Genomic DNA, 57,671 nt, shown 5'->3' on the forward strand with positions numbered 1-57,671 from the left:
GTGGCTCCGGACCGGAACCGCAGTGGCGCGAGTAACTCTCTGACGCTGGATCGGCCGCTGGAAGCCTATCAGCATGATAACGGTTTTTACGGGGTCAATGGCACGCCGACCGACTGTGTTCATCTGGGGTGCTCCGGCGTGTTGGGTCTGGAGCCGGATATTGTGGTTTCCGGCATCAACGCCGGCCCCAATCTCGGTGACGATGTAATCTATTCCGGTACGGTTGCTGCCGCGATGGAGGGACGTCATCTGCGCTACCCGGCGATAGCCATCTCCTCCGGGAATTTTCATCCCTCAAATTATGCCGCGGCGGCTCAGGTTGCACGGGATCTGGTGGCGAATATTCGCACCCTGAACATTGCGCCCCGCACCGTGTTGAATGTTAACGTGCCGGACTGCAGTTATGATGAATTTAAGGGTGTGCATGTGACACGCCTGGGTCATCGTTCAATGGCGGATAAACCCATTGCAACTGAAGATCCCCGCGGACGTACCCGCTACTGGATCGCCGGTGCTGGCCCGGCCGTCGATGCCGAACCGGGGACCGATTTCTTTGCCCTGTCAGAGCAGTGTGTCTCTATTACCCCGTTGCATGTCGATATGACTCAGTACCCGGGAATGGATAACGTCGGAGACTGGCTGGAGAGTAGTTTTTGAACGATCAGCAATTACGTGGCATCGGTATGACGTCACAAAGAACCCGGGATCGTTTGATCAACCGCCTGCGTGAGCAGGGGATTAAGGATGAGCGGGTGCTGGAGGTGATGCGTCAGTGTCCCCGGCATATTTTTATCGACGAAGCGCTGTCTCATCGGGCCTACGAAGATACCGCCCTGCCGATCGGCTATAACCAGACCATTTCCAACCCGCACATTGTGGCACGCATGACCGAAGCTTTGCTGGCTGACGGCCCCCTGCAGCGGGTGCTTGAAGTCGGTACTGGCTCTGGCTATCAGACCTCGATTCTGGCCCCTCTGGTGGGAGAATTGTACAGTGTCGAACGGATTAAGCCGTTACAGGATAAAGCCCGCCAGCGGTTACGCATGATCGGACTGAATAATGTGCAGTTCAGACATACGGACGGGGGTATGGGCTGGAGCGGTAAAGCGCCTTTTGACGGAATCCTCGCCGCCTGCGCGCCTGAAGAGGTACCTGAGGAGTTGAAACAGCAGCTCCGGATCGGTGGGCGTTTGATTATTCCGGTCGGCGGCAGCGATAATCAGGAGCTGAAACTGGTTATCCGTGAGTCGGAGGATGAATTCAGTACTCAGGTGCTGGAATGTGTAAAATTTGTACCTTTACTCAGTGGTACGGTTCGCTAACGGAGTTTGAATGCAGCAAGGTCGAAGCTGGCGCGATTATCTCGCGCTGTCGGGCAAGGGAATGATGATGGGCGCGGCCGATGCGGTGCCCGGTGTCTCTGGTGGCACCATCGCATTTATTACCGGAATCTACGAGGAGTTAATTCACTCCATTAAGCAGTTTGGTCCGGAAGCGTTAATGGTTCTGTTTCGCCAGGGGCCGGTGGCGGCCTGGAAACACGTCAACGGATCGTTTCTGCTGGCGTTGCTGGGGGGCATTCTGATCAGCCTGTTGACCCTGTCGCGGGTTATCTTGCACTGGCTGGATCAGTATCCGGAACTGCTCTGGTCGTTTTTCTTCGGCCTGATACTGGCATCGGTGTGGTCGGTTTGCCGGCACATTGATCGCTGGAACTCTAATCGGCTAACCGCATTCTTTGCGGGCACTGTGGCGGCGTATCTGATTACCTCCTTGTCGCCTACATCCATCGAGGCAACGCCGCTGTTTATTTTCCTGTCAGGTATGGTGGCGATCTGCGCCATGATACTGCCGGGGATCTCCGGCAGTTTTATCCTGCTGTTACTGGGGATGTACAGCACTGTACTGCTGGCGATCAAAAATCTGGAGCTGGTGACATTAGGTATCTTTGCAGCAGGCTGTGCCATTGGTCTGCTTAGCTTTTCCCGGGTTTTGAGCTGGATGTTCAGTGAATTCAGAACCACGACACTGGCGCTGCTGGGGGGATTCCTGCTGGGTTCCCTGAATAAGGTATGGCCCTGGAAATATACCATCGCTTACAGCATCAACCGTCATGGTGAGCAGGTGCCTCTGGTTCAGGAAAATATATCTCCCTTTGTATTTGAGTCGATGACGGGACAACCCGCCTATTTTGCCTATGCGTTTGCTCTGATGCTGTTGGGGGCCATACTGGTGCTTGCCATCGAGCTTATGGGGCGGAGGCCCGAGGGATAGTCTGTGTTTTGGCGAGCGGCGGTTTTACTGGGGCTGGTCAGTCTGCTGGGGGCATGTGGTGGTAAAACCTACGCTCCGGTCAGCGATCGCTCTGTTTCCGCCGCTGCACAACCGCGCCCGGACAGTTATCTGGTGCGCAAAGGAGATACCCTCTACTCAATCGCCTTCCGTTACGGCATGGATTACCGGGAGCTGGCCCGGCGTAACGGTATTGGCCGGGACTACAGTATCTACCCCGGTCAGCGCCTCAGCCTGAAAAACAGCAGCGCTAAACCTGCCAGTTCTTCTATCGTACGTGATGCTTCGATCACGGCGCCTAAGCCGGTGATCACCTCCAGCCGTGACGCCCGGCAAAAAACGCCTGATCCGGCTAAACAACCTGTGCGTAGCAGTACCAGGCCCGTTGCACAGAAGCCTGTATCTGCGCCTTCTGCCCGGGCCAGGCCTGAGCCGGTAAAAAAACAGCCCAAGAAACTGCCGTCCGGGCCGATACAGTGGCAGTGGCCGGCCAGTGGCAGGGTGATCAGTACCTTTAAAACCAAGGGTTCCGTGAACAAAGGGATCAATATCGCCGGCAGCAGAGGTACCCCTGTCAAGGCTGCTGCGAAGGGGAAGGTGGTCTACGCCGGAAATGGCTTGCTTGGTTATGGCAATCTCGTGATCATTGATCATAATCAGCAATTTTTAAGTGCCTACGCACATAACAGTCGAGTTTTAGTAAAAGAAAATGATATGGTTGATGCAGGCCAAAAAATTGCTGAGATGGGTAGTACAGGAGCGGATAGGATCATGCTGCACTTTGAGATCCGGCGCGATGGCAATCCGATCAACCCTCTGAAGTACCTGCCGAAAAGATAGATAACAAAATATAACAATAACAATATAGTCTTTTGTGAATACAGATAGGTTAAGGGAACGGGCGATGGAAAATATCGATAATGACTGCAACACGGATGTGCAGGATCTTGCCTTGGAAAGCGAAGAGCTCGAAGAGGATAAGCTGGACGACGCTGATACTGATTCCGATGCTGAAGAGGAACCTGAGTTTCTCAACAGTGGCCGCGGCCGCGGTAGTATGGCGCATAAAGACCTGCTGAATGCCAAGAATCTGGATGCTACCCAGCTTTACCTTAATGAGATCGGCTTTTCCCCCCTGCTCAGTGCTGAAGAGGAGGTTTATTTCTCCCGTCGGGCGCTGAAAGGTGATGAAGCGGCGCGCAAGCGGATGATCGAGAGTAACCTGCGGCTGGTAGTTAAAATTGCCCGGCGCTATATCAATCGTGGCCTGACCCTTCTCGATCTGATTGAAGAGGGCAATCTGGGCCTGATCCGCGCAGTAGAAAAATTCGATCCGGAGCGGGGCTTCCGTTTTTCGACTTATGCTACGTGGTGGATCCGTCAGACCATTGAACGGGCGATTATGAACCAGACCCGCACCATCCGTCTGCCGATTCATGTGGTTAAAGAGCTGAACGTTTATCTGCGTGCAGCGCGTGAGCTGGCCCAGAAACTGGACCATGAGCCTTCACCGGAAGAGATCGCTGAGCTGGTCGATAAACCGGTAGAAAACGTCGAACGTATGCTGGGCCTGAACGAAAGGGTCAGCTCAGTTGATACGCCGATGGGTAAAGATTCTGATAAATCTCTGCTCGATACGATTCCTGACCCGGTTTCATCAGACCCTGCCTCGCTTTTGCAGAGTTCTAATATCAGTGGCAATCTGGACAAGTGGCTGGATGCGCTGCCCGAGAAGCATGCAGAGGTACTATCGCGGCGTTTTGGTTTGCGTGGTTATGAGATGAGCACACTGGAAGAGGTGGGTCGTGAGATCGGCCTGACCCGGGAACGGGTGCGTCAGATACAGGTTGAGGCGCTGCGTAAACTGCGGGACATTGTCGAGAAAAATGGCCTCAGTGGCGAAGACCTGCTGCAGCAGTAGACTCCTCAGATAAAAAAACCGCCTCGCAGGGCGGTTTTTTTATGTTCAGATCTCAACGATGCCGGGTTACAGCATCTGCTTGAGTTTATACAGCAGGTCCAGTGCCTCGCGCGGGCTCAGGTCATCAGGGCTGAGTTTCTTCAGTTCCTTAACCACCTTCGGCTCCGGTGCCGCGAACATATCATTCTGTACCGGCGGTGGTGGCGCGGCCATTTGCGCGCCTACCGCTACATCCTGCTCCAGTTGCAGTAGCTTATGCCTCGCTTGCTGGATCACCCCCAGCGGAACCCCGGCAAGCTGAGCCACCTGCAGGCCGTAACTCTGGCTGGCAGGGCCCTCCTGTACTTCATGCAGAAAGACGATATGGTCATTGTGCTCAACCGCCGTCAGGTGCACGTTGAACACCGCCGGTGCCTGTTCGGGCAGGCTGGTCAGCTCAAAGTAATGGGTTGCAAACAGGGTAAAAGCACGGGTTTCCCGGGCAAGATTATCGGCGCAGGCCCAGGCCAGAGAGAGGCCGTCGAAGGTGCTGGTGCCGCGGCCGACCTCATCCATCAATACCAGACTGCGCTCCGTGGCGTTATGCATAATATTCGCGGTTTCGGTCATCTCCACCATAAAGGTGGAGCGGCCACCGGCGAGATCATCTGAGGAGCCCATGCGGGTGAAAATCCGGTCGACAATACCGATGGTCGCAGCGGAAGCAGGGACGTAGCTGCCAATATGTGCCAGCAGGGTGATCAGGGCTGCCTGGCGCATATAGGTGGATTTACCACCCATGTTCGGGCCGGTGATGATCAGCATTTTGCGCTGGCTGTCCAGATCCAGATCGTTCGCCACGAAGGGGTCTTCCAGTACGGACTCGACCACCGGGTGACGGCCGCGCTGGATTTTAATCTGCGGCTCTTCAGTCAGCACAGGCGGTACATAGTCGAGCGTGACCGCGCGTTCTGCCAGATTGTTGAGAACATCCAGCTCGGCACAGGCGGATGCCGAATCCTGCAGCTCTGCAAGTTCCGCTGCCAGTGTTTCCAGCAGGTCTTCGTACAGTGCTTTTTCCCGGGCCAGTGCGCGGCTTTTCGCCGACAGGGCTTTATCTTCGAACTCTTTCAGTTCCGGGGTGATATAGCGTTCGGCGTTTTTCAGCGTCTGGCGACGGATATACTCGGCCGGTAATTCAGCGCTCTGTGCCTTGCCGATCTCGATAAAGTAACCGTGTACCCGGTTGTAGCCCACTTTCAGTGTGGCGATGCCGGTACGTTGCCGCTCGCGGCTTTCCAGCTCCAGCAGATAGGCGCCGGCATTTTCACTGATGCCGCGCAGTTCATCCAGTTCGGCATCGAAGCCTTCGGAAATCACGCCGCCATCCCGGATGACAACGGGTGGGTTTTCGATAATGGCCCGGTTGAGGACCTCCGAGAGCCCGGGGAATTGTGAGATCTGATCTGCGAGTTCGTTGATCAGCGGTGCTGCTGCCTGATCCAGTTGCTGCTGCAGTTCCGGTAGCACGTTCAGGGCGGTTTTGAGTCGTTCCAGATCCCGGGGGCGAGCAGAGCGCAGGGCAATACGTGCCAGTATACGTTCACTGTCACCAATGCTTTTCAGGCACTGGCGAATCTCTTCAAAGCGGTAATTCTCCTGCAACCACTGGATAGAAGCCTGACGCGCGAGCAGCGTTGCGCGGTCCTGAAGAGGACGGTGCAGCCAGCGACGCAACAACCGGCTACCCATTGGGGTGCGGCACTTATCAATGACTTTAGCCAGAGTGTTATCAAACCCCCCGGACAGATTCTGGTCGATCTCCAGGTTTTTTCGGGTCGCTGCATCCAGTGAAACGCATTCGTTATGCTGCTCCACCTGAATCCGTCTGATATGCGGCAGCGCTGTACGCTGAGTGTCTTTGGCATACTGCATCAGGCAGCCTGCTGCGGTGATCGCAAGGCCGAGGTGGTCGCAGCCAAAGCCCGCCAGATCTTTAACCTTAAACTGCTGGCAGAGCAGACTTTCGGCACTGTCCTGATCAAACAGCCAGGGGGCCTGGGGACGCAAACCTTTGCGTTTCTCCAGCAGATTAGCCAGAGCAGAATCTTCGTTATACAGGGTCTCCGAAGGGCGCAGGCGCTCCAGCTCACTGAGCAGTGCATCCTGACCCTCTACCTCCATCAGGCTGAAACGACCGGAGGCGATATCTACAATCGCAAAACCAAATTGTTCTCCCTGCTGGTTCAATGCAACCAGAAAGTTATCCCGGTTTTCATCCAGCAGCGCTTCATCACTCAGGGTGCCCGGTGTGATGATACGGGCGACCGCGCGTTCTACCGGCCCTTTACTGGTAGCAGGATCACCTACTTGTTCACAGATCACGACGGACTCGCCGGCACGGACGATCTTGCCAACGTAGCTCTCGGCTGCATGGTAGGGAATGCCCGCCATCGGGATGGGTTCGCCGCCGGATTTGCCCCGCGCCGTCAGCGAGATATCCAGCAGTTCGGCGGCTTTTTTCGCATCGTCATAGAACAGCTCGTAAAAGTCGCCCATGCGGTAGAACAGCAACTGGTCCGGGTGCTGTGCTTTGATCCGCAGGTACTGCTGCATCATCGGGGTGTGTTCGCTTTTCTTGCTTGCTGCCGTGCTGGATTTCTGGGTCATGGTCTTCTTTGTTTTTAGATAAAAACAATGGGTTGAGTTGGCGTTGCTATCTCGTGGGTGATCTGTGCAGGGGTATGGATAACGCGTCATTCAGCCGTCAGCGGAGGCTGTTAATTGCGCAGGCCTGAATCATCTCAAGCGATGATTTGTTGCTGACCTTATACCTCTGTCATGCAGATACGGATGACGAGTTTATCAGACGATGCAGCCTAACAAATCGCTGCCTGAATCGCTATCTCGAAACGCCTGCAGGCAGAGGCGTTACGGACGCTATAACGGCAGCGAGCTTCAGGGGGATTCTGGTTTTGTTATTGGGGGAATGTACCGCGATGCATGAACAATGTCTGACCCGTGATCGGTTTTGATTGTTATCAAGGGTAGAGGGATGCCTGATTCTTAAACCGGCTTCAGTCGCGGTTGACCCGTCTCCTGAACGGGGGCTCGTTACTGAGTCGGCTGCGGAGAATGTCACGATCTGTGTTTGTCTGCGCTATGTGCGATCTGATTGCGTCCGTTTTTCTTCGCCTGATAGAGGGCGATATCGGCATCTCGCAGCAACTGACCGGCGCTGAGGGTCTGATTGGGTACTAGGGTGGCGATACCGATACTGACAGAAACGACGGGGGCTGCGCTGGAATACTGGTGCGGTATGCCGAGTGACTCCACTGCAGTAAGCACTTTCCGGGCAACAATACTGCTGCCGCTTACATCGGTGTCAGGCAGAATCAGAACAAACTCTTCACCGCCATAACGTGCCACCAGATCTGCGGGGCGTTGTATTTGAGCCTCGATGGCACGGGCTACCGCAATCAGGCAGTCATCCCCGGCCTGATGACCGTAGTTATCGTTATAGGGTTTGAAGTGGTCTACATCCAGCATCAGAATGCTCAGCGGCTGCTGTTCTCTGCGCAGCCTTCCCCAGACCTGTTCAAGGTATGTGTCACTGCAGCGCCGATTAGCAACGCCGGTCAGACCATCCCGATCAACCAGCCCCTGCAGCTCATGATTGAGTTGTTCCAGTTGGGCGGTACGTTCGGCAACTTTTTGTTCTAATGTGTGCGAATAGTCCTGAACCTGTTCATAAAGACGCGCGTTTTCGATCGCGACTGACGCCTGCGCGGCCAGTAACCGGATCACTTCAGTCCGCTCGGCGGTAAATACCGCAGCACTGAGGTTATTTTCCATGTAGAGCACCCCCTGGAACCGTTCCCGGCGAATCGGCAGGCATAATACTGAGCTCGGTGTGAACGCGCGTATATAGGGATCCTGGGTAAACTGGCCGCTCCGGCTGGCGTCATCCAGTATCACCGCCTGACCTGTGTGTTGCACTTCGCTGATCAGGCTGATGGGCAGTGGCAGTCGCTGTCCGTTTGTGTCGGTGATCATCGAGTGTGCGGGCAGATTGCTGCAATGGTGCCGGGTATCTGCCGGTTCGATAGCGGCAACTTGCCAGCGATCCTCGTGACGGACGAGCAGGCAGCCCCATTGCCCACCTGCGTTTTCCAGCAGTATTTGCATACTTCTCTGCAGCAGACGTTCAAGCACAATTTCGCCGGAGATCTCGCGGGAAGCTTTCATTACAGAAGCCAGGTCGAGGTTGCTGAACTGCACTTGTTCAGCATGGCCGGGCTGCGTGGGCGTCAGCTGATGAAGTTCGGGGAATTCCTGAAGCAGTTGTTGCACCTTTCGCTTCGCTCCCCAGCGCTCATACAGACGATAGGCGGTATTCAGATAACCTTCGGCAGAACGTTTGCGATCCCGGCTCAGCAGATAGCGGGCGGCGCGCTCGCAAGCCATCGCCTCATCGCGCAGGAAACTGCTGGCCTGAGCCGCATCAATGGCTGCATCGTAACGGAGCATGGCGGCGTCGTGTTGCTGATCCAGACGCAGCAGTTCGGCTTCCATCAGCAATTGCAGGTGGAGAAAGTTCTCTTTACAGTTCGCGGCCCAGCGCTGCATGCGTTGCAGATCCTGTTCAAGGCGCTGGCGTGTCCCGGCCTTTGCCGCAGCCGTCATGGCCGGGTAGTGCGTTGCCAGAGTCAGGAAGGCGACGATATAAAAGCGGGTGAGCTGGGGCAGAGACATGGCAGATTTGATCAGCTTGTCCTGCTCCCGGACGTGAGCCAGCGCCCGATCATAATCGGTGTACAGCAGACAGATCTCGGCACTGTAGATATGGTAGTTAGCGATGCCGGTCATAAACTGGCGCTGACGCATACCTTCGAGGCAGTGTTGTTCATCGAAGCTGTCATCATTGAGGCTGAACGGTGAATCGGTGAGGCCCAGCAGGTTGCGTTGCAGTTGGCGGAAAAGCGTGCCTGAATCGAGTGAGTCCTGATAGGCGCATTCACGGACGATTTCCAGATTTTCCGTGTGCAACTGGTGTGCGGTTTCGAGGTCCAGTGTCGGATCCCAGATCACACAGTCCTGTGCGCTGTAGGCCAGATAGAGCAGATCACCGGACTGGTAGCCCGCCTCAATTCCTTTGCGGAACATCGGTGTCAGGCTGGACCAGTGGCGACTCCAGTGGTGAACAAACATGGCATAGACGTAAATTACCCGGGCGCGCAGCGTCAGGTCGTCGAGCCTCTGGTTTATTTCCATCCCTACCCGGGCGTATTCAAAGCCTTCTGCCGGCTGATCCAGTTCACCGCAGAGCAGCATGCCGTAGGCCGCGTAAGAGAATGCCGCTTCAGGGGAGTTGCCATGTTGCAATGAGAGGTTGACAGATTTCAGTACCAGATAGGGAAACAGGTTGCCGCTGGCCGAGAGGAAGGCCGCCGCAAAAATTTCCATCAGCAGGCGCATTGCCGTGAGTGTCGCAGGGTCGGTGACTTCAGGTGCATCTGCCAGATCGGCAATGCGGCGTTTCCCCAGATTGTCTGACACCCGTTGACGTTCGAGAAGAATGTCGGTGCGGTCGGGTTGGTCGGTGAACTCGATGCCTAACAACTTCAGCCCCCTGATGGCCGAATGTATCGATTCCTCCATTCTGCCAAGGGTGGCATATTGCCGGGTGCGGATGGCCATAATATCAGCCCGTTGCAGATCGGATCGGGCATGTTCCAGCATCCGCTCGATCCATTGATCTGCCTGCTTCGTGTTCCCCGTCAGATAACAGCATTGCTGCGTCTCCGCCGCCAGTGTCTGCATCAGTTGCGGGCAGGCTTGCCAGGGGGAAGGCGGCAGCAGTTTAACCGCCAGTTGCAGGTAGTTGAGCGCGGCCTGATAGGCCGAGGCGAGTCTGGCTCTTTGACCGGCGCGCAGGTTCAGTTCAGCCAGTTGCTGCTTTTTATTGGTTGTGCGTAATAATTCGTGCCCTTGATTCAGGTGTCCGACGATCTCTATCAGACGCTCGTCTGGCACGGTTTCGTTGACGCTTTTCAGCATCAGTTGGCCGATAGACAGATGCAGTTGACCCAGCTTTGTGGGATCAATCAGTGCGTAAGCCGCCTGTTGTACCCGGTCGTGCTGGAAGCGATAGTGTGGGTCAAAACTCTGCCCTTCAGCCGATTCGTGAATCAGGCGGTAATCATTGTCCAGTGGCCGCAACGTATGCTGTTTCAGAGCAGGCATCAGCGCCGCTGCGGTCTCTGCCATGCTCTTTTGATTAACTGTTGCCAGTGTTTTCAGGTCAAAGCGGTTACCGATGCAGGCTGCCAGTTTTAATACTTGCTGGGTTTCGTCCGGCAGCGTTCGCAGATTATCCAGCATGAAGGCGACAATGTCGCTGCTGACCTCTGACCAGCGCAGTGCATCCAGATCCCAGTGCCAGTGGCCGCTTGCCGGGTCGGAGGATATTGCACCATCTTTATACAGGTGACGTAGCAGTTCTGTGGTAAAGAACGGGTTACCCTGACCTTTTTCGTAGAGCCTCTGGCTCAGGGGCAGGATCTCATCTCTGTCGCGACGGAGCGCGTCCGCGACCAGAGCGGTAACCGAGTCCGGGTCGAGTAAATTGAGCGGAATCTGACTGATGGTTTTCTGTTTCTGTAGCGCATCAAGCATCAGCCGAAGGGGATGACCGGCACTGACTTCATTGCTGCGGTAGGCCCCAATCAGTAACAGATGGGTCAGCTCGCGGGAGGTGGTCAGGCGATGTAACAGTTCAAGGGTGGGCTGGTCGCTCCATTGCAGGTCATCGAGGAACAGGACAACCGGATGACCTTCGCCGGCAAACACCCTGAGGAATGCACTGAGCACAATTTGCAGGCGGTTTCGGGCTTCGGCAGGTGGGAGCTCAGCGACTTCGGGTTGTGGGCCGATAATCAGTTCCAGCTCCGGTACCAGATCAATAACCAACTGAGCATTGGGGGCCAGTGCCTGTTGCAACTGGTGGCGCCACTGTTCAAGTTGTGTTTCCGATTCGGCCAGAACCTGCTGGGTTAGGCTGCGGAAGGTTGACGCCAGTACGGCGTAGGTTTCTCCCTGCTGGTACTGATCGAACTTACCCTGAACCAGAAAACCGCGCTCGCGTACCAGCGGTCGGTCGATTTCGTTGACCAGCGCGGATTTACCGACGCCGGAATGGCCATGGACCAGGCAGAGCGCGTTCGCGCCACAGACGGCTGCTTCGAACAGCGCGAACAGTTGTTCTAATTCATGTTCGCGTCCATACAGGTTCTGAGGCAGCAGGAATTTCAGGGCAAGATCCCTGCTCCCGGGTACGAACGCTGAGTCCGGTTCCGAGGCCTGAAGTACATCGGCGCAGTGTTGCAGGTCGTGGCTCAGACCAATTGCGCTCTGGTAGCGCTGCTCGGGGCACTTTTCGAGTAGCTTGAGTACCACGGCTGCGATCGGTTCCGGCAGTGTCGGGTTTAAACTGCGGGGAGAGGGGGCCGGTTGACTGATATGGGTATGGACCCATTGCAGCATACTGTCGGCATTAAAGGGTGGTCTGCCGGTAAGCAGCTCGAACAGTACCGCACCCAGCGAGTAATAATCCGTGCGATAATCCAGATCGCGGTTCATCCGGCCGGTTTGTTCCGGAGACATATAGGCCAGGGGGCCTTCCAGACTACGTGACAGTTGGGCGGCCTGACGCTCCTGATCCAGTTCTGAGGCGATGGCAAAGCCGGCCAGTGCAATATGCCCGGTTTCAGGATCATAGAGGATATGGTCGGGTGTGATCGCTTTGTGGATGATATCCTGTTCATGCAGTGCCGCCAGAATTCTGCTGACACTGAGGCCGATCTGCAGCACTCTGGCAGGGGTAAGGCCGACATTATGTTCGGCTTCGAGTATGGTGCGCAGAGTGCAGCGGTAAAGGTCACTCACCAGTGCAAGATTGCCGCTGCCGTGGTGCAGTATCTGATGAACCTTACGGACACCGTCAACTGCGGCAAGACGTTGGGCTATCAGGCCCTCGCGCCTGATAGCGGCGGCCTGGCGGCGATTGGGGTATTCCGTATCCAGAGTTTCTACAGCAACGGGGCTGGCATCAGACAGGCGGCGCGCATAAAACACCACACGATCAGCATACCTGAAAAGGACCGGGCCGGTTTCATATCCGGGCAATTGCAGGTGTTGCGTCACTCAGAAAACCCTCGTTACCAGACTACAGACTAAACATCCGACGGAAGGTGGCAGCATAATCCTCTTTTGCAGTTTCCAGAAGAGGTTCGCCATGGCCGCAGAGAACATGGCGGAAATTGAGCGCTTGCAGACGGATAAAATCTTCTGCCTGTGGGGCCGCCACCTGAACCCAGACCGGACCCAGATTCGCCGGGGTAAAGAAACCCATTTCCTGCATCATCTGTCGTGAATCCTCAGAGAAGTAGCTATCCGGGCGAAGCCAGTTCTGCAGAGCATCACAGGCGATCAGCATGCCGTCATTTCTATCTAGATGCAGAATTGCCTCCGGTACCTGGGTGGTCTTGAACTCAAACACCGACGCGTCTGATATGGGCAGCGGTTTGTCGCTGATGAGGTGGTGGCTGTCGGAGCCAGTCTGTTCTGCTGTAGCAGGATCCAGAGACCAGAACTGTGCCTGATAACGATCCAGATAAAAAGGATCATCCCGGCCGTGCAGGGCCCCAAGGCGAATGACATCGCTGACTTTACCCAGTTGATCAAGCTGAGTCAGCGCCTGTTCGTTGAGGCGAATGCTGTTAATCAGGACCAGACGCCCCTCTTCACGCAGAATCACCATGTTGCGGCTGAACTTCCATTGCAGTCCCTGCAGTTCCGTTTCCATTGCACCGGTAACGAAAAAAACATTGGGGAAAACTTCTTCTATCGGGCCATGCTCAAGTGCTTCTGGAAACGGGTCCATGGGGTTATTCCTTTACGGGTTGAGTCGTTAACACAGGCGTTTAATTTTCATAACTGAAGCGGCCCACGTAACGGTATTCTCTGGCGTACTCATTAAGGTAGGCGTTGAGATACTCTAACTGTGCCGGGTTCAGTCGGCTATAGCGGATATCATCGAGGGATTCGCTGCCGTCACTGCTATCAAGGCGTTTGATATGAAACAGGGTCATGTCGCGGCCGCCAAAAAAACCTTTCAGGTAATCGTGCATCGGCCGGGCCGCAGACATATCAAATACGGCACCATGCAAAGCGGTACAGTGTGGATTTTCAGCCAGCGTTTGGGCATTAAACCGGGGGAATTCACCTGCCGGGTGCTTAAAAAGGGGATAATGGCGGCTGGCGAGTACCGGATGCGCCTGTAGCTTTCGTATGTAATCTGAGTCGAGCGTTGCTTCTCTGGCCCCGGCAACAAGAATGTTCAGATAGCGCTGGCAAGGCAGACAGTTGTCATTAATAAAGCCGGGCATGCCGACGTAAGTCAGTGCGGTAACCAATTCTCCATCTACCTCAACGGTGACCTCTATTCGGTCATAGCCGTGACCGTATGCCTCCGTGGCATCCAGTGCTGCCAGAGATTCGTCAGGGCACTCATAGACAATACCAAGAACCTGATGATCAGGCTGAGTGCCGGGTTCGATATTGCCGACCCCACCTTCATGACGGAAGAAATGCTGAACATTAAAGCGCAGGCGCCAGCCGTGAAGTGTGCCTCTGCGGGCCGAAACGGGCTGCACGCCCTTAGCGCGCAGGGAGGTGATGTTCAGATTGGAACCAAAACCAAAATAACGGAACATGTGCTTTTCGACTACTGGCTGCTCAGGCAGGTCTATACGGTGATAACTGATCTCTAACAGTACAGATATCGTTCAGGAATTCAATCACTTGCCTGAGGGCTCCTGACCCGGTTTATAGCTGTGAGTCGGGGCACTACCGTCTGAATCGTATTTCCGGGGAAGGGGAGCGCTCGCATTGAGATTCACTTCGATGGTGCAGTTGCTTATGCTTGCAGCAGAAATACCGGAAGCGCGGGTAGTCAGAGATTATTATGGAGAAAAAGATGCAGGATCTAGTGGATGAAATTGCACGGAAAGCGAAATCCAGAGGTGTAATGCTGGCCACTGCGGAATCATGTACCGGGGGCTGGATTGCTCAGCAGATCACTGCCGTTGCCGGTAGCTCAGACTGGTTTGACTGTGGCATCGTCACCTACAGTAACCGTGCCAAACAGCAGTTGCTGGGCGTCAGTGATGTGAGTCTGAGCCGGTTTGGTGCAGTCTCTGCTGAGGTCGTGAAGGAGATGGCGGAGGGAGTGCTGGCACGCAGTGATGCGGGCCTGAGCGTGGCCACCAGTGGCATCGCCGGGCCGGGTGGCGGCAGCGAAGAAAAGCCGGTTGGTACAGTCTGGTTTGCCTGGGCGGAGAGGGGTAAACCTACCCGTTGCCATAAAATGCAATTTGAGGGTGATCGTGAATCTGTTCGAAAACAAGCGGTTAGCCATGCTCTGCAAGGTTTTTTAGAGAACCTGTCAGACTGAGGCTTGCATTCCGGAAATGTTGTGAAATAATACTGTCCATACATACAGTATTTGTTCAACGCAACGTGATAATTCAGAACAGGGTTGAAGATGGACGCGAATCGCAAAAAAGCGCTGGATGCAGCGTTAGGTCAGATTGAAAGACAGTTCGGTAAAGGCGCAGTTATGCGTATGGGGGATCAGCCACGTGAAGCAATCCCTTCGGTTTCCACCGGTTCTCTCGGTCTGGATATCGCGTTAGGTATCGGCGGTCTGCCTTATGGCCGTATCGTTGAGATCTATGGTCCTGAATCTTCCGGTAAAACGACGCTGACCCTGCAGGTGGTGGCAGAAGCTCAGAAGCAGGGTAAAACCTGTGCCTTCGTTGATGCTGAGCATGCGCTGGACCCTATCTATGCAGAAAAGCTGGGTGTGGATGTAGACAACCTGCTGGTTTCCCAGCCCGACACGGGTGAGCAGGCACTGGAAATTACCGATATGCTGGTACGTTCCAATGCGGTTGATGTGATCATCGTTGACTCCGTTGCTGCGCTGACGCCAAAAGCTGAGATCGAAGGTGATATGGGTGATTCCCACGTGGGTCTGCAGGCCCGTCTGATGTCTCAGGCCCTGCGTAAGCTGACCGGTAACGTGAAAAGCTCTAACTGCCTGCTGGTGTTTATCAACCAGATCCGTATGAAGATCGGGGTCATGTTTGGTAACCCGGAAACCACGACCGGTGGTAACGCTCTGAAATTCTACTCCTCGGTACGTCTGGATATCCGTCGTACGGGTGCCGTTAAACAGGGCGATGAGGTGGTGGGTAATGAAACCCGCGTTAAGGTAGTGAAGAACAAAGTTTCACCTCCGTTCCGTCAGGCAGAGTTCCAGATTATGTATGGTAAGGGCATTTACCATATGGGCGAGGTGATCGATCTGGGTGTTAAAGAGGGGCTGGTGGATAAATCCGGTGCCTGGTACGCCTACAACGGTGATAAGATCGGTCAGGGTAAGGCTAATGCGGCTAAATTCCTGGAAGAAAATCCGGCGGTTGCCAACGAGATCGAAACTGAGCTGCGTAATCGCCTCTTATCCAGCCCGGTAAAACCGGAAGCTGAAGAGGAAGATGCTTCAGAAAATCTGGATCTGATCTGAGTCTGACACCTTGTTTGACAATATAAAACCTCTGCTTCTGGGCAGGGGTTTTGTTTTTTTTAGGGGGTTGAAATGGAATGGGATAAAGCGCTCTGGAATAAAGCGATCAGTCTGTTAGCCCGACGTGAATACAGCCGGGCGGAGCTGGAGCAAAAACTGAAGCCTTTAGCAGAAAATGAAAATCTGGATGCCCTGTTGCAGGCACTGGAGGAGGCCGGATATCAGTCGGACAAACGCTTTACCGAGAGCTTTATCCGCATGCGTGTCGGGCAGGGGCATGGGCTGATCAGGATTCGGTTTGATCTCCAGCGAAAGGGAATTGAGTCTGAACAGATCAGTGAGTGTCTGGATGAGATGGACATGGACTGGTATGAAAATGCCAGAGAACTGTATCAACGAAAATACGCGGAGCCGTTGCAAAGCGGAGACCACAAAACACGCAATAAACGAATGCGTTATCTGAGCCAGCGAGGTTACACCATGGATGAGATTCGTTATGCGCTGGACGCAGAAAATCAGCAATAGACACCCGGATTAAACAACCCCTCCCTCATTGATGCTACCGAAATAGCACCGTTCTGCTACCTTATCCTAAAAATATTCGAACAATTTTCGAACACGGGATATACTATTGCGCCCAAATTTGTGGTGGCTATTATGCCGTAGGGCCTGTAAACCCTGCGGTTTTACCAGAACGGATACGCATACGGTTCATCTAATGAAATACATGACAAGTGCCGAAATTCGCCAGGCTTTTCTAGATTACTTCAAACAGCAGGGACACGAGGTTGTCGCGAGCAGCTCGCTGATACCCGCCAATGACCCGACCCTGATGTTCACAAACGCCGGTATGGTGCAGTTCAAGGATGTATTCCTGGGCAGCGATAAGCGTAACTATACCCGTGCTACAACGTCGCAGCGTTGTGTCCGTGCTGGTGGTAAACATAACGACCTGGAAAACGTGGGTTATACCGCTCGTCACCATACCTTCTTTGAAATGCTGGGCAACTTCAGCTTTGGCGATTACTTTAAGCAGGATGCGATCCGTTTTGCCTGGACATTCCTCACAGAAGTGATGGGCCTGCCAAAAGAGCGGCTCTGGGTCACTGTGCATCATTCTGATGCGGAAGCAGAGAAGATCTGGAAAGAAGAGATCGGTGTTGATCCTGAGCGTTTCTCTAAACTGGACGAGGACAACTTCTGGTCTATGGGGGACACAGGGCCATGTGGTCCATGTACCGAGATTTTCTTTGATCACGGTCCTGAAGTCTGGGGTGGCCCTCCGGGCAGCCCGGAAGAGGACGGCGATCGTTACATCGAGATCTGGAATGTTGTATTCATGCAGTACAACCGCAGTGCCGATGGTGAGATGACGCCTCTGCCAAAACCTTCTGTGGATACTGGCATGGGTCTGGAGCGTATTGCTGCAGTGATGCAGAACGTACACTCCAACTACGAAATTGATATGTTCCAGAATCTGCTGAAAGCGACTGCTGACGCAGTAGGCACTGATGATCTGGATAATAAATCACTGCGCGTGATTGCTGACCATATCCGCTCCTGTGCATTCCTGATTGTTGATGGTGTGCTGCCATCCAATGAAGGTGCAGGTTATGTATTGCGTCGCATTATCCGTCGTGCGGTTCGTCATGGTAATAAGCTGGGGGCAACCGGTGCGTTCTTTAACACGCTGGTAGCTGCGCTGGTAAAAGAGATGGGCGAGGCCTATCCGGAACTGACAGAGAAACAGGCCCAGGTAGAGCGGGTTCTGCTGAAAGAGGAAGAGCAGTTCGCGAAAACGCTGGACCATGGTATGCGCCTGCTGCAGGAAGCGATTGATGGCCTTGAAGGCAGTGTTATTCCGGGAGAAACCGTCTTCAAACTGTATGATACGTATGGTTTCCCGTTTGACCTGACAGCAGACGTGGCGCGTGAGCATGAGCTGAGCGTTGATGAAGCAGGTTTTGAACGCGAGATGGATGCTCAGCGCGAGCGTGCCCGCGCTGCAGGTAAATTCTCTGTAGATTATAACGATGCGATCCGTGTGGACGGCGAAACGCAGTTCACCGGTTATGAAACGCTGGCGGGCGACAGTGCGAAAATCGTCGCCCTGTTTAAAGCCGGCGAATCGGTTGAGCAGTTGAATGCAGGTGAAACCGGTCTGATCGTACTGGACGAAACGCCGTTCTACGCCGAGTCCGGCGGTCAGGTCGGTGATACCGGAACTTTGCAGGCCTCTTCAGGTCTCTTTGCAGTGAATAACTGCACCAAAGAGGGCAAGAATAATCTGCATCACGGCAGTGTGTCAGAGGGTGTAGTGAAACTGGGCGATACGGTGTCTGCACAGGTTGATGCAGAACGTCGTCAGGCGATTGCGCTGAACCACTCCGCAACACACCTGCTGCATGAAGCGCTGCGGATCGTGCTCGGCGAACATGTTCAGCAGAAAGGCTCACTGAATGATGACCAGCGTCTGCGTTTTGACTTCTCTCACTTTGAAGCGATGACGGCTGAGCAGATCGCAGAAGTTGAAACCATTGTGAATGATCAGATTCGTGCCAACTCCGCAGTAGAGACTGAAATCATGGAGCTGGAAGCTGCGAAAGCGAAAGGCGCGGCGGCTCTGTTCGGTGAAAAATACGAAGAACAGGTGCGTGTACTCTCCATGGGTGGCGACTTCTCGGTCGAGCTCTGTGGTGGTACCCACGCCGCACGTACCGGTGATATTGGGCTGCTGAAAATTGTATCTGAGGGTGGTGTGGCCGCGGGTGTACGTCGTATCGAGGCCGTCACCGGTGCCGGTGCTCTGGCCTGGCTGAATGAAACCGATTCGGCGCTGGGTCAGGTCAGTGCTCTGGTAAAAGGTTCCCGTGACACGGTTGTTGAAAAAGTGAAAGGTCTGTCGGACCGCAACCGTCAGTTAGAGAAAGAGCTTGAGCAACTGAAAGCGAAGCTGGCGGCGGCTGCCGGATCTGACCTGATCAGCTCAGCGGTTGAAGTGAAAGGCATTAAAGTGCTGGCGGCTAAGCTCGATGGAGTGGAGCCTAAAGCGTTGCGCGATACAGTCGATCAGATGAAGAATAAGCTGGGTAGCGGCGTGGTTGTGCTGGCAACGGTTGCCGATGACAAAATTGCTCTGGCTGCCGGTGTGACTAAAGAGCTGACCGGTCAGGTACGGGCCGGTGATCTGATTAAAGATCTGACGGCACGTCTGGGTGGTAAAGGTGGCGGTCGTCCTGACTTTGCTCAGGGCGGCGGCACGGATATGGCTGCACTGCCCGCTGCGCTGGATGCGGTGGCAGGCCTGGTTGATAGCGCGCTTTAACGAGCATAAGGAAGGGACATGGCGCTCTTTGTACAGAAATATGGCGGTACCTCGGTTGGCAGTGTAGAGCGGATCGAGGCGGTGGCAGACAAAGTCCGGGGCTTCAGGCAGCAAGGGCATGATATTGTCGTTGTGGTATCAGCGATGAGTGGTGAAACTAATCGCCTGATCGGTTTGGCTAAAGATATCCAGGATACGCCCAGCCCGCGTGAGATGGATGTGCTGGTTTCCACCGGGGAGCAGGTGACCATCGCATTGCTCTGTATGGCGCTTCAGAAGCGCGGAGTGCCTGCGCGTTCCTATACCGGTTCTCAGGTCAAAATTCTGACCGACAGCGCACATACCAAGGCGCGCATTCAGGATATTGAGGTATCGTCTATGCAGGCGGATCTCAAAGCCGGGCGCGTCATTGTAGTGGCGGGTTTTCAGGGGGTTGACCCTGAAGGCAATATCACCACCCTTGGTCGTGGCGGTTCTGATACCACCGGTGTCGCTCTGGCCGCAGCGCTAAAGGCGGATGAGTGCCAGATCTATACTGATGTAGATGGGGTGTATACCACCGATCCGCGTGTGGTTGAGGGCGCTAAGCGTCTGGAGCAGATTACCTTTGAGGAGATGCTGGAAATGGCCAGTCTCGGTTCTAAGGTGCTGCAGATCCGTGCAGTTGAATTTGCAGGGAAATACAAGGTACCGCTTCGGGTGCTTTCGAGTTTTACGGAAGGGCCGGGTACGCTGATCACCATAGAGGATGATTCGACGATGGAAAAACCAGTAATTTCTGGTATTGCGTTTAACCGGGATGAGGCCAAACTGACTGTGGTGGGTGTGCCGGATGTACCGGGTGTTGCCTCACGTATTCTGGGGCCGGTCAGTCGCGCTAATATTGAAGTCGATGTGATCGTTCAGAATGTCGCGGCTGATAATACCACTGATTTCACTTTTACCGTGCATCGTAACGACTATGATGCGACTGAGAAAGTGTTGCAGCAGGTTGCGCAAGAGCTCGGCGCCCGTGGTGTTGCAGGCGACAACAAAATCGCCAAAGTCTCCATTGTGGGTGTGGGCATGCGCTCTCATGCGGGTGTCGCCAGTAAGATGTTTGATGCACTGGCAGAAGAAAATATTAACATTCAGATGATCTCTACATCGGAGATCAAAGTGTCTGTTGTCATTGCGGAAAAATATCTTGAGCTGGCGGTGCGTGCACTGCATTCAGCGTTTGATATGGACGCTAATGACTCGGTCAGTGAATAATCGAGATTATTTATGAAGCTGGTCTATAGTTAGGTTAGCTGTTTCATATAGGCAGTGTGTTGGCAGGGATTTGGATGAATGCCAACGTGCAGTCTGCTGTATTCGGTGGGCTAGCCTGGGAAGTACTAAGGAGATCCTAAGATATGTTGATTCTAACTCGCCGTGTTGGTGAAACTCTAATGGTTGGTGATGACGTTACTGTCACTGTTCTCGGTGTTAAAGGCAATCAGGTACGTATTGGTGTAAATGCGCCTAAAGATGTATCTGTTCACAGGGAAGAGATCTATCAGCGGATTCAGCGTGAAAAAGCTGAAGAAGGGAATCAGGAATAATTTTTTTAAATCTTTTCTTTCCTTTTCTCAATCAGTTATGTATATTACGCGCCGTTGTTAGGTGAGCTGGCCGAGTGGCTGAAGGCGCGCCCCTGCTAAGGGCGTATAGGTTTACCCCTATCGAGGGTTCGAATCCCTCGCTCACCGCCATTTGATGTGCGCCCGTAGCTCAGCTGGATAGAGTACCTGGCTACGAACCAGGCGGTCAGAGGTTCGAATCCTCTCGGGCGCGCCACTATCACAACGTTTTTCTTGGAATGCGCCCGTAGCTCAGCTGGATAGAGTACCTGGCTACGAACCAGGCGGTCAGAGGTTCGAATCCTCTCGGGCGCGCCACTCCTTGCAGAAAATCAGATTATGCGCCCGTAGCTCAGCTGGATAGAGTACCTGGCTACGAACCAGGCGGTCAGAGGTTCGAATCCTCTCGGGCGCGCCATCTGAACTGTATAAGATCCTCTCCCCGCTTTATAATTACCCGAATCCTTTAGTTGCCATCTTTGAGCTTAAGACCATGAAGTTCTCAATTCGTTTGTTTCCTGAAATTACCATTAAAAGCCGTCCTGTGCGTAAGCGCCTGATTCAGCGTCTGCAAAGTAATTTGCAGAATATGCTGCGTCGCATCGACGAAGAGATCAAAGTTCGCGGACAGTGGGATAAGCTGGATGTGGAGTGTGGTAAAGCAGATGAGTCTAAGCGTGAAGATGTGATCGATCTGCTCAGCCGTACGCCGGGTATTCACAGCTTCATCGAAGTGACTGATTACCCGCTGGGTGACTTTCACGATATCTTCGAGAAAGCACTGGCGGTCTATGGGCCTGAGATTAAGGGTAAGACCTTCAAGGTTCGGGTTAAGCGTTCCGGTAAGCATGAGTTTCGATCCATTGATGTTGAGCGTTATGTCGGCGGCGGTCTGAACCAGCATGCTGAAGCGGCCGGGGTGGATGTGCATAACCCGGAGGTTTATGTTGATCTGGAGATCCGTAACGACACGTTGTACGTGGTGACGGCGATTTACAAAGGATTGGGTGGTTTCCCGCTGGGTACGCAGGACGCTACCCTGTCTCTGATCTCCGGCGGTTTTGATTCTATCGTCGCCAGCTACATGTCGATGCGCCGGGGCTGTAAAACGCATTTCCTGTTCTTTAACCTCGGTGGTCACGCCCATGAGATTGGTGTGAAGCAGGTTGCCCTCTACCTCTGGCAGAAGTTCGGTTCATCGGCCCGGGTTAAGTTTATTACTATTCCTTTTGATGAGGTGGTGGGTGAGATTCTGCAGTCGGTTCATCACTCTCATATGGGTGTGGTTCTGAAGCGGATGATGATGCGTGCCGGCGAAAAAGTCGCAGATAAAATGAAGATTGAGGCGCTGGTGACCGGTGAAAGTATTGCTCAGGTATCCAGCCAGACATTGCCTAATCTGGCGATCATTGACGCTGCGACCAGTAAACTGGTTGTGCGCCCGCTGGTGACAATGGACAAGCAGGACATCATCGATATTACCCGTCAGATCGGTGCTTATGATTTTGCTAAAAATATGCCGGAGTACTGCGGTGTGATCTCTGACCGCCCGACCACCTGTGCGAAAAAGGAGCGGGTCGAAGAGGAAGAGTCAGATTTCGATTACGAGGTGCTGGAGCGTGCGCTTGAGCGGCGTCAGGTGATCAGTATCGATGAGATCGTTGAAGACGTGAATATTCATGCTGAGGTTGAAGCGCTGACTAAAGTGCAGCCCAATCAGGTGGTAGTGGATATTCGTGCGCCCCATGAGCAGGAGAAAAAACCGCTGAATATTCCGGGCTGTGAGATCCGTCTGATTCCGTTCTTTGCGCTGGGTGCAGAAGCGGAACAGTTTTCAGAAGAAAAAGAGTATCTGCTCTACTGTGAAAAGGGTGTGATGAGCCAGATGCATGCCCACCAGTTGCAGGAGCGCGGCCTGTCAAATGTAAAAGTCTATCGCCCGGGTAATAGCGACTAATACTTATCTGTTTCCACCTATGGATCGGAAGTTGTAAGCAATTTCTGATCCATATCCTTCCTTTAGCCGAAATTTCACCTCATTTTATTGCCTGACCTAGACTTTTCAGGTTTAATTGTGGTCCATTTGCAACCAGTACATCCGTTAGGTGAAATAGCGCATCCGGTGCTATAGGCCAAAAGCCGCTCGCCTGACGAATGGGTTTCGATAAGTACAGGAGCACCCATTAGATGGATAATCTGTTATCAGAAGGCCTCGGCTTGATGGTCTTTGGTATGGGTTTTGTTTTCGTCTTTCTGACGCTGCTGATCTTCTCCACCGTGGGAATGTCAAAAGTGGTTGGTAAGTATTTCCCGGAAGCGCCTCCGCAGCCTAAAGCACGAAAAGCTGCACCTGCAGCGGCGGCTGCAACCAATAATAATGATGAATTAGTGGCTGTAATGACGGCTGCGGTTCACAAATACCGTTCATAACCTGAACGGAACAATAACGAATAATCTGCATTAATCGACAGAAGGCCATTACCCATGACCGACGCAAAGAAACCACTTGGCATTACTGATGTAGTATTGCGTGACGCTCACCAGTCGCTGTTTGCTACTCGTATGCGAGTTGAAGACATGCTGCCGATCGCGGAAAAGCTGGATAAAGTAGGCTTTTGGTCCCTAGAAAGCTGGGGCGGCGCAACCTTTGACTCATGTATTCGCTTTATTGGGGAAGATCCCTGGGAGCGTATCCGTCTGCTGAAACAGGCGATGCCAAATACTAAACAGCAGATGCTGCTGCGAGGACAGAACCTGCTGGGTTACCGTCACTACGCAGATGATGTTGTTAACCGTTTTGTTGAGCGTGCGGCTACCAACGGCGTGGATGTATTCCGTATCTTCGATGCGATGAACGATCCGCGTAACCTGGATACTGCAATCAAAGCAGTTAAAGCGACTGGTAAGCATGCTCAGGGCACCATTTCTTTCACGAAGAGCCCGGTCCACACCATCGATAACTGGGTGGAATACGCTAAGACTCTTGAAGATCTGGGCGCAGACTCTATTGCGATCAAAGATATGTCCGGCATCCTGACGCCTTACGACGCCTTTGATCTGGTTTCCCGTCTGAAAGCACAGACTGATCTGGAAGTTCAGTTGCATGCACATGCAACCTCCGGTCTGTCTGATATGACCATTCTGAAAGCGGTTGAAGCCGGTGTTGACCGTGTTGATACTGCAATCTCCTCTATGTCCATGACCTATGGCCACACAGCCACTGAGTCCGTGGTTGCTGCGCTGGCCGGTACCGACCGCGATACAGGTCTGGATCTGCTGCAGTTGGAAGAAATTGCGGCTTACTTCCGTGAAGTACGGAAAAAATACGCTAAGTTCGAAGGTTCCCTGCGTGGTACAGACTCCCGTATCCTGGTTGCTCAGGTTCCGGGCGGTATGCTGACCAACATGGAAAGCCAGCTCAAGGAGCAGGGCGCAGCGGATAAGTTTGATGATGTACTGGCTGAGATCCCGCGTGTACGTGAAGATCTGGGCTGGATTCCGCTGGTAACCCCAACCTCTCAGATCGTTGGAACCCAGGCGGTTATCAACGTACTGATGGGCGAGCGTTACAAAACGATCTCTAAAGAAGTTCAGGGCATTCTGAAAGGCGAGTATGGCGCAGCTCCTGCGGCTTACAATGCTGAACTGCAGGCACGTGTTCTCGACGGCGGTGAAGCAATCACCTGTCGTCCGGCAGATCTGCTTGAGCCAGAAATGGACAAGCTGGTTGACGAACTGAAAGGTCTGGCTGCCGAGAAAGGTATTGAGCTGACTACCGGTGAGAACGAAATTGATGATGTTCTTACTTACGCTCTGTTCCCGCAGATCGGCCTGAAATTCTTGGAAAACCGTAACAACCCTGATGCATTTGAACCAGCACCTACATTAGAGGACGCACTAGCAATGGCTGCACCTAAGAAATCCGGACCAGAAGTTTACACAATCAATGTCAATGGTCAGAACTACGTTGTACAAGTAACCGAAGGTGGTGATATTTCTGCAGTTGCACCTGCTGCGGCGCCGGCAGCGGCAGCGCCTGCTGCGGCACCTGCTGGAGATGCAGAAGACGTAGCAGCGCCTCTGGCCGGTAACATCTGGAAAGTGCAGGTTGCTGCAGGTCAGGCGGTTCAGGAAGGTGATGTGCTGGTTATCCTTGAAGCGATGAAAATGGAAACTGAAGTACGTGCTGCTCGCGCTGGTACAGTTTCTACCGTCGATGTTAAGGAAGGTGACGCCGTTCAGGTTGGCGACACTCTGCTGACTCTGGCATAAGGTAGTAGCTCGATGGAAAAGTTAATCGAACTGTTAACAGCCTCGGGTGCTTATAACATCACGGGCGGTCAGGTCGTAATGATTCTTGTGGGTCTGTTACTGCTGTTTCTGGCCATCAAAAAGAATTTCGAACCCCTGCTGCTGGTACCAATCGGTTTTGGTGGCATCCTGGCTAATATCCCTGAAGCAGGTCTGGCTTACACGGCGGTAGAAAACGCCGTGCATTTCGCTGTTCCGGAGGTGATGAACGGGCTGGCTGCAGCGCTGAACATCACCAGCACTGATCCGCATGATATTCTGCACGCCTATCACAGCTCATCGGCAGCAGAACATCAGGCGGCCATCAATGTGGCTCTGGATGGTGGTTACGCGAACGGTATGCTGTACAACTTTTACAGTGTAGCGATTGGCTCAACGGCTGCGCCGCTTCTCATCTTTATGGGTGTAGGTGCCATGACCGACTTCGGTCCGCTGCTGGCTAACCCGCGTACACTGTTCCTGGGTGCCGCTGCGCAGTTTGGTATCTTTGCTACCGTACTGGGCGCTGTTGGTCTGACTACTTTAGGTCTGATGGACTTTAATATTCAGGAAGCAGCCGCGATCGGTATCATCGGTGGTGCAGATGGCCCGACGGCTATCTATGTAACGAGTCTGCTGGCACCGCACCTGCTGGGTGCAATCGCCGTAGCAGCATACTCTTACATGGCGCTGGTTCCTCTGATCCAGCCGCCGATTATGCGCGCCCTGACCACAGAGGCGGAACGTAAGATCAAGATGAGCCAGCTACGTCATGTGACCAAGCTGGAAAAGATTCTGTTCCCGATCGTATTGTTGATTCTGGTTGCACTGTTGCTGCCGGATGCGGCACCGCTGCTGGGTATGTTCTGCTTCGGTAACCTGATGCGTGAATGTGGCGTAGTGGATCGTCTGAGCGATACAGCACAGAATGCTCTGATCAACATTGTGACCATCTTTCTGGGTCTGTCTGTTGGTTCTAAGTTGTCTGCGGACAAGTTCCTGGATCTTCAGACGCTGGGTATTATGGCGCTGGGTATCGTTGCTTTCTGTATCGGCACGGCGTGTGGGGTCATCATGGCCAAAATTATGAACAAGCTGGCCGGTGGTAACTCCATCAACCCGCTGATTGGTTCTGCCGGTGTATCCGCTGTACCAATGGCTGCCCGTGTATCAAATAAGATTGGTCTGGAGTATAACTCTCAGAACTTCCTGCTGATGCATGCAATGGGGCCAAACGTAGCCGGTGTAATCGGATCTGCAATTGCCGCGGGTGTGATGATCAAGTTTGTAAGTTGATCTGACAAACGCATAAACTAAAAAAGGCTGCCTTCATGGCAGCCTTTTTTTGTCTGGTGCCCGGCTTCAGTGGCCGGCGAGTACCTCCAGATGCGCCTGCACACTGAAGGCAAGAGAGACCGGATTGTAACCCCCTTCAAGCACGGAGATCAGTCGGTTCTGACTATAGGTGCGGGCGGAATCCATCAGAAGCTGGGTTACCCAGCGGTAGTCCTCTTCATTCAGCTTGATATCGGCCATGGGGTCTTCGTGATGTGCATCGAATCCGGCGGAGATCAGAATCAAATCAGGCTTGTGCGCCTGAATTGCCGGTAACCAGCGACCCTCGACCAGTGAGCGGAACACCATACCATCACTGTGCGCATCCATGGGGCAATTGATAATATGGTCGCGCTGGATATCACTGTAGCGCTCAGGGTAGAACGGGTGCTGAAAGGTGGAGCAGACCAGCACTTCGGGCCGGTCCTTAAAAATATCCACAGTGCCATTGCCGTGATGAACATCGAAATCGAAAATGGCGACCCGTTCAATGCCCGGCTGCTGCAGCGCATGCATGGCTGCAATAGCAACGTTGTTATAAAAGCAGAAACCCATCGGAATATTGTGTTCCGCATGGTGCCCGGGTGGGCGGACGGCACAAAAGGCGTTGTTATTTTTACCGCTGAGCACCCGGTTTACCGCCATCACGGCAGACCCGGCAGCCAGACTGGCAGCGTGCAGGGAATCAGGACAGAGCGCAGTATCTTCGTCGGTGTAGACTACACCGTGCTCAGGCAGTTTCATCTCGAGACGCTTCTGATGCAGATGAGCGTGCGCAAGCTGAATCTGTTCCGGCAGAATATGGGTGGATTCAATCCGTTCCAGTTCCTGAATCAGTCCTGTTTTTTCCAGAACTTTTTTTATGGCCAATAGACGGACTGGGCTTTCTGGATGTTCCGGCCCCATATTGTGCAGGCCGCAATCCTCATGGGTGATGAAGGCAGTAGTCATAGTCTCATTATTATTAGGTTTTTCCTCAGTGTACCTTAAACCATAGAAACAGGAAGTTATCATATTGTCTCAATATTCCATGGGACGCTATGGAGTGGGATATTTCTTGATCCAAGTCATTAGTGTTTGGCCCAGTCATCGCTAGGATAGGCAGTACAGCATAGAACTGTCTTGGCACCGCGTGTTTCACCCTACACCCGGTGCTTTTTTTTGTTTGCGCAAAATGCTTTTGTCATTGCGGCTACGCTTTTATACTCAGTAAATTACAGTGACAGTTATGGATAGCTGAGTGGCAAAAATAGATTATTCCGATAAGCAGGTGTTGCTGATAGAAAGCAGTGGCAACATGCGCTCGACAATCTTCTATATGCTGCGCAGCCTGGGGGTCGTCAACCTCAAGGCGATCACCATTAATGATCGTGTTCTCAGCGAGATTGCTGAAGTCGATTATGATGTCATTTTGCTGGGGCATAATGTCAGTGACAGTGTGACCGGTATTCAGTTGCTTGAAGAGTGCCGTTACCGGGGATACATCAAGCCAAGTGCCTGCTGGGTTTTCATGAGCAGTGATGCCTCACAGGAGGTCGTCCTGCATGCAATAGACAGTCACCCTGATGATCTGATCATGAAGCCTTTCTCGGTGGATGAGCTCAAACACCGCCTGGATAACATTCTCTATCGGAAATCTGTTTTTCAGCCTGTAGATGAGGCGATTGAGATTGGTGATCTGCCCTCCGCGATCAATTTCTGTAAACACAATTTTGCGCCTTACGATCTGGAATACGATGAGGCCCAGTTAATTCTGGCACGTCTTCTGATCCAGTTCAGGCGCCCCGCCGAAGCGGCCAGCGTTGCTGAAAAACAGTATTGGAAATCTCACAACAAAGAGGCGGGCCTGCTCTGGGCTGAGGCCTTGCTGGCGTTGAAAAAGCCCAAAAAAGCCAAGGCATTATTGCAGGAGCTGATTGAAGAGTACCCGTTGTTTATTGCCTCTTATGACCTGCTCGTGCGTGCCCATGAGAGTAGTGGGGATCTGGAGAAAGCCCGGGAGGTGATGGCGGAAGCTACGCAGAAAAGTCCGATGGGTATTCCGCGGCAGATGGAGTTAGGCAGGCTGGCTACCCAGACGCAAAAACTGGATCTTGCCGGCGGGGCCTATAAAAAATCGATTGTACTGGGGCGCCGCAGTTGTCACCGTTCGGCAGAGCCTTACCTGCGCCTTGCTAACGTCAAGCGTCTGGAGATGAAACACTCTGCCGGTCTGGTGACAAATGAGCTGCAGGGCGAATTTGAAAAAGTATTGGCTCAGGCGAATCAGGCATTCCCCAATGATAAAGCACTTCAGGTACGTTCGGCGCTGCTGAAGAGCGAGTTATATCAGCAGCAGGGTGATATTGAGCAGGCGAGTAAGTGTACCCGTGATGCCCAGCGCCTGAATGACGAATTGGAACAACCCCTGGATCTTGATCGTGAACTGTTGAGTGTCACCGGCGATGCTGTGCCTATTCTCGAGGAAGAATCGGTTCGGTCTGAGCCTGTCACAGCGCGAACCCATGATCCTGAGATGAGCCTTAAAGTAAACCGGTTAGGCGTTAAGCATTACCTGTCGGGCAAGATGCCGCAGGCATTGAAGTACTTCGGGCTGGCCACCGAATATGATGCCAGCAATGCCGGGGCCCTGCTTAATCTTGCACAGCTATTTCTGGAATCTGCCCGCGATAGTCGCGAAAAACGCCAGGAACGCCTGAAAATGGTTGAGCGTTATCTGGCGCTCGCCAGTCGCTTACCACTGGAGGATGTCGAGAAAGATAAGCAGAGTCAGTTAAAGCGCTATCTGGGTCACGACCCGGCTCTGTTGCCTCAGGGCTCATTAGGGAATCTTCTGCGTTAAGCGGTGTACTGCGCTTCTGAATGAGTAGCTGAAAGAGATCATCCGATCCGGAGAGTGGTGTCCCAGAGAGGATTCGAACCCCTGGCCTGTCCCTTAGGAGGGGACCGCTCTATCCACCTGAGCTACTGGGACATGCTGGCAGATGACGAATGCTGCCGGATTCTAGCCTGAAAGGTAACGATAGGCAATGCAGGCTGCGGTTCAGGCTTTACCCAGTCGGCTCTGGGCTTTGTACAGCCCGGAATTACCGGATTTGTTATACAGCTGATCCTGTTTCTTGTGGCCGCGAACGATAGCCAGCAGTTGGTTTACGTTCTGCTGGTTGCGATAGATCGCCTGTTCGTTGCGTTTGTTTTTCTGCTGGAGCTGTTTCAGTTTCTGCTTGATCTCGGTGTGCAGTTCCCCGGTCAGGCGGGCGGCTGGTGAGGAGGTATCTGGCAGGCTGTAGTCGCCAACCTCTACCTGAACGCCGAAGCTGCTGAGTAATTCTACCCGTTGTTGGGTAAAGGTATGGAAGCTGTTAAGCAGCCCCATTTTTTCCTGTGTGGTATCGCTGAGACGATCCAGATCTTTGCTGCTCAGGGCTTCAAGCTCCTGATCGTAGATCTCGCTGAGGGAGTCCAAAAGTAAGATACCCTGCTTAAGCAGGGTATCCAGTTCTGAGTATTGCTGTTCGGTCATGTCTAAAATCAGAGCAGATTGTCAAAGTTAAGCATCTTTTCAGCTACGCGCTCGGCGTTAATCTGATAGTTGCCACTCTCAATTTCCTGTTTTAGTTGCGCGACACGCTCGTTGTCCACATCAGGTGTATCGGCCAGTTTTTTCTCAACATTCTGAAGTGCTACTGCAGCACTGCTGAGTTTGACTGTGTCACCTTTACTGGACGGAGACTGCGTAGGTGTGCCGTTACCGCCAGTCTTGGCAGCAGGGGTATCACCTGAGCGTGCACGAGTGCTTGTCGTCTGCGACGATGACAGGCCCGTGATGTCATTGATCATTTATCCGTCCTCAAACTTGTATCTGAACCAGCTTATCGGCGGCTGCAGTGGCAACTTTAGAAAAAAATTAAAAAAATGTCTTAAACGTAACCAGCAGTATAGCAGCAGAAGAAAGCGCTAACCAATCAGCCGTTCAGGGCGCGCGGACCAGGCCGGGGCCTATGACCCGGGCTTTAATAATATTGCCTGAGCGGTCATTTTGAATGCGGATCTGTTCGCCGACTTCGCCATCTTCCAGTGCGGTGCCTGAGGCGCGGATGGTCACGCTGTTGCGTTTAGCTTCAATGATGACCGCATTGCCCTGGCTGATAGCCAGTGGTGCTTTAAGCATGCTCGCTGTGATAACGCTGCCCGCAGGAATGCTGCGTTTCGTGGTCCAGCCTTTAATATCTGCTGGCCGGGTAAAGTAAGCGGAGCGCAGTGTGGTCAGGTCGACCTCTTCAAGTGTGAGATTGCTGAGGCGGAGCTGTGCATTTCGAGGCAGGCTGATATTGCTGACAACGGCCGGACCGAAATGTTTAACTTCGGCGGCAATAAATAGCTGCCATCCCGGTGCCGGGCAGCGTGCACGAAAGGTGATTCGGCTGCTGTTGCCCCTAGGTGTTTGAAATTCAAGAGGTGCCTGGCAGTTTTTTAGTTTGATTTTGCGACTAATCGGGTTAAGTTTGATCTCGGTCCGTGCGTCAGGTTGTGCTTTTTTATAGTGTTCCTGCAGGAAAAGGACAGCCTCCTGTTCCAGAATGTCAGTCTGATCGGCTGCAAAAAGGCGGATGGGGGCCAAAAGAAAAGTGGTTAGCAGGAAAAGTCGTGTTAGATTATGCTTATTCACGTTGTTGAAACTAACATTATGTTTAAGTATCAGCGTATAACCAGAATAGATTAAACCTCTACGGGATTGTTAGATCATGTCAGGTATCCTAGATAGTGTAAACCTGCGTACCCAGATGGTGGGGCAGAACAGACTGGAGCTGTTGTTGTTTGGTCTGGAAACGGAGCAGCAGTACGGTATTAACGTTTTCAAGGTTCGCGAGGTTTTGCAGTGCCCTGATCTGACGGAAGTTCCGCGTCAGACTTCAGCGATTAAAGGGATGGCGCATATCCGTGGCGAAACAATTCCTGTTCTGGATCTGTCTGAGGCGATTGGCAGGGATACGGTACCTTCCGATCAGCGTCAGGAGTGCTTCCTGATTGTTGCTGAATATAACCGCCGCACACTGGCCTTTCTGGTTCGCAAAGTGGATCGCATCCTGAATACCCAGTGGGATCAGATTATGGCGCCACCGACAGAGATCGGTGTAGAGAACTATCTGACAGCTATCTTTGAGCACGAAGGTAAGCTGATCGAAATCCTCGACGTTGAACAGATTCTTGCAGATCTGTATCCAATGCCAACTGAAGTCAGCCAGGATGTTGCGAATGAGCAGGTGCGTGAAAAAGCGCGCGAACATCACATTCTGATTGTTGATGATTCTTCTGTTGCACGTAATCAGATGCAGCGCAGTCTCGAAAACCTGGGTGTTAAAGTTACCTCCTGCAATAATGGTCGGATGGCCTGGGATCTGTTGCGGGAAATGGCTGATCGCGGCACCGATGTGACGGATCATTTTCTGATGGTCATTTCGGATATTGAGATGCCGGAAATGGATGGCTACACCCTTACCTCTATGATTCGTGACGACGAACGGATGAGTTCGATGCATGTAGTGCTGCATACCTCGCTGTCCGGTGGGTTCAACGTATCTATGGTTAAGAAAGTGGGGGCCGATGGGTTCCTTGCGAAGTTTAACCCGGATGATCTGGCGACGGCTGTGGTACAGCGTATCCAGCAAGTCGAAAAACGATAACTGAGCGGTAAATCATATCGATGAGCATTGCTGGCAGGTCGAGCTTTACGATCACCGACGCGGACTTTGAGCTGTTCAGTCGTTTCCTTGAAGATAACAGCGGAATTCTTCTGGCGAAACACAAACAGTATCTGGTTCAGAGCCGTCTGGGTAAAATTGTTCAGGAGCAGAATTGTTCAGGTCTTAAAGATCTGATCTCCAAGCTGCAAAGCCCTGCGGCAAAACGCCTCCGTGAGCAGGTTATCGATGCGATGACCACCAACGAAACGCTCTGGTTTCGTGATGTACACCCTTTTGACATTCTGCGCGACCGCATTCTGCCTGAGCTGACCGCAAAGCCCGGCGGTTCTAAGGTGCGTATCTGGTCGGCGGCCTGTTCTACCGGGCAGGAACCCTACTCCATCAGCATGACGCTGGATGAGTTTCGCAAGAAGTCTCCGGGTAAGCTCAGTGCCGAAGAAGTGATGGCGACCGATATATCGACTCAGGTGCTGGAACAGGCCCGCCGGGGTGAATATGAGATGTTGGCTATTGGCCGTGGTTTATCTCAGGAGCGGTTGACTCAGCACTTCAAACAGCTCCCTAACGGCAGTTGGGGTGTAAAACCGGATATCAAATCACGGGTAAGGTTTCAGAGCATCAACCTGCTGGGGCAGTACAGTGCTATGGGCAAATTTGATGTGATTTTTTGCCGTAACGTGCTGATCTATTTTTCCAGCGAGAAGAAAACTGAGATTCTCAGCAAGATGCACGGGGTTCTGAAGCCGGGCGGCTATTTGATTCTGGGTGCCTCTGAGTTTCTGTCTGGCCTGTCTGATAAATATCAGATGATTCACTGCCGTCCGGGCATAATTTATCAGGCTATCTGACCTTCTGTTATGACGTTTTCTAAAACCGCCGTTTATGGCGGTTTTTTTATGCCTGCCTTTTTGCCGGCGGTTGCCGCTTTGCCGCTGCGGCAATACGGCGGTCTTCCATTGCCGGTTTTGAGTGATGTATTACAAGTGCAGAGGAGCTAAAAATCTTAACTCATTGTTAAATAAGTGATTTTTGTTTCTGGTACGGGGATTGCTTTTATCTGACCATCTGAAAATAGAGGCAAGCCAATGGCCATCAGTTTTGACGCAGCTTTAGGTATTCATGATGACGCTTTGCTCCATCGGGCACGCCGTGCCGAGGTGCTGGCGAATAATATTGCCAATGCAGATACGCCAAACTTCAAAGCGCGGGATCTTGAGTTTGCCCATGCACTGGAAAATGCGTCTAAGCTGCAGGTAAAGCAGACGGCCACTTCGCCGGGCCACAAAACTGAACTGCTCGAACCGGATCTGGCTGCGGATATGATGTTCCGCATTCCAAATCAGGCCTCCGTAGATGGCAACACCGTAGAGCTGCAGCAGGAGATGGCGCGCTACACCGAAAACTCGTTGGATTACCAAACCTCTTTCCAGTTTCTGAACCGTAAATTTACGGGGCTGAAATCAGCTATCAAGGGTGAATAAACATGTCATTAAGTAATGTTTTCGGTATTGCCGGCTCTGCGATGAATGCGCAGACAATCCGTCTGAATACCACCGCAAGTAACCTGGCCAATGCTGAAAGTGTCAGCTCCAGTGTGGATGAGACTTACCGTGCCAGAAAACCTGTTTTTGCGGTTCAGCAGGTAGATCCGCTGGCAGAGCCTGATAACGAATCGGGCATTGCTGCGGGGCAGGGCGTGCAGGTGCTTGGCATCGTTGAGAGTGAAGCTGAGCTGCGAAAAGAATATAACCCTGCGCATCCCATGGCGGATGATCAGGGGTTCGTTTATTACCCGAATGTGAATGTCGTGGAAGAGATGGCGGATATGATCTCCGCTTCGCGCTCTTTCCAGATTAATACTGAAATTTTGAATACTGCTAAGCAGATGCTGCAACAGACGATCCGTCTGGGCCAGCAATAACTGAGTGATGGGGTTCTAAGCCATGAGTAATGTAAATGGCGTAAACCAAAATGTCTTCGACCAGATAAATCGGGCCAACCAGGCTTCGAGTACGGCGAAAAGCCAGTCTCAGGAAGACAGCGATATGTTTATGCGCTTAATGATCGCGCAGTTGCAGAATCAGGATCCGACCAGTCCGGCGGATACCACTGACTTTATGCAGCAGATTGCGACCATGTCTCAGGTTGAGAGTATCAACCAGCTCAATACATCGGTGAATGAGATGTCCCAGTCAATGCTGGCCAGTCAGGCGGCATTGCAGGCTTCCTCTATGGTCGGGCGCTCCGTGTATATTGCGGGTGATACGGCGGAAGTGGGCACTGCCCTTAATCCTTATGCCAAGGGCTCTTTTAACCTGAGTTCCAGCGCCAGTGATATGCGGATCAAGGTTTATAACGCCAGCGGTACGCTGGTGGATACCATGCAACTGGGCTCAGTAACTCCGGGTGAGCATGAGTTTGCCTGGCAGATGGATTTTGACGAAGACGGCAATCCACTTCAGCCAGCAGGGGACTACACCTTTGTGGTTGAGCGACTGGATGACGGTGAATACAGCGCAGTCAATACCAACATGTCTTATCGGGTCAACAGTGTGACCCTGGGTGAGAACGGTATTGGTATGCAGGTGAATACGACGGCTGGCACATTCGATGTTAGCGAAGTGAAACAGATCGGCGCGTGAGGACAAAAAAATGGCAGGTTTCAATACAGCAGTAACCGGTCTAAAAGCAGCCAGTACAGACCTGGATGTGATCGGTAACAACATCGCAAACTCAAGTACCGTAGGTTTTAAAACCTCACGCACCGAGTTTGGTGATATTTACGCAACCGCAGTTGTGGGTGCAGGTTCCTCAAACGTGGCCGGCTCCGGTGTGACTGTTACGGATATCGCTCAGGATTTCCAGGCAGGTACCATTGAGTTCACCAATAACAACCTTGATCTGGCGATCAATGGTTCCGGCTTCTTCCAGTTGGATGATGGTCAGGGCGGTGTGACGTATTCTCGTGCGGGTGCGTTTGAGCTGAACAAAGACGGCTTTATCGTCTCCAAATCCGGTAAATTCCTGCAGGGTTACGGTCTGGATACCGAAGGGAACCGATTGCCGATCGGTAATCTGGCAGTAACCCAGAAGGAAAGCCCGCCAAAGGCGACCGAAGAGATTGATCTGTCGTTTAACATCGATTCCCGCGAAGACGCCGCAACCTTGCTGGCTGACTACGATAAAGATGAGCCAGGCTCCTTTACCTACAGTACGACAGTGCGAACTTTCGACAGTCTGGGTAATGAACACACCATCAAGTTTAACTTTGCCGAAGCGCGTCCTTTTCAGGCTCAGCAGCAGGTCACAGGCATTACTACAGGTGAATCTATTTCGGGTGTAACCATTACCGGACCGGCAGCAACACCGGGTACGCATATGGCCGAATTAACAGGTTACAACGTCGGTGATGTAATCGATTCTTCTTCTGGTTCATCTTTTTTCTCTGAACTGACCGATGCGATTAATGGTGACCCACGTATTCAGAGTATTACGATTGATGACAATACGGACCCTGTAGGTTTCACGATCCGCTTCAAAGCGGAGTACCCGGAGCCCGATCTGGTCGCTATATCATCAGGCCTGACTGCGCTCGAAGTGGATGAAATAGCGGCGAATGAGACCCATACCTTTGCATTTGATGCTGCTACTGCCTTTGGTGGGGTGGATTCGCTTCAGGAAAATACCGTGATCGAAGTGGGTGGTATCACCATCAGTCTGGCGGCGGGCATGACACAGGATGCCGTGGGTCAGGCGATTACAGCAGTTGAAGCTAATATTCTGGATGCCAACCCGGATGTAGAATCGGTTATCTATGATAATGCTTCTAACGAGGTAGTGGTTACCTACAAAGCAGAAGCTGGTGATGTAAATCCGGGTATCCTTGTCGATGCCAACGTCGGTGGCGGTGCAACCAATCCTATCTGGGATGGTACTCAGCCAACAATTAAGCAGGGTGATAACTCCTTTATGGGGGTTTACCGGATGTATGCCTACCTCAATGGCACTGAGCAGCTTGATATTGGTAAAGCGCTGGATCCGGGCGAAATAGGTACAGGTACTGAGCCGGGCCCGATTCTGATCAACTTTAACCCATCCAATGGTTTGCTGAACGGTATTAATGGGGAAACCTTTTCTGCCAGTGCGGTAGTGCCGACCATTACGATTACCGGTGCCGACCCTGCGGATTCCACGACGGTGATTGAGCTGGATGTGACCAACACCACGCAGTTTGCATCTGAATCGATTGTTAAATCCTCTGCTCAGGACGGTTATACCAAGGGTGACCTGATCGGTGTGAGCTTTAGTGAAACCGGTGAAATGGTTGCCAGCTTCTCTAACGGCCAGAACCAGGATCTGGGTGTGGTTGCGATTGCCACCTTCGAAAACCAGTCGGGTCTGCAGCCTGCGGGTGATACGGAGTGGATTTCAACGCTGACCTCAGGTGATGCGATTGTGAACCCGCCGGGAACCGGTCTGAACGGTACCCTGCGATCTGCAGCGCTGGAGCAGTCCAACGTGGATCTGTCAGCCGAGCTGGTAGCGTTGATTGAAGCGCAGCGTAACTTCCAGGCAAACTCGAAAACCATCGAGACCCAGAACACAGTGACACAGGCGATACTGCAGATCTAAACAGATTTTCAGTCAGCTTTTGAAAGGGCCGCTAACCGCGGCCCTTTTTTATTGGCACAAGGTTTGCTTTATCTGTTATCAGACAACGTTATTAAATGACGGCAATCAAAGCGGCAATGCCGCCGGAACGGGAAGTGATAGATGGATAAGGTTCTGTTTTTAGCAATGACCGGGGCGCGGGAAAATATGCTGGCGCAGCAGGCTCATGCCAACAACCTTGCAAATGCCAATACCACGGGGTTCAAAGCTGATCTGGCTCAAGCCCGCGCCATGCAAGTGTTTGGCGAGGGTCATGCTTCACGGGTTTATGCCCAGACGGAGCGTCCGGCCACCGACGTGACCAGCGGTACCCTGATAGAAACCGAGCGCCAGCTGGATGTGGCTGTGGCCGGAGAGGGCTGGTTTGCGGTGATCCGTCCGGATGGAACTGAAGGCTATACCCGTGCCGGTTCACTGCAGATTAATGCCGCCAATCAGTTGGTAACAGGCAGTGGTTTGCCGGTGATGGGCAATGGCGGCATTCCGGTTATTTTGCCGCCCTTTGACAGCGTTGAGATCGCCACAGATGGAACCATTACCGTGAGACCGCTGGGTGAAAATGCTGCGGAGTTGCTGGTGGCTGATCAGATTAAACTGGTGAATCCCGATCCGAAAACAATGTTTAAGGGGCCGGATGGTTTGATGACCACGGGTAACCCCAACCCGGAACAGCCTGACCCGAATGTAAGAATCCGTTCTGGCTATCTCGAAGCAAGTAATGTGAATGCGGTGAGTGAACTGACAGGCATTATCAGTTCATCCCGCCAGTTTGAGATGCAGATCAAAATGATGAAAACCGCCGAAGAAAATTCTGAATCGGCAGCTTCCATCCTGAAAATGAGTTAAGAATCGCCTGAGGAAAGATAGATGCACGGTGCACTGAATGTAGCAAAAACAGGAATGACCGCTCAGGACACTAACCTGAAGGTGATTTCAAACAACCTGGCCAACGTCTCTACGGTCGGCTTTAAGCGTGACAAGCTGGTGTTCGAAGATCTGATGTATCAGGTTCGCCGCCAGCCGGGCGCGCAGAGTGCTGAAGAAGCGCAGTTACCCTCTGGCCTTCAGGTGGGTCTGGGTGTTCGGACCGTAGGCTCACAGAAGTTGTTCAGTACCGGTTCCATAGAGATTACCGATGAAGCCTTCGATGTGGCCATCAACGGTCGTGGTTTTATCCCGGTGACGCTGCCCAACGGTGATGCCGCTTACACGCGCAACGGTCAGTTGCATCTGAACGCGGATGGGGAAGTGGTGACTGCAGAAGGTTATCTGCTGGATCCGGTCATCAACTTACCTGCTGAGGTGACTTCGTTCTCCATCAGTAGTGATGGTGTGGTTGAAGTGACAACGCCGGGTGATGGCACACCCACTCAGATTGGTCAGTTGCAGTTGGCGGATTTTGTAAATCCCCAGGGCCTGCAGGCGCTGGGCCAGAACCTGTTTCAGGAAAGTGCTGCCAGTGGCGCACCTGTTCTGAGTAACCCCGGAGAAAACGGTACCGGCATTATGGTTCAGGGGGCGCTCGAAGGTTCCAATGTAAATGCGGTACAGGAGCTGGTTGACATGATTACCACCCAGCGTGCCTATGAGATGAACTCGAAAGTGATTTCGACAGCGGATGAGATGCTGTCCTTCGTTTCGCAGCAGCTCTAAGTAACGGTTCGAGGAGACTAACGTGAAATCTGTAATCCTGATGGTGATGAGTGCCTGTCTGCTGTTGAGCGGTTGTGTACAGAAACAGGTAAAACCGAATAATCCGGAATACGCACCGGTGCGGCCGCAAGCGTTGATGCAGCCAAAGCCACAGAATGGATCGATCTATAACGCCGCTACCAGCATCAATTTATACGGCGATGGTCGGGCGCATCGGGTGGGAGATATCCTGACAATCACCCTGCAGGAAAGTACCAGCTCGCAGAAGAGTGCCACCACGGATATCGATAAGGAGGGCACCACCACTCTGGAGCAGGCAACGGCGTTTGGTGAACCCGTCACCGCATTTGGCAAACCGGTCAGTTTTTCCCTGCCGACCAGTACGACTGAATTCAGCGGCGATGGCTCTTCGGATATGAGTAATAACCTCAGCGGTAATATCACGGTGACAGTCCACGATGTTCTGCCTAATGGCACGCTGCTGGTCAAAGGTGAGAAGTGGCTGACCCTGAATCAGGGCGATGAGTATATCCGTATCAGCGGTATGGTTCGTCCACAGGATATCAGCTCCGATAATACTGTGGTTTCTACCAAGCTGGCGGACGCACGTATTGCCTACAGCGGTACCGGTGCGGTACATGATTCCAACGTGATGGGCTGGATGTCACGCTTCTTTATCAGCGCAATCTGGCCGTTCTGAGGCGGTAATGAGTATGAATAAGATAATCCTGATAATCGCGGCCCTCCTGTTCAGCGTTGTCGCTGAAGCCGGAAGACTGAAAGATATGGTGAGTGTGTCTGGTGTTCGCTCCAACCAGCTTGTGGGTTATGGATTGGTGGTCGGGCTGGATGGCACCGGGGATAAGACCTCATTCACCTCTCAGACATTCCGCAACATGCTGAACAATTTCGGTGTGGCAATTCCGTCGGATATTAATCCGAAATCCAAGAATATTGCCGCGGTGGCGATCCATGCAGAGCTGCCTGCATTTGCTAAACCCGGTCAGGCGATTGATATCACGGTGTCTGCAATCGGTGATGCGAAAAGTCTGCGTGGCGGCAGCCTGCTGATGTCTCCTATGAAAGGTGCCGATGGTCAGGTTTATGCCATTGCTCAGGGTAATCTGGTGGTTTCCGGGTTTGGCGTACAGGGTGCTGATGGTTCGCGTTTGTCACTCAATGTACCCAGCGTAGGCCGTATTCCTAATGGCGCCATGGTTGAGCGGGCGGTACCGAGCGGTTTTGCTCAGGGTGACAGTCTGGTACTGAATCTGCACCGCCCTGATTTTACCACTTCACGGCGTGTAGCTGAGCAGATCAATCATCTGCTGGGGCCGGGTATGGCAGCTTCCATGGATGCCGCTTCGATTCGAGTGCGGGCGCCGCGGGATCCGAATCAGCGGGTTTCGTTTCTCTCTGTACTGGAAAACCTGAATGTTGAACCGGCCCGTGATGCGGCGAAAGTGGTGATCAATTCGCGCACAGGCACCATCATTATCGGTCAGGATGTCAGTGTATCACCGGTGGCGATTACCCACGGTGGCCTGACCGTTGCGATTACCGAAGATCTGGATGTCGATCAGCCAGATCCATTGGCTGGGGGCGCGACCGTAGTCACACCGCGTACCGGCATTGAAGTGGATGAAGGCTCCGGGCATATGTTTGAGTTTTCTCCGGGGGCGAGCCTAAGTGACATCGTTGAAGCGGTCAATCAGGTGGGCGCAGCACCGGGTGATCTGATGGCCATACTCGAAGCGCTGAAACAGGCCGGCGCCCTGAAAGCGGAACTGGTGGTGATCTGATGATTAAAACCGGCGGCGGCAACGCACAACTTTATTCAGACCTGGCGGAACTGCAGAAACTGAAGAGCAAAACCCGCTCGAACAGTGACGAAGGTCTGCATCAGGCGGCGCAGCAATTCGAGCAGCTTTTCCTGAATATGCTGTTGCGGTCGATGCGTGATGCGAATGCCGCTTTCGGTGACGATAACTTTATGAACAGCAGCCAGACCAAACTTTACCAGAGCATGTTCGACAACCAGATCTCACTGGAAGTCGCTTCGGCAAAAGGTATTGGTCTGACCGACGTGCTGGTACGCCAACTGGGAGGGCAGACTCAGCCCGATTCAGTCGAGCTTAAACCGCTGAACCCGGAGAGCCGTCAACTCAGTCAGGCCTGGGACCAGGCTGCAGCGATCGCCGCATCAGCGCTGCTGGCTAAAGCCGAGGGACAGGAAAATCCGCCGGGCATTAATTTGACCGACGAGCAGAAGCAGACCATCCAAACGGTTTTTGAACAGCAACTGGAAACCTTGTCACAGCAGTCACAGACCCGGGCTGAGATGCCGGATCGCTTTTCATCACCGGAAGAGTTTGTAGACACGCTGGCGCCACTGGCGGAAAAAGTGGCCGCTGAGCTGGGTGTGGATTCCCGGGTGCTTCTGGCGCAGGCAGCGCTGGAGACCGGTTGGGGTAAATATATGGTCCGCTCAGCGGACGGCAGTAACAGTAACAACCTGTTCAATATCAAAGCGGACAGTCGCTGGGCAGGAGCGCGCGCCCAGGTTTCTACCCTGGAATACCGTAACGGTATTGCTCAGCGCGAACAGGCGGCTTTCCGTAGTTATGACAGCTATGAAGATAGCTTCAGGGACTACGTCGATTTTCTGAAAAACAGCCCTCGTTATCAGATGGCACTGGAAAGTGCCGGCGATCCCTATGAATACGTTCGGCATCTGCAGGAGGCGGGTTATGCGACCGATCCTCAATATGCCGAGAAGATTAAAAATATTTTTGATGGTGAGCTGCTGGCCAGCCGCAGCGGTAGTTCTAAAGAGGGGTGAGCCGTAGCCGATAAGCTATGTCTCAGTTCTCCTTAATCGCTTAAGCCGCCAACCGGGCCGCCTCAAAAGGAGTCAGTTATGTCCTACGGTTTATTGAACCTTGGTGTCCAGAGTTTGCAGTCCAACCAGACTGCGCTGGGTGTTACCGGGCAGAATATCAGTAACGTTAACACGGAAGGTTATACCCGTCAGCGTCCGATTTTTCAGTCGCGTGAGGGCATTGCCGGTGTGCAGATCGATGAGATTGATCGTGTCGCCGATGCGTTTCTTAACCGTCAGATCTGGGCTGATAGCGCAACCTACAACAGTTACTATGAGTTTGAGGGCTTTGCCAACGAACTGGATAACCTGATGGCGTCGGATGTGACCAGTGTATCCAAAGCGATGGATGACTATTTTGGCGCGCTGCAGACGGCGGTGGATGATCCGGTCAGCCTGCCAAACCGAGAGTTGTTTATTGCCCAGTCGGAAGCGCTGGTGCAGCGCTTTAACGATCTGGATGCGAATATCCGGCGGCAGAATGACACCATTAATGGCCGTCTGGAAAGTAACCTGCAGACGATCAACGCAATCGCCGGGCATATTGCTGAGCTGAACCATGAGATCTCTATTGCTCAGGCCTCAGGCAATGTAAACAGTGAGCTGCTGGATCATCGTGACGCCAAGCTCGAAGAGCTGTCCGGTTATATCGGGTTTACCACACTGGATCAGCCATCCGGTGAGGTCAGTGTGTTTATCGGCAATGGTGAGCCACTGGTTGTGGGGCTGTCTGCCAACTCGCTAACGACCATCCTCAGCCCGGCCGACAGCAGCCAGTTGAATATCGGTATTCAGAGCGGTAACACGGTTGCGGACATTACCAATCAGGTATCGGGTGGTAAGGTCGGCGGGATTCTGGATTACCGTGAAGATGTGCTGGGCTCTACGCTGGATGAACTGGGCCGTATCGCTCTGGTGTTTGCGGATACGATGAATGAGCAGCACCAGAAAGGCATGGACCTGAATGGCATGATGGGCGGTTTGATGTTTACCGATATCAATAGCACTCAGGCCGCTTCGGACCGGGTTCTGGCAGAGCGGGATAATGCGATACAGGTCAGCTCCCGGATCTATATTGATGATGTCGCGGCACTGGAGGCGTCAGAGTATTCGCTGGATTTCAACAACAATGGTGGTTTCACCCTGACCCGGGAGCAGGACGGCGAGCGCTGGACTAATGGCTCCCTGACTGCCGTGGCTGCGGCCACTGATGTCGATGAGGATGGTGAGTTTTACTTTGACAGCATCAATGGTGATCTGACCCTGCGGGTTGATGGATTTACACTGACCATGTCAGCGTCAGGCGCATTTGGGGCCGGTGATTCGTTTATTCTGCGGCCTACGCGAAATGCGGCATCCGAGATCGACAGTGTGTTAACCGAAGCCAGCCAGTTGGCGCTGGCCGCGCCCTTAGCGACCTCCGCAGACTCTGCCAATATTGGCACCGGCAGCGTCTCGGTAACCATCACCGATAAGGACTTTATGGACCGGGCTCAGGTCACCGGTGAAATGACACCGCCGTTTGATATCAGTTTTCTCTCTCCGCTTGAGATCGTTCCGGCGGTGGGAAATACCGGTGTGGCAGATAACCTGACGGTGACCGATGAAGCGGTGTTTTCTACGGTGACATATCCGCTGACCATTACTGAGGATGGCGCCGGCAACTTTGATGTGAGCGATTCCTCAACGCCGGCCAATACCGTAACCGGCGTGGCCCTGGCGGGTGGGCAGCTGGATCTGAGCGCCAGTTTTGGTATTACCCTGGATATTTCCGGCGTAGCCGCCGGCAGCGGTGAGAGTTTTACGATCCAGCATGACAGTTCGACGGATGTCGGGTTCTATCAGTTTGTCGATGCGGATGGTGACCGCATGGCAGGTGAATATGTTCCGGGCAGTACGATCACCCTGCAGGGATTCGATGTCACCATCAACAACAGCCCGGATATCAATGACCGGTTCAGCATCACTCTGAATGAGGGCGGTGTATCGGATAACCGTAATGCGCTGCTGTTGTCAGATCTGCAGTTCACTAAAACTGTTGAGGGTGCGTCTTATCAGGATAAATATGGCCAGAATGTCGAGCGTGTCGGCACCCGGGCGTCCGTTGCTCAGGTGAATGCTCAGGCGGGCAAGTCTGTGCTGGATGCCAACCGCGAGATGCGCTCCAGTATTGCCGGGGTTAACCTGGATGAAGAGGCCGCAAAACTGGTGCAGTATCAGCAGGCCTATCAGGCCTCCGCGCAACTGATTCGTGCAGCTCAGACGATCTTTGATTCTCTGCTGCAGAGTGTATAGGAGATAAATTATGCGAATCTCTACACAACAGGTTTTCCTGAATAATATCGATAACCTGAATAAAAACAGTTCTGAAGTGTTCAAGACACAGCAGCAGTTGTCCACAGGTAAGCGGGTATTGCAGCCTTCGGATGATCCGCTGGCATCGGCGCAGATTCAGAAGTTCAAGAAAGAAATTGCCCGTTCCGAGCAGTTCGCAGGCAATATTGACGTGGCTCAGCGCCGGTTGGCGCTGGAAGAGGAGACCATCGAGCAGGTCAATAACCTGTCGATTCGTCTGCGTGAACTGGCGATTCAGGGTAAAACCGGTACCCTCGGTACCACTGACCGGCAGGCACTTGCCTCCGAGGTGGGAGAGATCGTGAAGTCGCTCGACAGCCTGATGAATACGAAGGATGTTCAGGGCGAGTATCTGTTTTCGGGTAACAAGGGTTTTACTAAGCCTTATACCTTAGATGCCAGTACCGGCCGCTACGTTTTTAATGGTGACGATGGGCAGCGTTTTCTGCAGGTGGGGCCAGAAAATAAAGTTGCTTCAACCGATTCAGGGTTTGAAGTGTTCGAGAAAATTCCCCGGGTCTCTGGCTACGTAGAGGCGGATATTCAGCAGAGTCTGAATCTGATCGGTGATGTGGATATTGTCGGCGGTGATGCGGAAGCCTTTGGTGATTTTATGGCGGCCAATGGCCCTCTGACGGTGACAGTGACCGGCGGGTTGTTAACAGTAACTGACCGTAAAGGTCAGCCGGTCACGGCCGACGATCCGGCTGTTGCATTAAACGGTTATAACCCGGCAGCTAACCCGAATGCGCCGATTTATGAAATCGCGGGTGTGGAAGTCGAGCTGAATACGGGGGCCGATGGTACGGCAACACTGGATGTGTTCGATCAGCATAATATCCTCAATACAGCCGTAGATCTTCGCGATGCCCTGAACAACTATGACGGCAGTACTGGTGAAGCCCGCGAGCAGTTCAATCAGCAGATGGATTTTATACTCGATAATCTGGCGGGTATTGAGGAGCGTAACGTAGCAGCCCGTTCCAGCATCGGTGGCCGCCAGAATGCGCTGGAACAGCAGGATCTGGTTAACGAGGATTACAAGCTGTTTACTCAGGAAGCGCTCTCCTCGTTTGAAGATCTGGATTATAACGAGGCGATCAGCCGCTTCCAGTTGCAGCAGACCGTGCTGCAGGCATCCTACTCCAGTTTTGCCCGCGTCCAGGAACTTAACCTGTTCAACTTTATCAATTAGCGGTATGGCCGTTGTGCAGAGATGAGTTATCAATAAACCGGCATTCGCCGGTTTTTTTTGTGCTGCACGTTTATGTCATAAATTCTGCTTTTTGCTGTTATTTGAAACTGCGTAAATCACCGCAAGAAAGGGCTTTTTCCACAGGCTGAAATATTTTGTCAGCAAAACTGGTAACTTTTGTTATTGGCGAGTTTGGGCCTTTGAACCATGCTTAATGGCATATTCAAAGCCCGTTGCAATCGATGCAAACCTTCTACTACAGCTGCACCTCTTTCGGGCGGAGGAATAAAAATAACAGTGAGGATAATCACAATGCCTGAATATAAAGCCCCCCTGCGTGATATGAGCTTCGTGCTGAATGAAGTTTTACAGTCGGAAGCGCATTACAGCAATCTGCCCGGCTGTGAAGAAGCCACCCCGGATATGCTCTCTGCGATCATGGAAGAGGGCGCTAAGTTTGCCGAGCGGGTACTGTCACCCCTGAATCAGGTGGGTGATCAGCAGGGTTGCACCTGGAATGACGGGCAGGTAACGACCCCGGAAGGCTTTAAAGAGGCATACCAGCAGTTTGTTGAAGGCGGCTGGCCTTCCCTTTCCCATGAAACCGAATATGGCGGTCAGGGTCTGCCGGAGTCTGTGGGTATTGTTATCAACGAGATGGTCGGCACCGCGAACTGGTCCTGGAGCATGTATCCGGGGTTGAGTCACGGAGCGATGAACACGCTGGGCGCACATGGTACTGAAGAGCAGAAAGAAACCTACCTGACCAAGCTGGTGAGTGGAGAGTGGACCGGCACGATGTGTCTGACCGAGCCGCATTGCGGTACCGATCTGGGGATGCTGCGAACCAAGGCAGAGCCGCAGGCCGATGGCAGCTACAAAATTTCCGGGACTAAAATCTTTATCTCTGCCGGTGAGCACGATATGGCCGATAATATTGTGCATATCGTTCTGGCGCGCCTGCCGGATGCGCCTGAAGGGACTAAGGGTATCTCACTGTTCATTGTACCTAAACACCTGCCGGAAGCACCGGGTGCAGATAACGGCGTCAGTTGTGGCTCTCTGGAACACAAGATGGGGATTCATGGTAACGCCACCTGCGTTATGAATTTTGATAATGCGACAGGCTACCTGATCGGTCCGGCGAACAAAGGCCTGAACTGTATGTTCACCTTTATGAATACGGCACGTCTGGGAACCGCTCTTCAGGGCCTGGCTCACGCGGAATGGGGCTTCCAGAACTCCCTTGAATATGCCAAAGAACGCTTGCAGATGCGTGCCCTGAATGGCCCTGCCTGCCCGGAAAAAGCAGCAGATCCGATTATTGTTCATCCTGAAGTACGCAAAATGCTGCTGACTCAGAAAGCTTTTGCTGAAGCGGGTCGTGCATTGATCTACTACTGTGCCCAGTTGGTAGACAAAGTAAAACTGGCAGAGGGTGAAGAGCAGGCCCAGGCCGATGCGCAACTGGCCTTTCTGACACCGATCGCCAAGGCCTTCCTGACCGAAGTAGGTTTCGAGTCAGCTAACCACGGTCTGCAGATCTTCGGCGGCCATGGCTTCATCGCAGAGTGGGGTATGGAGCAGAACGTACGTGACAGCCGTATCTCCATGCTCTACGAGGGTACTACCCAGATTCAGGCGCTTGACCTGCTGGGCCGTAAGGTCCTGATGACTCAGGGTGAATCACTTAAGGGATTCACCAAGATCATGCATAAGTTCTGTCAGGCCGAATCGGATTGCACAGAGATGTCTGAGTTTATCAAACCACTGGTTGAGCTGAACAAAGAGTGGGGCGAGCTGACCATGAAGATCGGTATGAAAGCGATGCAGAACCGTGATGAAGTGGGAGCTGCCTCGGTGGATTATCTGATGTACTCCGGCTATGTAGTGCTGGGTTACTTCTGGGCGCGTATGGCAAAAGTGGCGCAGGAAAAACTCGCCTCCGGCGAGGGTGATCAGGCGTTCTATCAGGCTAAGCTGACGACTGCCCGTTTCTACTTCGAGCGGATTCTGCCACGCACCCGCTCGCTGGCGGTGACAATGCAGTCCGGTTCAGACAACCTAATGGCAATGGATCAGGAAGATTTCATTTTCTAGGCTGATCCGATGAAAAAAGTGGTTAACAACGTCGCCGGCCGCACTTTGTTGCGCGGCCTGCTTAAGCTGAATGCGATGCGCTACCAGCTAAAAAATAATAAAGATGTAAAGGTGAGTGAGATGAGTGATTTGAAAGCAACATTTGCTGAGATGCAGGGCCGTTTCAATGCTGAAGCTGCAGCGGGAACCGATGCGGTTTTCCAGTATGAGATCAGTGATGGCGGTGCCTGGTATGTTTCTGTGCAAAATGGTGCCTGCGAAGTTGCTGAAGGCAGCAGTGATGATGCTTCCGTCACCCTGCGTATGGACAGCGCAACGCTGGCGGAAGTGATGTCCGGCGAAACCGATGGTATGCAGGCATTTATGACCGGCCGTATCCAGGCGGATGGTGATATTATGCTGGCGACTAAACTGGCTGCGATTTTTCCGGTAGCCTAAGCTGGAAGGGCACAGGGGTGATTCTGTGCCCTTTTTCTCTGAAGGAAGAACCTGCAAGGGTTCTCGATAACAATAATTATACGAGGAACCTCAGATGGTGCAGCAGCTACCTGCCGCCGATACGATTCCGGCCGATCTGAACCACTACGGATTTAAAACGATTCCTGACGTACTGGCATACGTCGTCAAGCAGTTCGGGGCCAGGCCTGCTTTTACCAGTTTTGGCCGCACCATAGACTACAACGAACTCGACCGCCTCTCTGCGGCTTTTGCTGTTTACCTGCAGAAAGAAACCGGCCTGCAGGCGGGTGACCGGGTTGCGATTCAACTGCCCAACCTGATTCAGTACCCGATTGTGTTGTTCGGAATACTCCGGGCGGGATTGGTGGTGGTTAACACCAATCCGCTCTATACCCCGAAAGAGATGGAACATCAGTTCAACGATTCGGGTGCCAAAGCGCTGATTATTCACAAAAGCATGGCGCACAACGCGGAAAAAATTATTGCTAACACCCAGATCGAACACCTGTTTGTGACCCAGGTAGGCGATCTGCATGATTTCATTAAGCGCAATCTGCTGAATGCTGCGGTTAAATATCTGAAGAAGATGGAGCCGGATTACAACTTGCCGCAGGCTGTTCCATTGCGTGAGGCTCTGTATCAATACGACGGCCAGCAGCCCGCCCCGGTTTCTGCTGAAACAGGGGATGTTGCGGTATTGCAGTACACCGGAGGCACCACAGGTGTGTCCAAAGGGGCGGTACTGACTCACGGTAATCTGATCTCGAATATGCTACAGGCCGTAGATCGTCTGACAGTGCCGGGGGTTGAGTGGACAGAAACGGTGATATCGCCGCTACCGCTTTACCATATCTATGCCTTTACCGTGGCTCAGGTGATCTCGCTGATGGGCGGTCACAGTGTTCTGATTCCGAACCCACGTGATATTCCGGGGTTCGTCAAAGAGCTGTCCAAATGGCGGATGAGCGCTTTTGTAGGCTTAAATACCCTGTTTGTTGCGCTGTGTAACAACCCGAAATTTCCTGAACTCGATTTCAGTAACCTTAAATTCACCGCTTCAGGCGGTATGGCGCTTAATCCCTCGACCGCTGTGCTGTGGAAAGAGAAGACCGGCAGCGAAATTATTGAGGGGTACGGTCTGACCGAGACCTCCCCAGCCGTTACTTTTAATCCTCCGCTGAAAAACCGTCCCGGCACCATTGGCCCCCCGGTCTTGCATACTGATGTGCGTATTATTGGCGTTGATGGCGGTGATGTGCCGCAGGGCGAAGCGGGAGAACTTTGTGTAAAAGGCCCGCAGGTGATGCGTGGCTACTGGCAGCGCGAGCGGGAGACACGTTCGGCATTTACCGACGACGGTTACTTTATCACTGGTGATATCGCCAGAGTGGATGAGGCGGGCTATTTCCAGATTGTTGACCGGGCAAAGGATATGATTATTGTCTCGGGCTTTAATGTTTATCCGAATGAGATCGAAGACGTGCTCACGCAGCACCCTGATATTGTTGAATCGGCTGCCATCGGTATCGAAGACGATAAATCCGGCGAGGCGATCAAAGTCTTTGTGGTCAGCAGCAACCCTGACCTGACCCGTGAAGAGGTGCGTGACTGGTGTAAGGATAAGCTGACCCGTTACAAAATTCCGAAACAGGTTGAGTTTGCCGATGAGTTACCTAAATCCAATGTGGGTAAGGTACTGCGCAGAATGCTGAAAGACGTCCCCTCGGACAGTAATGCTGCCTGAGCGGGGAAGAGATGCCTTTGAGCAAGCCGGCCCGGCGCAGGGCGCAGCATAATCGCACCATCTTCTGTAACGGCTTCCTGAGGGAAGACGGATTATGGGATATCGAAGCGGCGATGACCGATGTTAAAACCCATGATGTGGATAACGAAGAGCGGGGCGGTTATGTGGCGGCCGGTGAAGCCTTCCATGATCTGAGCATCCGCCTGACTCTGGATCAGCGTCTGACAATTCATCAGGTAGAGGCCTGTATCGATCGCTCCCCTTTTCGTATGTGCAGTGCAATCAGCAATGCGTTCCGCAAGCTTGAAGGAACCCGTATCGGGCCCGGCTGGCTCAGTCAGGCAAAACAATTGCTCGGCGGGGTTCAGGGCTGTACGCATATGAATGAGCTGTTGCCGGTACTTGCGACCACGGCGGTTCAGAGTATGTGGCCGAGCATGGGGGGACAGGTTCTGACCGAGGGGGCAAAGTTGATGCTCAATAGCTGTCATACCTGGGGGCAGAGCAGTGCCATGGTCAGGCACTACCTGCCGGAACATTATCGTGATGCAGAAAGTGAAACGAGGGAAGGAGAGAACCGGGCATGAGTATTCTGGTACTGAGTGAGAAGCGTGGACAGGTCTTTGAAATCATTCTGAACCGCGCGGAGAAGAAAAATGCACTAACCCTCGCCATGTATGCTGAATTGGTCGCGTTGTTACGTCAGGCCGCCAGTGATGACACGGTTCATGTGGTGTTGATTCGCGGTGAGGGCCGGGCCTTCTCCGCGGGGAATGATATAGGTGACTTTGTTGCCTGCGCCGGTGATCAGGATGGAATCAGTATTATCATTGAGTTTCTGCATACCCTTGCGGCCTTTGAGAAACCGGTTGTCGCTGTGGTGCAGGGTGATGCCGTGGGTATCGGCACCACCATGATGCTGCATTGTGATCTGGTCATGGCTGCCGACGACCTGCGTTGCCAGATGCCGTTCGTCAAACTGGGACTCATTCCTGAAGGCGGCTCGACGCTGCTGTTACCGCAACTACTCGGGCAGCGTAAAGCGTTCGAATTACTGGTTGAAGGACGCCGCTTTGATGCAGAAACCGCTGAGTCGATTGGTCTGGTCAATCAGACGCTGGCACCGGAGAAGTTATTGGAAACTGCCCGTAGCCGTGCGGCGGATTTAGCTGGCATGCCGGCCGAAGCCGTAAAGATCTCCAAGAGGCTGATGAAACAGGCGTACCTGGAGCAACTCCACCGGGTAATGGACGACGAAGGGGAGCGCTTCTATCAACGGCTCTTTTCTGAAGAGGCCAGAGCTGCGTTCAGTGCTTTCCTGCAGCAGAAATCCTGAATCTGTAAGCTTATCTTTTTTATTACCTTCAACCTTCCTGCCGGCCCTTGAGGCCGGTTTTTTTGTGCCTGATCAGTGGTAACAGGGGCGCAGTGAAGGTGGCAGATGAACGGGATTGGTAGCTGTTGAATTATTATTGGCGCTATTTGTACTTAGGTTGTGTGAATTAAAATTAAATATTATCAATAGCTTGCGCGAAAATGATATTTTTTGTCAGCGAACCCGGTTTTTTTTGTCATTGTTGAATCTGAGCTCGTAACTAAGATTGATGCATGGCTCTGGGAGTGAATTTCCCATCTGACAGGAAGCCTGCCACAGCGATATTTTCAGGCTTCAGAATAACAATGAAATTGAGGCGGTTATGAAAGTACTGGTTGCCGTAAAACGGGTAATTGACTACAACGTAAAAGTTCGCGTCAAAGCTGATCAAAGCGACGTCGATCTGGCCAACGTAAAAATGGCCCTGAACCCTTTCTGTGAAATTGCGATTGAAGAAGCGGTGCGCCTGAAAGAAGCAGGCACGGCGGACGAAGTGGTTGTAGTTTCTGTCGGCAGCAAAGCCTGTGAAGAGCAGATCCGCACAGCACTGGCGCTGGGAGCTGACCGTGGTATCCGTATCGATACTGAGGATGCGCCGGATTCTCTCTCTGTTGCTAAGTTGCTGGCAAAGATCGTTGAAAAAGAAGCGCCGGGTCTGGTGATTCTGGGTAAGCAGGCGATCGACTCTGACAATAATCAGACGGGTCAGATGCTGGCAGCGCTGCTGGATCGCCCGCAGGGTACCTTCGCTTCGGCGGTGAAAGTGGCCGAAGATAAAGTCCAGGTTACCCGTGAAGTCGACGGCGGCCTGCAAACTGTCGAGCTGGCTATGCCCGCAATCGTGACCACTGATCTGCGCCTCAACGAGCCACGTTATGCCTCACTGCCCAATATCATGAAAGCCAAGCGTAAGCCGCTTGACGTAATCTCCCCGGATGAGTTGAACCTGTCCGTCTCCAGCAATATCACCCTGTTGAGTGTTGAACCTCCTGCAGAGCGTCAGGCGGGTATTAAAGTCGGTTCTGTTGATGAGCTGGTGGAAAAACTGCGCAACGAAGCCAAAGTGATCTGAGGAGTTTGAAACAATGACTATTCTTGTATTGGCGGAACACGACAATAAAGAGCTGAAGCCGGTGACGCTGAATACTCTGGCTGCAGCACAGGCGATCGGTGGTGAGATCCATTTGCTGGTCGCGGGCAGTGATTGCCAGGCGGTAGCCGATGCTGCGGTTCAGGTGGAGGGCGTAAGTAAGGTTTTGCTGGCAGATAACCCTGCCTATGAGCATCAACTGGCCGAAAACGTCGGCAAACTGATGCTGACGGTGGCGGCCGGATACAGCCATATTCTGGCGTCGGCGACCACCACCGGTAAGAACGTACTGCCTCGTGTGGCTGCGTTGCTGGATGTAAATCAGCTATCTGACATTGTCGCGGTGGAATCAGCAGACACGTTCAAGCGTCCGATCTATGCGGGTAATGCCATTGCTAAAGTTCAGTCTGCCGACGCGGTGAAAGTGATCACCGTGCGTGGTACAGCATTTGATCCGGTCGCGAGTACCGGGGGAAGTGCAGACATTCAGATGATTGCTGAAGCCTGTGATGCCGGTGTGTCTGGTTTCGTTGGTGAAGAGCTGGCACAGAGTGACCGCCCTGAACTGACCGCAGCCTCGGTTGTGGTCTCCGGTGGTCGCGGTATGGGCAACGGTGAAAACTTTGAGTTGCTCTATCAGGTTGCTGACAAGCTGGGTGCAGCGGTGGGAGCCTCCCGCGCTGCAGTCGATGCGGGCTTTGTGCCAAATGATATGCAGGTGGGGCAGACCGGCAAAATGGTCGCACCGGAACTGTATATTGCTGTGGGTATCTCCGGGGCAATTCAGCATCTGGCGGGAATGAAAGATTCCAAGGTGATCGTGGCTATCAATAAAGATGAAGAGGCCCCGATCTTCCAGGTAGCGGATTACGGTCTGGTTGCAGACCTGTTTGAAGCAGTACCGGAACTGCAAGGTAAACTTTGATCAGGGGGGTGCCGGGCCCGGTTGGCAAGGCACCGTAGTATAACAATAATCCCGAACCGCTCCGGTTTACCCGGAGCCAGAAACTACGGAGCAACTTAGATGCTTTTCGAAGGACAAACGATTCAGGTGACGTCGGTCGAAGATGGAATCTACGATGTGGTTTTCAACCGCAAAGAAGACGCTGTTAACAAACTCGATCAGGCAACACTGGCTGAACTGCGTGAAGCGGTAGCCCTGTTAGCGGGCACCGAAGGTATTCGTGGTGTTATTTTCTCCAGCGCCAAAGAGAGCTTTATTGTAGGCGCTGATATTACAGAATTTATGCAGATGTTCTCTGCCACAGAGGACGAGATCGTTGCGGGTCTGCTGAGTATCCATGAGATCTTCAATGCGATTGAAGACCTGCCATGCCCGACCGTTGCCGCGATCAATGGTCTGGCGCTCGGGGGTGGATTTGAAGTCTGTCTGGCCACCGATTACCGGGTGCTGGCAGAGGGCGCAAAAGTCGGTCTGCCGGAAGTGAAGCTGGGTATCTACCCGGGCTGGGGTGGCACCGTGCGTCTGCCGCGTCTGATTGGTGTGGATAACGCCAATGAGTGGGTTTGCGGTGGTGTTGAGAAGCGTGCTGCTGCGGCACTGAAAGACGGTGCTGTGGATGCCGTGGTTGCTCAGGATCAGGTGAAGGTGGCAGCGCTGGATCTGGTTAAGGGCTGTCAGGCCGGTAAGTTTGATTATCAGGCTCGCCGCACCGAGAAAACGAGCCCGATCAAGCTGAATCAGATCGAACAGATGATGGCCTTTGAATCTGCTAAGGGTGTTATCGGCGGCAAGGCCGGGCCTCATTACCCGGCACCGATGGCGGCACTGAAAACCATTCAGAAGCACGCTAATCTGCCGCGTGAGAAGGCGATTGAAGTCGAAGCTAAAGGCTTCGTTAAAGTGGCTAAATCCGATGTCTGTGCGGCACTGGTTGGCCTGTTTATGAAAGATCAGCAGATCAAGAAGATCAGCAAAGGCTTTGAAAAGCAGGCAGAGCCGGTGAAGAAAGCCGCTGTGCTGGGTGCCGGTATCATGGGCGGGGGGGTGGCTTATCAGTCTGCCTCTAAAGGCACCCCGATCCTGATGAAGGATATTAACGATGCAGCCCTGCAGCTCGGTCTGGATGAAGCGACCAAACTGCTAAACAAACAGGTTTCCCGTGGCCGCATGGATGCCATGAAGATGGCTGGCGTGCTGAACAAGATCACGCCGACGCTGAATTACGGCGATTTTGGTTCGGTTGATCTGGTTGTCGAAGCGGTGGTTGAAAACCCGAATGTGAAGAAAGCGGTGCTGGCTGAGGTCGAAGATACTCTGCCGGAAGGTGCGGTACTGACCTCCAATACGTCTACGATCTCGATCACAGAGCTGGCGACGGCACTGAAAAAACCGGAGAACTTCTGTGGTATGCACTTCTTCAACCCGGTACATCAGATGCCGCTGGTTGAAGTCATTCGTGGCGAAAAAACCTCCGAAGAGGCCGTGGCCCGCACCGTGGCTTACGCAAAAGCGATGGGTAAAACGCCAATCGTTGTTAATGACTGCCCGGGCTTCCTGGTTAACCGGGTACTGTTCCCTTACTTCGGCGGTTTCAGTGCGCTGGTATCCGACGGCGCTGACTTCCATCAGATCGACAAAGTGATGGAAGGCTTCGGCTGGCCGATGGGCCCGGCTTATCTGCTCGATGTGGTCGGTATTGATACCGCGCATCATGCGGACGCAGTGATGGCTGAAGGTTTCCCTGACCGTATGAGTCACGAAGGTGAAAACGCTATCGACCGTATGTATAAACTGGAGCGTTTCGGTCAGAAAAACAGCAAAGGTTTCTATCGCTACGAGATTGATCGTAAAGGTAAGCCGAAGAAGCTGGAAGATGAAGAGGTACCTGCTCTGCTGGCGGATGTGGTGGCTGCCTCCCGCGAATTCAGCGATCAGGAGATTATCGAGCGGATGATGATTCCTCTGTGTATCGAAACGGTTCGCTGTCTCGAAGATGGTATCGTCGCCAGCCCGGCCGAAGCGGATATGGGTCTGATCTACGGTATCGGCTTCCCTCCATTCCGTGGTGGCGCGCTGCACTATCTGGATCAGATGGGTCTGGATACGTTCTGTGAAATGACGAAGAAATATGAAGCGCTTGGTCCGCTCTATCAGCCGACTGAGAAAATGAAACAGATGGCCGCTTCCGGCGAAAAGTATTTCGGTTAAGGGGTAGAAAAAATGAACTTGAAACCAACTGACGTAGTTATCGTTGACGGTGTTCGTACCCCGATGGGTAAATCCAGAAATGGTTCATTCCGCAATGTGCGCTCTGAAGCGCTGTCTGCTGCGGTGATGAAAGGCCTGCTGGCACGTAACCCGGAGCTTAAGCCGGAAGCGATTGAAGATATTATGTGGGGCTGTGTTAACCAGACTCTGGAACAGGGCTTCAACATCGGTCGTAATGCAGCGGTACTGGCGGGTATTCCGCATACGGTAGCGGCGCAGACCATTAACCGCCTCTGCGGTTCCTCCATGGCAGCCCTGCATGCAGCAGCACAGGCGATCATGACCGGAAACGGCGATGTCTTCATTGCCGGTGGTGTAGAACATATGGGGCATGTCTCAATGACTCATGGTGTTGATGTTAACCCGGAGATGTCCAAGCAGGTGGCTAAAGCCGCAATGCTGATGGGCGTGACTGCAGAGATGCTGGGTAAGATGAACGGTATCAGCCGTGAGATGCAGGATGAGTTTGCCGCCCGCTCTCACCGTCTGGCACACCAGGCGCATCTTGATGGTCTCTGGGATAACGAAATCATCCCGGTAGAAGGTCACGATGAGCATGGCTTTAAATCTCTGCTCGAAGCCGATGAGGTGATCCGTCCGGAAACCACGGTGGAGACCCTGAGCGCACTGAAACCGGTATTTGTGCCGAAAGTGGGTACGGTAACGGCGGGTACATCCTCTGCTTACTCTGATGGTGCATCAGCCATGCTGGTGATGTCTGCGGCGAAAGCGGAAGAGCTGGGCCTGAAGCCACGCGCGCGCATTGTCAGCATGGCCGTCGCGGGTTGTGATCCTTCCATCATGGGTTACGGTCCGGTACCGGCAACACAGAAAGCACTGAAACGCGCGGGTCTGAAGATCGACGATATCGATTATGTTGAGCTGAACGAAGCGTTTGCGGCACAGGGCTTGTCTGTGCTCAAAGGTCTGAATCTGCTCGACCAGATGGAAGAAAAAGTAAACCTGAAAGGTGGTGCGATCGCACTGGGTCACCCGCTGGGTTGTTCCGGTACCCGTATTACCAACACCCTGATGAACGTTCTGGAACAGAAGGACGGAACATTAGGCCTGGCGACTATGTGTATTGGCATGGGTCAGGGGATCTCCACTGTAATTGAACGGCTCTGATCGGGCCGCTCAGTTACGCATCCTTGAGTGACTTCGCTCTAAGCTATCTTGCCCCGCCTTATGGCGGGGCTTTTTTATAGATAATCCTCAGTGGGTGAGTTGAAACGATAAAGCCGGGTTTCCCCGGCTTTATTGCATTATTCGACACCCTGACGGACGTTGCTCAGATATCTTCATCCTCATCGAGCAACTCCATACCGGCGAGCGGATCATCGTCGCTGTAGGAGGCTTTTGGCTTATCCTGAGGGGCTTCTTCAGGCGCGCTTTCTTCTTCGGTGGTCAGGTTCATGCGCAGGCGCATATCATTGGCAGAGTCTGCATTGATGATCGCCTGATCCTGTGTGATCTTGCCCTCTTTGAACAGACGGTACAGGGAGTCATCGAACGTTTGCATTCCCGTTGTATCACCACCTTTGGCCATGACTTCCTTGATGGCTTTAACGTCACCTTTCATGATCAGTTCCTGCACACTGGAAGTACCGAGCATGATCTCAATAGCGGCGCAACGCTTACCGTCGATGGTCGGGATCAGTCGCTGCGAGATGATCGCTTTAATGTTCAGGGCCAGATCGTGAAAGATCTGTTTGTGCCGGGCCTGTGGGAAAAAGTTAATGATACGGTCGATTGCCTGGTTGGCATTGTTAGCGTGCAGGGTTGAGATCGCCAGATGGCCGGTTTCAGCGTAGGTCAGGCACTGTTCCATGGTCTCCTGATCGCGGATCTCACCGATGAGAATAACATCCGGTGCCTGACGCAGGGCGTTTTTCAGGGCGCTGTGGAAGTTACGGGTATCCACACCGACTTCACGCTGGTTGATCAGCGATTTTCGGTGGGTGTGGACAAACTCAATCGGGTCTTCAATGGTGATGATATGGCCGCCGCTGTTGCGGTTGCGGTGATCAATCAAGGCCGCCAGTGAGGTGGATTTACCTGAGCCTGTCGCCCCTACAAACAGTACCAGCCCACGTTTTTCCATGATCACATCTTTCAGCACGGGGGGCAGCCCCAATGATTCCATCTGGGGAATCTCGGCTTTGATATTACGCGCCACGATGGAGAACTGATTGCGCTGCTTAAAGATGTTGATACGGTAGCGCGCAACTTTCGGGATGGAGTAAGCCAGGTTCATCTCCAGCTCCTCTTCAAATGTTGCCTGTTGCTGTTCATCCATCAGCGAACGGGCGATCGCTTCGATCTCTCCCGGCTTGTAGGGTTCTTTGCTCAGGGGTGTCAGTTTGCCTTCAAACTTAGCGCAGGGCGGGGCGCCAGTGGTCAGATATAAGTCGGAGCCATCGCGCTTTGCCAGAAGGGTGAGGCAATCCTGAAAATCCATAGGGTAAGTCCTTACTGCACAATTCGAAAAATTACTTAGAGAGTGTAGTGTATTGAGCCGGGACCGTCATCAGAATCATCGGCTATAACCGGTCAGGGCGGCTTTGCTGAGGGTGATGAAAAGCCTTAAAACATGAGGTGGGTGAACTGGCGGTTTAGCCGTGTACAGATGTATCAGCCAGTTTCCAGTTCTGCCAGAAGCGCCGGAATAAACTCAAGTTGCTGATCGGTGCCGGTTTGCCTTTTCTGTTGTGCCAGAAGGGCTGCGTTGGCGGCCTGAAATATTCGTGACTGCAACGGATTCTGCGGAATGCTCTGGCCACTCCTGACGGATTGTTCGCAGAGTGCGGCATCG

General features: G+C 53.0%; 48 protein-coding genes and 5 tRNA genes (2 of these 53 cut by a window edge). 42 read left to right on the forward strand and 11 right to left on the reverse strand.

Annotated features, from left to right (window positions below):
• From surE to rpoS, 5 genes are all read left to right on the forward strand, one after another.
• A protein-coding gene (gene surE, locus QUD59_RS10145) for a 5'/3'-nucleotidase SurE (protein WP_286236841.1) crosses the window boundary here: on the forward strand, positions 1–657 show its 3' portion. Its footprint begins 93 nt before the window's first position; the window shows 657 of its 750 coding nt (coding positions 94–750); its start codon lies beyond the left edge, outside the window; the stop codon is at positions 655–657.
• Positions 658–683: 26 nt separating this feature from the next.
• Positions 684–1,322, forward strand: a complete 639-nt coding sequence (locus QUD59_RS10150; protein ID WP_286241019.1) for a protein-L-isoaspartate(D-aspartate) O-methyltransferase — start codon at positions 684–686, stop codon at positions 1,320–1,322.
• Positions 1,323–1,332: 10 nt separating this feature from the next.
• Entirely contained in the window at positions 1,333–2,274 is a 942-nt protein-coding gene (locus QUD59_RS10155) for a polyprenyl-phosphate transporter (RefSeq protein ID WP_286236843.1), read from the forward strand.
• A 3-nt stretch (positions 2,275–2,277) separates the two neighbouring features.
• The gene (locus tag QUD59_RS10160; RefSeq protein ID WP_286236844.1) at positions 2,278–3,132 is read left to right on the forward strand and encodes a peptidoglycan DD-metalloendopeptidase family protein; all 855 of its coding nucleotides are present in this window, start codon (positions 2,278–2,280) and stop codon (positions 3,130–3,132) included.
• A gap of 64 nt (positions 3,133–3,196) precedes the next feature.
• The gene (gene rpoS, locus QUD59_RS10165) at positions 3,197–4,213 is read left to right on the forward strand and encodes an RNA polymerase sigma factor RpoS (protein ID WP_286236845.1); all 1,017 of its coding nucleotides are present in this window, start codon (positions 3,197–3,199) and stop codon (positions 4,211–4,213) included.
• Positions 4,214–4,279: 66 nt separating this feature from the next.
• On the opposite strand, the gene mutS is transcribed toward rpoS, so the two are convergent.
• The 4 genes from mutS to QUD59_RS10185 all read right to left on the reverse strand — a co-directional run bounded on the left by mutS (position 4,280) and on the right by QUD59_RS10185 (position 13,968).
• A complete protein-coding gene (mutS, locus tag QUD59_RS10170; RefSeq protein ID WP_286236847.1) occupies positions 4,280–6,862 on the reverse strand; it encodes a DNA mismatch repair protein MutS in 2,583 nt (860 codons plus the stop codon).
• Positions 6,863–7,330: 468 nt separating this feature from the next.
• The gene (locus QUD59_RS10175) at positions 7,331–12,397 is read right to left on the reverse strand and encodes a diguanylate cyclase domain-containing protein (protein WP_286236849.1); all 5,067 of its coding nucleotides are present in this window, start codon (positions 12,395–12,397) and stop codon (positions 7,331–7,333) included.
• A 22-nt stretch (positions 12,398–12,419) separates the two neighbouring features.
• Positions 12,420–13,136, reverse strand: a complete 717-nt coding sequence (locus QUD59_RS10180) for an MBL fold metallo-hydrolase (RefSeq protein WP_286236851.1) — start codon at positions 13,134–13,136, stop codon at positions 12,420–12,422.
• Between the two features lie 40 nt (positions 13,137–13,176).
• Positions 13,177–13,968 carry a gamma-glutamylcyclotransferase family protein gene (locus QUD59_RS10185; protein ID WP_286236852.1) on the reverse strand — a complete coding sequence of 264 codons (792 nt, stop codon included), beginning with the start codon at positions 13,966–13,968 and terminating at the stop codon, positions 13,177–13,179.
• A gap of 263 nt (positions 13,969–14,231) precedes the next feature.
• Between QUD59_RS10185 and QUD59_RS10190 the strand changes: the two genes are divergently transcribed.
• The 14 genes from QUD59_RS10190 to QUD59_RS10255 all read left to right on the forward strand — a co-directional run bounded on the left by QUD59_RS10190 (position 14,232) and on the right by QUD59_RS10255 (position 26,357).
• Positions 14,232–14,708, forward strand: coding sequence for a CinA family protein (locus QUD59_RS10190; protein ID WP_286236854.1), 477 nt, complete (start codon positions 14,232–14,234; stop codon positions 14,706–14,708).
• Positions 14,709–14,798: 90 nt separating this feature from the next.
• Entirely contained in the window at positions 14,799–15,842 is a 1,044-nt protein-coding gene (gene recA / locus QUD59_RS10195; RefSeq protein WP_286236855.1) for a recombinase RecA, read from the forward strand.
• Positions 15,843–15,914: 72 nt separating this feature from the next.
• The gene (locus QUD59_RS10200; RefSeq protein WP_286236856.1) at positions 15,915–16,367 is read left to right on the forward strand and encodes a regulatory protein RecX; all 453 of its coding nucleotides are present in this window, start codon (positions 15,915–15,917) and stop codon (positions 16,365–16,367) included.
• 202 nt (positions 16,368–16,569) lie between these two features.
• Positions 16,570–19,167 carry an alanine--tRNA ligase gene (alaS, locus tag QUD59_RS10205; RefSeq protein ID WP_286241020.1) on the forward strand — a complete coding sequence of 866 codons (2,598 nt, stop codon included), beginning with the start codon at positions 16,570–16,572 and terminating at the stop codon, positions 19,165–19,167.
• An 18-nt stretch (positions 19,168–19,185) separates the two neighbouring features.
• Positions 19,186–20,421, forward strand: a complete 1,236-nt coding sequence (locus tag QUD59_RS10210; RefSeq protein ID WP_286236858.1) for an aspartate kinase — start codon at positions 19,186–19,188, stop codon at positions 20,419–20,421.
• Between the two features lie 143 nt (positions 20,422–20,564).
• Complete coding sequence (csrA, locus tag QUD59_RS10215; RefSeq protein ID WP_286236860.1) at positions 20,565–20,753, forward strand: carbon storage regulator CsrA; 189 nt, start codon at positions 20,565–20,567, stop codon at positions 20,751–20,753.
• Positions 20,754–20,813: 60 nt separating this feature from the next.
• Positions 20,814–20,903, forward strand: a tRNA-Ser gene (locus QUD59_RS10220).
• Positions 20,904–20,911: 8 nt separating this feature from the next.
• Positions 20,912–20,988: transfer RNA gene (locus QUD59_RS10225), tRNA-Arg, on the forward strand.
• A gap of 24 nt (positions 20,989–21,012) precedes the next feature.
• Positions 21,013–21,089, forward strand: a tRNA-Arg gene (locus tag QUD59_RS10230).
• Positions 21,090–21,112: 23 nt separating this feature from the next.
• Positions 21,113–21,189 (forward strand) — tRNA-Arg (locus QUD59_RS10235).
• A gap of 75 nt (positions 21,190–21,264) precedes the next feature.
• A complete protein-coding gene (thiI, locus tag QUD59_RS10240; RefSeq protein WP_286236862.1) occupies positions 21,265–22,728 on the forward strand; it encodes a tRNA uracil 4-sulfurtransferase ThiI in 1,464 nt (487 codons plus the stop codon).
• Positions 22,729–22,958: 230 nt separating this feature from the next.
• Positions 22,959–23,201: an OadG family protein gene (locus tag QUD59_RS10245; RefSeq protein WP_286236864.1), complete on the forward strand. Its 243-nt coding sequence runs from the start codon at positions 22,959–22,961 to the stop codon at positions 23,199–23,201.
• 54 nt (positions 23,202–23,255) lie between these two features.
• Positions 23,256–25,043, forward strand: coding sequence for a sodium-extruding oxaloacetate decarboxylase subunit alpha (gene oadA, locus QUD59_RS10250; RefSeq protein ID WP_286236865.1), 1,788 nt, complete (start codon positions 23,256–23,258; stop codon positions 25,041–25,043).
• A gap of 12 nt (positions 25,044–25,055) precedes the next feature.
• Entirely contained in the window at positions 25,056–26,357 is a 1,302-nt protein-coding gene (locus tag QUD59_RS10255; protein ID WP_286236866.1) for a sodium ion-translocating decarboxylase subunit beta, read from the forward strand.
• A gap of 66 nt (positions 26,358–26,423) precedes the next feature.
• Here the strand turns inward: QUD59_RS10255 and QUD59_RS10260 are convergent, their stop codons facing one another.
• On the reverse strand, positions 26,424–27,347 hold the full coding sequence (locus QUD59_RS10260) for a histone deacetylase family protein (RefSeq protein WP_286236867.1): 924 nt from the start codon (positions 27,345–27,347) through the stop codon (positions 26,424–26,426).
• Between the two features lie 289 nt (positions 27,348–27,636).
• Here QUD59_RS10260 and QUD59_RS10265 point away from each other — a divergent pair, with 289 nt between their 5' ends.
• Positions 27,637–29,238, forward strand: coding sequence for a response regulator (locus QUD59_RS10265; protein ID WP_286236868.1), 1,602 nt, complete (start codon positions 27,637–27,639; stop codon positions 29,236–29,238).
• Between the two features lie 55 nt (positions 29,239–29,293).
• Here QUD59_RS10265 and QUD59_RS10270 read toward each other — a convergent pair.
• From QUD59_RS10270 to flgA, 4 genes are all read right to left on the reverse strand, one after another.
• Positions 29,294–29,370 (reverse strand) — tRNA-Arg (locus QUD59_RS10270).
• A gap of 69 nt (positions 29,371–29,439) precedes the next feature.
• The gene (flgN, locus tag QUD59_RS10275; RefSeq protein WP_286236869.1) at positions 29,440–29,919 is read right to left on the reverse strand and encodes a flagellar protein FlgN; all 480 of its coding nucleotides are present in this window, start codon (positions 29,917–29,919) and stop codon (positions 29,440–29,442) included.
• An 8-nt stretch (positions 29,920–29,927) separates the two neighbouring features.
• Complete coding sequence (flgM, locus tag QUD59_RS10280; protein ID WP_286236870.1) at positions 29,928–30,236, reverse strand: flagellar biosynthesis anti-sigma factor FlgM; 309 nt, start codon at positions 30,234–30,236, stop codon at positions 29,928–29,930.
• Between the two features lie 133 nt (positions 30,237–30,369).
• Positions 30,370–31,017, reverse strand: coding sequence for a flagellar basal body P-ring formation chaperone FlgA (gene flgA, locus QUD59_RS10285; protein ID WP_286236871.1), 648 nt, complete (start codon positions 31,015–31,017; stop codon positions 30,370–30,372).
• Between the two features lie 124 nt (positions 31,018–31,141).
• Here flgA and QUD59_RS10290 point away from each other — a divergent pair, with 124 nt between their 5' ends.
• The 22 genes from QUD59_RS10290 (at position 31,142) to fadA (ending at position 55,984) form a co-directional block, all read left to right on the forward strand.
• Positions 31,142–32,080: a chemotaxis protein CheV gene (locus QUD59_RS10290; RefSeq protein ID WP_286236872.1), complete on the forward strand. Its 939-nt coding sequence runs from the start codon at positions 31,142–31,144 to the stop codon at positions 32,078–32,080.
• A gap of 20 nt (positions 32,081–32,100) precedes the next feature.
• Positions 32,101–32,949, forward strand: coding sequence for a CheR family methyltransferase (locus QUD59_RS10295; RefSeq protein ID WP_286236873.1), 849 nt, complete (start codon positions 32,101–32,103; stop codon positions 32,947–32,949).
• Between the two features lie 237 nt (positions 32,950–33,186).
• Positions 33,187–33,582 (forward strand): flagellar basal body rod protein FlgB, encoded by a 396-nt coding sequence (gene flgB / locus QUD59_RS10300; RefSeq protein WP_286236874.1) that lies wholly within the window; start codon positions 33,187–33,189, stop codon positions 33,580–33,582.
• Between the two features lie 2 nt (positions 33,583–33,584).
• Positions 33,585–34,022, forward strand: coding sequence for a flagellar basal body rod protein FlgC (gene flgC, locus QUD59_RS10305; RefSeq protein ID WP_286236875.1), 438 nt, complete (start codon positions 33,585–33,587; stop codon positions 34,020–34,022).
• 22 nt (positions 34,023–34,044) lie between these two features.
• The gene (locus tag QUD59_RS10310) at positions 34,045–34,743 is read left to right on the forward strand and encodes a flagellar hook assembly protein FlgD (RefSeq protein ID WP_286236877.1); all 699 of its coding nucleotides are present in this window, start codon (positions 34,045–34,047) and stop codon (positions 34,741–34,743) included.
• A 10-nt stretch (positions 34,744–34,753) separates the two neighbouring features.
• Complete coding sequence (locus QUD59_RS10315; RefSeq protein WP_286236878.1) at positions 34,754–36,733, forward strand: flagellar hook-basal body complex protein; 1,980 nt, start codon at positions 34,754–34,756, stop codon at positions 36,731–36,733.
• Positions 36,734–36,874: 141 nt separating this feature from the next.
• Positions 36,875–37,618, forward strand: a complete 744-nt coding sequence (locus QUD59_RS10320; RefSeq protein ID WP_286236880.1) for a flagellar basal body rod protein FlgF — start codon at positions 36,875–36,877, stop codon at positions 37,616–37,618.
• Between the two features lie 21 nt (positions 37,619–37,639).
• A complete protein-coding gene (flgG, locus tag QUD59_RS10325; RefSeq protein WP_286236881.1) occupies positions 37,640–38,425 on the forward strand; it encodes a flagellar basal-body rod protein FlgG in 786 nt (261 codons plus the stop codon).
• A 22-nt stretch (positions 38,426–38,447) separates the two neighbouring features.
• Positions 38,448–39,125 (forward strand): flagellar basal body L-ring protein FlgH, encoded by a 678-nt coding sequence (gene flgH / locus QUD59_RS10330; protein ID WP_286236882.1) that lies wholly within the window; start codon positions 38,448–38,450, stop codon positions 39,123–39,125.
• Between the two features lie 13 nt (positions 39,126–39,138).
• The gene (locus QUD59_RS10335; protein WP_286236883.1) at positions 39,139–40,227 is read left to right on the forward strand and encodes a flagellar basal body P-ring protein FlgI; all 1,089 of its coding nucleotides are present in this window, start codon (positions 39,139–39,141) and stop codon (positions 40,225–40,227) included.
• Positions 40,227–41,267 (forward strand): flagellar assembly peptidoglycan hydrolase FlgJ, encoded by a 1,041-nt coding sequence (flgJ, locus tag QUD59_RS10340; protein WP_286236884.1) that lies wholly within the window; start codon positions 40,227–40,229, stop codon positions 41,265–41,267. Before QUD59_RS10335 ends, flgJ begins: the two co-directional genes overlap by 1 nt.
• A 78-nt stretch (positions 41,268–41,345) precedes the next feature.
• Positions 41,346–43,601 carry a flagellar hook-associated protein FlgK gene (flgK, locus tag QUD59_RS10345; RefSeq protein ID WP_286236885.1) on the forward strand — a complete coding sequence of 752 codons (2,256 nt, stop codon included), beginning with the start codon at positions 41,346–41,348 and terminating at the stop codon, positions 43,599–43,601.
• Positions 43,602–43,611: 10 nt separating this feature from the next.
• Positions 43,612–44,856: a flagellar hook-associated protein FlgL gene (flgL, locus tag QUD59_RS10350; RefSeq protein ID WP_286236886.1), complete on the forward strand. Its 1,245-nt coding sequence runs from the start codon at positions 43,612–43,614 to the stop codon at positions 44,854–44,856.
• A gap of 312 nt (positions 44,857–45,168) precedes the next feature.
• Positions 45,169–46,956 carry an acyl-CoA dehydrogenase C-terminal domain-containing protein gene (locus tag QUD59_RS10355; RefSeq protein WP_286236887.1) on the forward strand — a complete coding sequence of 596 codons (1,788 nt, stop codon included), beginning with the start codon at positions 45,169–45,171 and terminating at the stop codon, positions 46,954–46,956.
• Positions 46,957–46,965: 9 nt separating this feature from the next.
• On the forward strand, positions 46,966–47,394 hold the full coding sequence (locus tag QUD59_RS10360) for an SCP2 sterol-binding domain-containing protein (RefSeq protein ID WP_350227781.1): 429 nt from the start codon (positions 46,966–46,968) through the stop codon (positions 47,392–47,394).
• Positions 47,395–47,488: 94 nt separating this feature from the next.
• The gene (locus QUD59_RS10365; RefSeq protein WP_286236888.1) at positions 47,489–49,159 is read left to right on the forward strand and encodes an AMP-binding protein; all 1,671 of its coding nucleotides are present in this window, start codon (positions 47,489–47,491) and stop codon (positions 49,157–49,159) included.
• A gap of 11 nt (positions 49,160–49,170) precedes the next feature.
• Entirely contained in the window at positions 49,171–49,746 is a 576-nt protein-coding gene (locus tag QUD59_RS10370; RefSeq protein WP_286236889.1) for a DUF2889 domain-containing protein, read from the forward strand.
• A complete protein-coding gene (locus tag QUD59_RS10375; RefSeq protein WP_286236890.1) occupies positions 49,743–50,495 on the forward strand; it encodes an enoyl-CoA hydratase/isomerase family protein in 753 nt (250 codons plus the stop codon). Before QUD59_RS10370 ends, QUD59_RS10375 begins: the two co-directional genes overlap by 4 nt.
• Positions 50,496–50,856: 361 nt before the next feature.
• On the forward strand, positions 50,857–51,606 hold the full coding sequence (locus QUD59_RS10380; protein ID WP_286236891.1) for an electron transfer flavoprotein subunit beta/FixA family protein: 750 nt from the start codon (positions 50,857–50,859) through the stop codon (positions 51,604–51,606).
• Between the two features lie 13 nt (positions 51,607–51,619).
• On the forward strand, positions 51,620–52,549 hold the full coding sequence (locus QUD59_RS10385; RefSeq protein WP_286236893.1) for an electron transfer flavoprotein subunit alpha/FixB family protein: 930 nt from the start codon (positions 51,620–51,622) through the stop codon (positions 52,547–52,549).
• Positions 52,550–52,648: 99 nt separating this feature from the next.
• On the forward strand, positions 52,649–54,796 hold the full coding sequence (gene fadB, locus QUD59_RS10390) for a fatty acid oxidation complex subunit alpha FadB (protein ID WP_286236895.1): 2,148 nt from the start codon (positions 52,649–52,651) through the stop codon (positions 54,794–54,796).
• A 12-nt stretch (positions 54,797–54,808) separates the two neighbouring features.
• Positions 54,809–55,984, forward strand: coding sequence for an acetyl-CoA C-acyltransferase FadA (gene fadA / locus QUD59_RS10395; RefSeq protein ID WP_286236897.1), 1,176 nt, complete (start codon positions 54,809–54,811; stop codon positions 55,982–55,984).
• A 163-nt stretch (positions 55,985–56,147) separates the two neighbouring features.
• On the opposite strand, the gene QUD59_RS10400 is transcribed toward fadA, so the two are convergent.
• Positions 56,148–57,317: a PilT/PilU family type 4a pilus ATPase gene (locus QUD59_RS10400; RefSeq protein ID WP_286236898.1), complete on the reverse strand. Its 1,170-nt coding sequence runs from the start codon at positions 57,315–57,317 to the stop codon at positions 56,148–56,150.
• A gap of 173 nt (positions 57,318–57,490) precedes the next feature.
• Positions 57,491–57,671: the end of a YkgJ family cysteine cluster protein gene (locus QUD59_RS10405; RefSeq protein WP_286236899.1), read on the reverse strand. The gene runs 482 nt beyond the window's last position; 181 of the gene's 663 nt are visible here — the last part of the coding sequence; its start codon lies off the right edge, out of view; the stop codon is at positions 57,491–57,493.

The organism is Neptuniibacter halophilus, assembly GCF_030295765.1.
GTDB classification, from domain to species: Bacteria; Pseudomonadota; Gammaproteobacteria; order Pseudomonadales; family Balneatricaceae; genus Neptuniibacter; species Neptuniibacter halophilus.

What these genes read in the sequence shown, in the direction of transcription:
- QUD59_RS10255 (WP_286236866.1), top strand. Translation starts at nt 25,056, where the DNA reads ATGGAAAAGTTAATCGAACTGTTAACAGCCTCGGGTGCTTATAACATC.
- QUD59_RS10380 (WP_286236891.1), top strand. Translation starts at nt 50,857, where the DNA reads ATGAAAGTACTGGTTGCCGTAAAACGGGTAATTGACTACAACGTAAAA.
- flgJ (WP_286236884.1), top strand. Translation starts at nt 40,227, where the DNA reads ATGATTAAAACCGGCGGCGGCAACGCACAACTTTATTCAGACCTGGCG.
- QUD59_RS10320 (WP_286236880.1), top strand. Translation starts at nt 36,875, where the DNA reads ATGGATAAGGTTCTGTTTTTAGCAATGACCGGGGCGCGGGAAAATATG.
- QUD59_RS10290 (WP_286236872.1), top strand. Translation starts at nt 31,142, where the DNA reads ATGTCAGGTATCCTAGATAGTGTAAACCTGCGTACCCAGATGGTGGGG.
- QUD59_RS10385 (WP_286236893.1), top strand. Translation starts at nt 51,620, where the DNA reads ATGACTATTCTTGTATTGGCGGAACACGACAATAAAGAGCTGAAGCCG.
- flgC (WP_286236875.1), top strand. Translation starts at nt 33,585, where the DNA reads ATGTCATTAAGTAATGTTTTCGGTATTGCCGGCTCTGCGATGAATGCG.
- recA (WP_286236855.1), top strand. Translation starts at nt 14,799, where the DNA reads ATGGACGCGAATCGCAAAAAAGCGCTGGATGCAGCGTTAGGTCAGATT.
- QUD59_RS10310 (WP_286236877.1), top strand. Translation starts at nt 34,045, where the DNA reads ATGAGTAATGTAAATGGCGTAAACCAAAATGTCTTCGACCAGATAAAT.
- flgB (WP_286236874.1), top strand. Translation starts at nt 33,187, where the DNA reads ATGGCCATCAGTTTTGACGCAGCTTTAGGTATTCATGATGACGCTTTG.
- QUD59_RS10180 (WP_286236851.1), bottom strand. Translation starts at nt 13,136, where the DNA reads ATGGACCCGTTTCCAGAAGCACTTGAGCATGGCCCGATAGAAGAAGTT.
- QUD59_RS10315 (WP_286236878.1), top strand. Translation starts at nt 34,754, where the DNA reads ATGGCAGGTTTCAATACAGCAGTAACCGGTCTAAAAGCAGCCAGTACA.
- alaS (WP_286241020.1), top strand. Translation starts at nt 16,570, where the DNA reads ATGACAAGTGCCGAAATTCGCCAGGCTTTTCTAGATTACTTCAAACAG.
- QUD59_RS10245 (WP_286236864.1), top strand. Translation starts at nt 22,959, where the DNA reads ATGGATAATCTGTTATCAGAAGGCCTCGGCTTGATGGTCTTTGGTATG.
- QUD59_RS10365 (WP_286236888.1), top strand. Translation starts at nt 47,489, where the DNA reads ATGGTGCAGCAGCTACCTGCCGCCGATACGATTCCGGCCGATCTGAAC.
- csrA (WP_286236860.1), top strand. Translation starts at nt 20,565, where the DNA reads ATGTTGATTCTAACTCGCCGTGTTGGTGAAACTCTAATGGTTGGTGAT.
- QUD59_RS10355 (WP_286236887.1), top strand. Translation starts at nt 45,169, where the DNA reads ATGCCTGAATATAAAGCCCCCCTGCGTGATATGAGCTTCGTGCTGAAT.
- rpoS (WP_286236845.1), top strand. Translation starts at nt 3,197, where the DNA reads ATGGAAAATATCGATAATGACTGCAACACGGATGTGCAGGATCTTGCC.
- QUD59_RS10150 (WP_286241019.1), top strand. Translation starts at nt 684, where the DNA reads ATGACGTCACAAAGAACCCGGGATCGTTTGATCAACCGCCTGCGTGAG.
- flgK (WP_286236885.1), top strand. Translation starts at nt 41,346, where the DNA reads ATGTCCTACGGTTTATTGAACCTTGGTGTCCAGAGTTTGCAGTCCAAC.
- flgN (WP_286236869.1), bottom strand. Translation starts at nt 29,919, where the DNA reads ATGACCGAACAGCAATACTCAGAACTGGATACCCTGCTTAAGCAGGGT.
- thiI (WP_286236862.1), top strand. Translation starts at nt 21,265, where the DNA reads ATGAAGTTCTCAATTCGTTTGTTTCCTGAAATTACCATTAAAAGCCGT.
- QUD59_RS10370 (WP_286236889.1), top strand. Translation starts at nt 49,171, where the DNA reads ATGCCTTTGAGCAAGCCGGCCCGGCGCAGGGCGCAGCATAATCGCACC.
- QUD59_RS10185 (WP_286236852.1), bottom strand. Translation starts at nt 13,968, where the DNA reads ATGTTCCGTTATTTTGGTTTTGGTTCCAATCTGAACATCACCTCCCTG.
- QUD59_RS10260 (WP_286236867.1), bottom strand. Translation starts at nt 27,347, where the DNA reads ATGACTACTGCCTTCATCACCCATGAGGATTGCGGCCTGCACAATATG.
- flgL (WP_286236886.1), top strand. Translation starts at nt 43,612, where the DNA reads ATGCGAATCTCTACACAACAGGTTTTCCTGAATAATATCGATAACCTG.
- QUD59_RS10295 (WP_286236873.1), top strand. Translation starts at nt 32,101, where the DNA reads ATGAGCATTGCTGGCAGGTCGAGCTTTACGATCACCGACGCGGACTTT.
- QUD59_RS10210 (WP_286236858.1), top strand. Translation starts at nt 19,186, where the DNA reads ATGGCGCTCTTTGTACAGAAATATGGCGGTACCTCGGTTGGCAGTGTA.
- flgG (WP_286236881.1), top strand. Translation starts at nt 37,640, where the DNA reads ATGCACGGTGCACTGAATGTAGCAAAAACAGGAATGACCGCTCAGGAC.
- QUD59_RS10360 (WP_350227781.1), top strand. Translation starts at nt 46,966, where the DNA reads ATGAAAAAAGTGGTTAACAACGTCGCCGGCCGCACTTTGTTGCGCGGC.
- flgM (WP_286236870.1), bottom strand. Translation starts at nt 30,236, where the DNA reads ATGATCAATGACATCACGGGCCTGTCATCGTCGCAGACGACAAGCACT.
- oadA (WP_286236865.1), top strand. Translation starts at nt 23,256, where the DNA reads ATGACCGACGCAAAGAAACCACTTGGCATTACTGATGTAGTATTGCGT.
- fadB (WP_286236895.1), top strand. Translation starts at nt 52,649, where the DNA reads ATGCTTTTCGAAGGACAAACGATTCAGGTGACGTCGGTCGAAGATGGA.
- fadA (WP_286236897.1), top strand. Translation starts at nt 54,809, where the DNA reads ATGAACTTGAAACCAACTGACGTAGTTATCGTTGACGGTGTTCGTACC.
- QUD59_RS10200 (WP_286236856.1), top strand. Translation starts at nt 15,915, where the DNA reads ATGGAATGGGATAAAGCGCTCTGGAATAAAGCGATCAGTCTGTTAGCC.
- QUD59_RS10190 (WP_286236854.1), top strand. Translation starts at nt 14,232, where the DNA reads ATGCAGGATCTAGTGGATGAAATTGCACGGAAAGCGAAATCCAGAGGT.
- mutS (WP_286236847.1), bottom strand. Translation starts at nt 6,862, where the DNA reads ATGACCCAGAAATCCAGCACGGCAGCAAGCAAGAAAAGCGAACACACC.
- QUD59_RS10400 (WP_286236898.1), bottom strand. Translation starts at nt 57,317, where the DNA reads ATGGATTTTCAGGATTGCCTCACCCTTCTGGCAAAGCGCGATGGCTCC.
- QUD59_RS10335 (WP_286236883.1), top strand. Translation starts at nt 39,139, where the DNA reads ATGAATAAGATAATCCTGATAATCGCGGCCCTCCTGTTCAGCGTTGTC.
- QUD59_RS10155 (WP_286236843.1), top strand. Translation starts at nt 1,333, where the DNA reads ATGCAGCAAGGTCGAAGCTGGCGCGATTATCTCGCGCTGTCGGGCAAG.
- QUD59_RS10375 (WP_286236890.1), top strand. Translation starts at nt 49,743, where the DNA reads ATGAGTATTCTGGTACTGAGTGAGAAGCGTGGACAGGTCTTTGAAATC.